Origin of the sequence: Kineococcus aridisoli (assembly GCF_050871885.1) — a bacterium.
GTDB lineage: Bacteria > Actinomycetota > Actinomycetes > Actinomycetales > Kineococcaceae > Kineococcus.
In genome coordinates, this window is sequence record NZ_JBJLSF010000036.1 from 1 (window position 1) to 43,489 (window position 43,489).

The 43,489-nt window shown below is 76.8% G+C and carries 33 protein-coding genes and 1 pseudogene; 18 read left to right on the forward strand and 16 right to left on the reverse strand.

The features are described from left to right. Both ACRYM2_RS11650 and ACRYM2_RS11655 read right to left on the reverse strand, forming a co-directional pair. Nucleotides 1–463, reverse strand: a 463-nt coding sequence (locus ACRYM2_RS11650; RefSeq protein WP_432522534.1) for a DUF2304 domain-containing protein, incomplete at its 3' end; no start/stop codon positions are given. Nucleotides 464–473: 10 nt separating this feature from the next. Continuing rightward, nucleotides 474–1,121: a glycosyltransferase family 2 protein gene (locus ACRYM2_RS11655; protein ID WP_432522580.1), complete on the reverse strand. Its 648-nt coding sequence runs from the start codon at nucleotides 1,119–1,121 to the stop codon at nucleotides 474–476. A gap of 182 nt (nucleotides 1,122–1,303) precedes the next feature. Here ACRYM2_RS11655 and ACRYM2_RS11660 point away from each other — a divergent pair, with 182 nt between their 5' ends. Then, nucleotides 1,304–3,106 carry an ABC transporter ATP-binding protein gene (locus ACRYM2_RS11660; RefSeq protein WP_432522536.1) on the forward strand — a complete coding sequence of 601 codons (1,803 nt, stop codon included), beginning with the start codon at nucleotides 1,304–1,306 and terminating at the stop codon, nucleotides 3,104–3,106. A gap of 18 nt (nucleotides 3,107–3,124) precedes the next feature. Here ACRYM2_RS11660 and ACRYM2_RS11665 read toward each other — a convergent pair whose 3' ends face one another. Continuing rightward, nucleotides 3,125–4,216: a glycosyltransferase family 4 protein gene (locus ACRYM2_RS11665; protein WP_432522538.1), complete on the reverse strand. Its 1,092-nt coding sequence runs from the start codon at nucleotides 4,214–4,216 to the stop codon at nucleotides 3,125–3,127. Nucleotides 4,217–4,282: 66 nt separating this feature from the next. Between ACRYM2_RS11665 and ACRYM2_RS11670 the strand changes: the two genes are divergently transcribed. The 14 genes and pseudogenes from ACRYM2_RS11670 to ACRYM2_RS11735 all read left to right on the forward strand — a co-directional run bounded on the left by ACRYM2_RS11670 (nucleotide 4,283) and on the right by ACRYM2_RS11735 (nucleotide 22,123). Further along, nucleotides 4,283–5,464 carry a glycosyltransferase family 4 protein gene (locus ACRYM2_RS11670; RefSeq protein WP_432522540.1) on the forward strand — a complete coding sequence of 394 codons (1,182 nt, stop codon included), beginning with the start codon at nucleotides 4,283–4,285 and terminating at the stop codon, nucleotides 5,462–5,464. Continuing rightward, entirely contained in the window at nucleotides 5,461–7,569 is a 2,109-nt protein-coding gene (locus ACRYM2_RS11675; RefSeq protein ID WP_432522542.1) for a DUF6541 family protein, read from the forward strand. Before ACRYM2_RS11670 ends, ACRYM2_RS11675 begins: the two co-directional genes overlap by 4 nt. Before the next feature lie 17 nt (nucleotides 7,570–7,586). Further along, the gene (locus ACRYM2_RS11680) at nucleotides 7,587–9,473 is read left to right on the forward strand and encodes a glycosyltransferase (protein WP_432522544.1); all 1,887 of its coding nucleotides are present in this window, start codon (nucleotides 7,587–7,589) and stop codon (nucleotides 9,471–9,473) included. After that, a complete protein-coding gene (locus tag ACRYM2_RS11685; protein ID WP_432522546.1) occupies nucleotides 9,470–10,723 on the forward strand; it encodes an acyltransferase family protein in 1,254 nt (417 codons plus the stop codon). The genes ACRYM2_RS11680 and ACRYM2_RS11685 overlap by 4 nt, the downstream gene beginning before the upstream one ends. Before the next feature lie 127 nt (nucleotides 10,724–10,850). Continuing rightward, entirely contained in the window at nucleotides 10,851–12,038 is a 1,188-nt protein-coding gene (glf, locus tag ACRYM2_RS11690) for a UDP-galactopyranose mutase (protein WP_432522581.1), read from the forward strand. Beyond that, nucleotides 12,035–14,071 (forward strand): glycosyltransferase, encoded by a 2,037-nt coding sequence (locus tag ACRYM2_RS11695; RefSeq protein WP_432522548.1) that lies wholly within the window; start codon nucleotides 12,035–12,037, stop codon nucleotides 14,069–14,071. Before glf ends, ACRYM2_RS11695 begins: the two co-directional genes overlap by 4 nt. Next, on the forward strand, nucleotides 14,068–14,973 hold the full coding sequence (locus ACRYM2_RS11700) for an ABC transporter permease (RefSeq protein ID WP_432522582.1): 906 nt from the start codon (nucleotides 14,068–14,070) through the stop codon (nucleotides 14,971–14,973). The genes ACRYM2_RS11695 and ACRYM2_RS11700 overlap by 4 nt, the downstream gene beginning before the upstream one ends. Then, a pseudogene (locus tag ACRYM2_RS11705) lies at nucleotides 14,973–15,746 on the forward strand (ABC transporter ATP-binding protein); the annotation flags it as partial. The gene ACRYM2_RS11700 and the pseudogene ACRYM2_RS11705, both read left to right, overlap by 1 nt. Before the next feature lie 128 nt (nucleotides 15,747–15,874). Continuing rightward, nucleotides 15,875–17,470 carry a hypothetical protein gene (locus ACRYM2_RS11710; RefSeq protein ID WP_432522550.1) on the forward strand — a complete coding sequence of 532 codons (1,596 nt, stop codon included), beginning with the start codon at nucleotides 15,875–15,877 and terminating at the stop codon, nucleotides 17,468–17,470. Continuing rightward, nucleotides 17,467–19,062, forward strand: a complete 1,596-nt coding sequence (locus ACRYM2_RS11715; protein WP_432522552.1) for a hypothetical protein — start codon at nucleotides 17,467–17,469, stop codon at nucleotides 19,060–19,062. The genes ACRYM2_RS11710 and ACRYM2_RS11715 overlap by 4 nt, the downstream gene beginning before the upstream one ends. After that, on the forward strand, nucleotides 19,059–19,601 hold the full coding sequence (locus tag ACRYM2_RS11720) for a phosphatase PAP2 family protein (protein ID WP_432522554.1): 543 nt from the start codon (nucleotides 19,059–19,061) through the stop codon (nucleotides 19,599–19,601). The genes ACRYM2_RS11715 and ACRYM2_RS11720 overlap by 4 nt, the downstream gene beginning before the upstream one ends. Further along, nucleotides 19,598–20,524: a decaprenyl-phosphate phosphoribosyltransferase gene (locus ACRYM2_RS11725; protein WP_432522556.1), complete on the forward strand. Its 927-nt coding sequence runs from the start codon at nucleotides 19,598–19,600 to the stop codon at nucleotides 20,522–20,524. Before ACRYM2_RS11720 ends, ACRYM2_RS11725 begins: the two co-directional genes overlap by 4 nt. Next, nucleotides 20,521–20,964, forward strand: coding sequence for a GtrA family protein (locus ACRYM2_RS11730; RefSeq protein ID WP_432522558.1), 444 nt, complete (start codon nucleotides 20,521–20,523; stop codon nucleotides 20,962–20,964). Before ACRYM2_RS11725 ends, ACRYM2_RS11730 begins: the two co-directional genes overlap by 4 nt. Before the next feature lie 43 nt (nucleotides 20,965–21,007). Next, nucleotides 21,008–22,123 (forward strand): glycosyltransferase family 87 protein, encoded by a 1,116-nt coding sequence (locus ACRYM2_RS11735; RefSeq protein ID WP_432522560.1) that lies wholly within the window; start codon nucleotides 21,008–21,010, stop codon nucleotides 22,121–22,123. Between the two features lie 105 nt (nucleotides 22,124–22,228). On the opposite strand, the gene ACRYM2_RS11740 is transcribed toward ACRYM2_RS11735, so the two are convergent. From ACRYM2_RS11740 to dprE2, 10 genes are all read right to left on the reverse strand, one after another. Continuing rightward, complete coding sequence (locus tag ACRYM2_RS11740) at nucleotides 22,229–24,232, reverse strand: SpoIID/LytB domain-containing protein (protein ID WP_432522562.1); 2,004 nt, start codon at nucleotides 24,230–24,232, stop codon at nucleotides 22,229–22,231. A 39-nt stretch (nucleotides 24,233–24,271) separates the two neighbouring features. Beyond that, nucleotides 24,272–25,498 carry an LGFP repeat-containing protein gene (locus ACRYM2_RS11745; protein WP_432522564.1) on the reverse strand — a complete coding sequence of 409 codons (1,227 nt, stop codon included), beginning with the start codon at nucleotides 25,496–25,498 and terminating at the stop codon, nucleotides 24,272–24,274. A 1-nt stretch (nucleotide 25,499) separates the two neighbouring features. Beyond that, the gene (locus ACRYM2_RS11750) at nucleotides 25,500–27,578 is read right to left on the reverse strand and encodes an N-acetylmuramoyl-L-alanine amidase (protein ID WP_432522566.1); all 2,079 of its coding nucleotides are present in this window, start codon (nucleotides 27,576–27,578) and stop codon (nucleotides 25,500–25,502) included. Between the two features lie 391 nt (nucleotides 27,579–27,969). Next, the gene (locus tag ACRYM2_RS11755) at nucleotides 27,970–29,256 is read right to left on the reverse strand and encodes a DUF1501 domain-containing protein (RefSeq protein WP_432522567.1); all 1,287 of its coding nucleotides are present in this window, start codon (nucleotides 29,254–29,256) and stop codon (nucleotides 27,970–27,972) included. Between the two features lie 11 nt (nucleotides 29,257–29,267). Continuing rightward, nucleotides 29,268–30,746, reverse strand: a complete 1,479-nt coding sequence (locus tag ACRYM2_RS11760) for a DUF1800 domain-containing protein (protein ID WP_432522568.1) — start codon at nucleotides 30,744–30,746, stop codon at nucleotides 29,268–29,270. Nucleotides 30,747–30,858: 112 nt separating this feature from the next. After that, nucleotides 30,859–31,716 carry an LLM class flavin-dependent oxidoreductase gene (locus tag ACRYM2_RS11765; RefSeq protein ID WP_432522569.1) on the reverse strand — a complete coding sequence of 286 codons (858 nt, stop codon included), beginning with the start codon at nucleotides 31,714–31,716 and terminating at the stop codon, nucleotides 30,859–30,861. A 31-nt stretch (nucleotides 31,717–31,747) separates the two neighbouring features. After that, nucleotides 31,748–31,873, reverse strand: coding sequence for a hypothetical protein (locus tag ACRYM2_RS11770; protein ID WP_432522570.1), 126 nt, complete (start codon nucleotides 31,871–31,873; stop codon nucleotides 31,748–31,750). Nucleotides 31,874–31,893: 20 nt separating this feature from the next. Beyond that, nucleotides 31,894–33,663, reverse strand: coding sequence for an N-acetylmuramoyl-L-alanine amidase (locus ACRYM2_RS11775; protein ID WP_432522571.1), 1,770 nt, complete (start codon nucleotides 33,661–33,663; stop codon nucleotides 31,894–31,896). A 95-nt stretch (nucleotides 33,664–33,758) separates the two neighbouring features. Then, nucleotides 33,759–35,333: a glycosyltransferase family 39 protein gene (locus ACRYM2_RS11780; protein ID WP_432522572.1), complete on the reverse strand. Its 1,575-nt coding sequence runs from the start codon at nucleotides 35,331–35,333 to the stop codon at nucleotides 33,759–33,761. Between the two features lie 3 nt (nucleotides 35,334–35,336). Continuing rightward, on the reverse strand, nucleotides 35,337–36,092 hold the full coding sequence (gene dprE2, locus ACRYM2_RS11785) for a decaprenylphospho-beta-D-erythro-pentofuranosid-2-ulose 2-reductase (protein WP_432522573.1): 756 nt from the start codon (nucleotides 36,090–36,092) through the stop codon (nucleotides 35,337–35,339). A 135-nt stretch (nucleotides 36,093–36,227) separates the two neighbouring features. On the opposite strand from dprE2, the gene ACRYM2_RS11790 reads away from it, so the two are divergent. Next, nucleotides 36,228–37,151: an AEC family transporter gene (locus tag ACRYM2_RS11790; protein WP_432522574.1), complete on the forward strand. Its 924-nt coding sequence runs from the start codon at nucleotides 36,228–36,230 to the stop codon at nucleotides 37,149–37,151. Nucleotides 37,152–37,164: 13 nt separating this feature from the next. Here ACRYM2_RS11790 and galE read toward each other — a convergent pair whose 3' ends face one another. Continuing rightward, nucleotides 37,165–38,127 carry a UDP-glucose 4-epimerase GalE gene (gene galE / locus ACRYM2_RS11795; RefSeq protein WP_432522575.1) on the reverse strand — a complete coding sequence of 321 codons (963 nt, stop codon included), beginning with the start codon at nucleotides 38,125–38,127 and terminating at the stop codon, nucleotides 37,165–37,167. An 80-nt stretch (nucleotides 38,128–38,207) separates the two neighbouring features. On the opposite strand from galE, the gene manA reads away from it, so the two are divergent. Then, nucleotides 38,208–39,389 (forward strand): mannose-6-phosphate isomerase, class I, encoded by a 1,182-nt coding sequence (manA, locus tag ACRYM2_RS11800; protein WP_432522576.1) that lies wholly within the window; start codon nucleotides 38,208–38,210, stop codon nucleotides 39,387–39,389. A gap of 40 nt (nucleotides 39,390–39,429) precedes the next feature. Here manA and ACRYM2_RS11805 read toward each other — a convergent pair whose 3' ends face one another. Both ACRYM2_RS11805 and ACRYM2_RS11810 read right to left on the reverse strand, forming a co-directional pair. Next, nucleotides 39,430–40,500: an AbrB family transcriptional regulator gene (locus ACRYM2_RS11805; RefSeq protein ID WP_432522577.1), complete on the reverse strand. Its 1,071-nt coding sequence runs from the start codon at nucleotides 40,498–40,500 to the stop codon at nucleotides 39,430–39,432. Then, a complete protein-coding gene (locus ACRYM2_RS11810; protein ID WP_432522578.1) occupies nucleotides 40,497–41,294 on the reverse strand; it encodes a TIGR03089 family protein in 798 nt (265 codons plus the stop codon). Before ACRYM2_RS11810 ends, ACRYM2_RS11805 begins: the two co-directional genes overlap by 4 nt. A 59-nt stretch (nucleotides 41,295–41,353) precedes the next feature. On the opposite strand from ACRYM2_RS11810, the gene ACRYM2_RS11815 reads away from it, so the two are divergent. Continuing rightward, nucleotides 41,354–43,450: a hypothetical protein gene (locus tag ACRYM2_RS11815; RefSeq protein WP_432522579.1), complete on the forward strand. Its 2,097-nt coding sequence runs from the start codon at nucleotides 41,354–41,356 to the stop codon at nucleotides 43,448–43,450. Nucleotides 43,451–43,489 lie beyond the last annotated feature (39 nt).

Below are 43,489 nucleotides of genomic sequence, written 5' to 3' on the forward strand. Positions count from 1 at the left end.
GGGCGGCCCCCCCGCCCGTCGTGTCCGCGGTCGACGGGCCGGCCGCCCCCCCCCTGAGGGCCCCCGCCCGCCCGGGGGCCGGCCCCCCGCCCCCGGGCCAGGACGCGTTCTCGTGCCTGGCCCGGGCCAGCGCCGGCGGCTCGGCCTCGTCCAGCGCCAGGCGCCGGGTCAGCTGCGTCAGGCGCGACTCCAGCGCCCGCTGCCGGCGGTAGGCGGAGACGAGGGCGCCGAGGAAGGCCACGACCAGGCCGTACAGCAGCAGGTCCGTGCCGCGGCCGACGCCGACCGCGCGCGCGACGACCGTCACCGCGCCCGGCGCGAGGATGCTGGCGACCGCCAGCACGACCAGGGCGCCCAGCAGGATGCGCCGCACCGCCTGGTGGCGCTCGCCGGCCGTGCTGCGCACGAGCAGGGCGCCCACGCACAGCACGGCCACGATGAGCACGACTTGGATGAACAGCACCGCGGCCCCCTCAGCCCAGGATCGTCTCGACGAGGATGTTGACGCTGTTGAGCAGCGACTGCCCCTTCGAGCGCGAGTAGTCGGTGTAGCGCACCAGCACCGGGTGCTCGGCCCAGCGCAGGTCCGCGCGCCCCACCTGCAGGACGAGCTCGGTGGCGTGCGCCATCCGGTCGTGGCGCAGCTGCAGACCGGCCGCCGCGCGCCGCGAGAGCACCCGCAGGCCGTTGTGGGCGTCGGTGAGCTTCACGCCCGTCGTCGCGTTGTTGTAGACCGTGGCTGCCCGCAGCACCACGCGGCGCAGCCGGTCCAGCTCCGTGCGCCGGTCCAGGAAGCGCGAGCCGAAGACCGCGTCCAGCTGCTCGGCCTCCAGCCGCTGCACCATGGCCTCGGCGTCCTCGACGCGGTGCTGCCCGTCGGCGTCGAAGGTCACCACCGAGCGCATCCGCTCGTCGCGCAGCGCGTACTCGATGCCCGTCTGCAGCGCCGCGCCCTGCCCCAGGTTGACCCCGTGCCGCACGACGGCCGCCCCGGCGGCCTCCGCCAGCGCGGCCGAGGAGTCCGGGCTGCCGTCGTCGACGCAGACGACGTGCAGGAAGCGCGTGCGCAGCTCGGCCACGACGTCGGCGATGACCGCGGCCTCGCGGTACAGCGGGACCACGACCCAGGTGTCCGGGTGGCCGCCGCCCGCGCGCGCGGCGGCCCGCCCGCGGGAGTCCTCCCCGGGTGCCCCCTGCTCGGCCCGGTGCGGCGTGCTCGTCACAGCGCCCATCATGACGGCCCCGCGGCCGCCGGTCCGGCAGGGCGGGCGGTGCGGGCGCGGGGATGGGCGAGGATGACCGCGTGCGCGAGCTGCTGAGGACCGTCCGGGCGCTGCTGCGGCTGCTGCCGCGCGGCAGCGGGCGCTTCGTCGTCCTCTACAGCCTCGGCCAGGCCCTGCTCGCCGTCCTCGACGTGCTCGCCCTGGGCCTGCTGGCGCTGCTGCTGCCGGTGGCCCTGGACCCCGGCCGGCCGCTGACCTTCGCGCTGCCGCTCGTCGGCGACCGCCTCGACCCCACCGCGCTGCTCGTGCTCGTCGTGGTGGTCAGCCTGCTGCTGGCCGGCAAGAGCCTGGCCAGCCTGGCGCTCGTGCGCTGGGGCGTCGTGCGCTTCGCCGACCACGAGGTCGACGTCGCCGACCGGCTGGTGCGCGCCTACCTGTCGGCGTCGTGGTCGTACCGGCTGCGGGCCAGCTCGGCGCGGGCGGTGCGCACGGTCGACGAGTCGCTGAACCAGACCTTCAACGGCTTCCTCATGCCCTTCACCAGCCTGGTCGCCGAGGTCTTCGGGCTCGTGGCCGTCGGCGTGGTCGTCGTCGTCGCGGCCTGGCAGACCGCCGTGGTGGCCGCGCTCTACTTCGCCGTCGTCGCCTTCGTCCTCTACGCGGTCATCGCGCGCCGCGCCGCGGCGGCCGGGCGCACGGCCACCAGCGCCAGCGTGCACACCGTCCGGCTGGTGCAGGAGTCCTTCGCCGCCACCAAGGAGATCGCGCTGCGCGCGCGGGGCGAGCAGCTGGCCGGCGTGGCCCGGCAGGTGCGCGCCCGCAGCGCCCGCGCCCGGGGGCTGGCGTTCTTCTACTCCGTGGGCCCGCGCTTCGTGCTGGAGGCGGCGCTGCTGGGCGGCTTCCTCGTCGTCGGCGGCGCGGCGGTGCTCACCCAGGGCGTCACCCAGGCCGCCTCCTCCATCGGCCTGTTCGCCGTCGCCGGCTTCCGCGTCGTGCCGGCCCTGACCCGCCTGCAGTCGGTGTTCGCGACCATGCACGCCCACCAGCCCGAGGCCCAGGCGGTCCTGGACGCCCTCGCCGAGACCGGTGCCGCCGCCGGACCGGTGCCCCCGCTGGGCGGCGGCGAGGACGTGGAGCAGCTGCCGGCGGGCCCGGTGGAGGTGCGGCTGGAGGGCGTGCGCTTCAGCTACCCGGGGGCGGCCGCCCCGGCGCTGGCCGACGTCGACCTCGTCGTGCCCGCCGGTGCCCGCGTGGCCCTCGTCGGCCGCTCCGGCTCGGGCAAGTCCACCCTCGTGGACCTCGTGCTCGGGCTGCACGAGCCCACCGGCGGGCGCCTGCTCGTCGGCGGCCGGCCGCTGGGGGAGGTGCTGCACGCCTGGCGGCGGCGGGTCGGCTACGTGCCGCAGGACGTCGCGCTGCTGGACGCCGACGTGGCGCGCAACGTGGCGCTGAGCTGGCGCGACGAGGACGTCGACCTCGAGCGGGTGCGGCAGGTGCTCGAGGCCGCCCAGCTCACCGACGTGGTGGCGGGCCTGCCGGAGGGGGTGCGCAGCCAGGTCGGCGAGCGCGGGCTGCGGCTGTCCGGCGGCCAGCGCCAGCGGCTGGGCATCGCCCGCGCCCTCTACAGCGACCCCAGCGTCCTCGTGCTCGACGAGGCCACCAGCGCCCTGGACACCGCAACCGAGGCGGCGGTCTCGCAGACCGTCGCCGCGCTGCGCGGGGTGACCGTCCTCGTCGTCGCGCACCGGCTGGCGACGGTGCGCGACTGCGACGCGGTCGTCGTGCTCGACGCCGGCCGGGTGCGGGCCGTGGGCACCTTCGAGGAGGTCGTCGCGGCCGTCCCCGACTTCGCCCGGCAGGTCGAGCTGTCCCGCCTCTCCTGACGGTCCGCCCGGCCGCCCTCAGCGGCCCCCGGCCCGCCCGGCCCGCGCGGTCTGCGCGTCGAGGACGACGGCGAAGCGGTCGGCCACCGCGTCCGCGGAGAAGCGGCGGCGCACGGGGGCGGCGATCTCGGCGGGGGAGGGCGCCCCGGCCCGCGCCCGCTCGACGGCGTCGGCCCAGGCGCCCGGCCGCCGGTCGCCGACCAGGTGCACGCCGGGACCGGTGAAGTCGCGCATCCCGCCGCGGTCGCCGAGCACCGCCGGCCGGCCGTGCACGAGCGCCTCCGCACCCGCCACGCAGAAGGTCTCGTAGCGGCTGGGCAGCAGGAAGACGTGGCAGCGCGCCCACTCGTCGGCGAACTCGTGCGGCGCCCGGCGCCCCAGCAGCGTCAGGTGCCCGTCCACGCCCAGCCGCCGCGCGTGCGCGGCCACGGCCGCGCGCAGCGGCCCGTCGCCCACCCAGCGCAGGGTGGCCGCGTGCCCGCGCCGGCGCAGCTCGGCCAGCGCCTCCACCGCCAGCAGCGGGTCCTTCACCGGGCGCAGGTTGCCCACCGCCAGCAGCCGCAGCCCGTCCTCGGCCGGCGCGGCGGGCGGCTGCGCGGGTGCCGGCACGACGTTCGGCACGACGGCGCAGCGCCGGTCGCGCCGGGCCTCGCGCACCGCCCGCGCCAGGTAGTCGCTGACCGCCGTCACCGCGTCGGGGCGGCCCAGCAGCCGGCGCGCCCCGGCCAGCCGCTCCCACAGCGGCCCGCCGGAGACGGGGTCGGACACGCCCGACCAGTGCTCGGAGTGCACCCACGGCACGCCCGGGCGCAGCGGGCCCAGCAGCGGGGCCAGCAGCACCAGGGTGGAGAAGACGTGGGTGTGCAGCAGGTCGGCGCCGGCGGCGGCCGCGCGCACCGCGCGCAGCGCCCGGGCCGGCGAGCGCGGGTCGCGGCGGTCCACGTGCAGGCGGCGGGTGCCCGGCTCGAGCGGCGTGCCGGGCCGCGGGGCCAGGTGCAGCACCCGCACGTCGTGGTCGCGGCGCAGGGCCTGCACGTGCCGCTGCACGAACACCCCCTCCACGCCGTCCTCGGCGCTGGGGAACCACGTCGTCACCACGGCGATGCGCACGAGCGCATCCTGCCCCGTGCGCGCGGCGGTCCGGGCGGTGGTCCCCGCCTGGGTAGGGTCCCGCTCGTGCCGCCCCTGATCCGCATCGCCACGCGGACCTACCCGCCGGACGTGGGGGCCGCCCCGTTCCGGCTGCGGGCGCTGGCCCGGGCGCTGGTCGCCGCCGGCGGCGAGGTGGAGGTCGTGACGACCACCCCCGCGCCCGGCAGCGCACCCGCCCCGCGCGACGCGGGCACGAGCGTGCGCCGCGCCGCGGTGCTGCGCGACGCCGACGGCGCGGTGCGCGGCTACCTGCCCTACCTCTCCTTCGACGTCCCCCTCACCGCCCGGCTGCTGCTGGGCCGGCGCCCCGACGTCGTCGTCCACGAGCCGCCGCCGACGACGGGGCTGGCGACGCGGGCGGCCTCGGCGCTGCGGCGCACGCCCTACGTCTCCTACCTGCCCGACGTGTGGTCGCAGGGCGCCGTCGCGGCCGGTGCGCCGCGCCCGGTCCTGGGCGCCGTCCGCCTCGCCGAGCAGGCCGCGCTGCGCGGTGCGGCCGCCGTGCTGGCCGTCACCGCGGGCATGGCCGCCGAGGTCGTGCGCGCGGGCGTGGACGCCCGGCGCGTGCACGTGGTCGGCAACGGCGTCGACGTCGAGGTCTTCGTCCCCGCCCCCCCGGACGGGCCCGCCGGCGGGCCCGCGCACCGGGGCCTGCGGGCCGTCTACAGCGGGACGATGTCCGAGTGGCAGGGCGCGGAGGTCTTCGTGCGCGCCTTCGCCGAGCTGGCCCGCGAGGACCCCGGCGCCCGGCTGACGATGGTCGGCGGCGGCGTCGACCTGCCGCGGCTGCGGGCGCTGGCCGCGCGGCTGGCCCCGGGGCGGGTCGAGCTGCCCGGCACCGTCCAGCCCGGCGAGGCCGCCCGGCTGCTGGGGGAGGCGGACGTGGCGCTCGCCTCGCTGGTGCCCGGCACCGGCTACGACCTCATGGCCCCCACCAAGATCGCGGCGGCGGCGGCCTGCGGCACGCCCGTGCTCTTCGCCGGGGTCGGCAGCGGCCGGGACACCGTGCGCGCGCACGGCCTGGGCGCCGCGGTCGAGCACGACCCGGCGGCCGTGGCCGCCGCGCTGCGCACCTGGCGGCGGCCGGACGCGGGCGAGCGCGCCCGGCTGCGCGCGTGGGCGCTGGAGCACGGCTCCCTGGCCGCGGCCGCGCAGCGGGCCGCCGCGGTCGTGCTGGCCGTCGCCGCCGGGCGCGTGCCCGGGTGAGCGCCGGCCCCCTCCTCACCGGCGTCGCGCCCGGCTGGATCAGCGGCGGCAGCCCCGCCGGCGACGTCGCCACGCTGGCCGTGGCCGCGCTGTGGGTGCTGCTGCCGGGCGCCCTGCTGCTGGCCGCGGCCGGCGTGCGCTCGCTGCCGGTGCTGCTCGGCGCGGCACCCGCCGTCTCGGTCGGCGCCACCACCTGCGCGGCGACGGCCACGGGCCTGACCGGGCTGCGCTTCGGCGGCTGGGCGGTGGGCGCGGTGCTCCTGGTGCTGCTGGCCGCGGTCGCCGGGGTGCGCCGCCTCGCCGGCCGCCCGGCCGCCCGCCGCGCGGGCGCCGGGGTCCCGCCGCTGGAGGCGGACCCGCCCGGCCGGGCGGAGGCGGCCGCCACCGCGGTGCTGACCGCCGCGGCCGCCGCCGCGGTCCTCGTGCTGTTCCGCCGCGGCACGGGCACCCTGGCCACCCCCTCGCAGGAGCACGACGCCATCACCCACACCCTCGTCGTCGCGCACGTGCTGCGCAGCGGCGACGCGGCGCCCTGGCGCGCGCAGGCCCTCGACGTCGTCACCGGCACGCCGGCGCTCTACTACCCCGACGGGCTGCACCAGTGGGCCGCGCTCGCCGCCCAGGTGGCCGGGCACTGGGGCGCGAGCCCGGTGGCGGGGCTGAACGCGACCAGCGTGCTCGCGCTCGCCCTCGTCCAGCCGCTGGGCCTGCTCGCCCTGGCCGCCCGCACGCTGCCGCGCCGGTGGCTGCCCGCGGGCGGGGTCGCGGCCGTGGCCTCCGCGCTGGCGTACCAGCCGCTGCAGGCCATGCACCACGACTCCGGGGCGCTGGCCAACGCGGCCGCCATCGCCTTCGCGCCCGGGGCGATCGCCCTGGTGCTGCCACCGCGCGGCCCGGGCGCCCGCCGCGCCGCCGCCGTGGCGCCGCTCGTGCCGGTGCTCGCCCTCGGCTGCGCGGGCGCGGTGACGGTCCACCCCAGCGCCGCGCTCACCGTGGCGGGCGGGGCGCTGGGCGCGGTGGTCCTCGGTGCGCTCGCCACCCGCGGCACCGCGCTGACGCGGTGGTGGGTCGCGGCGCTGGCGGTGGCCGCGGTCCTCGTCGCCGCCCTCGTCGGCACCGCGCTGCTGCAGGCCGCGCAGTCCGGTGGCGGCTCCAGCGCCCGCTTCGCCCGCGACGTGCCGCCGCAGCCGCTGCCCGAGGCCCTGCACCGGGTGCTGACCCTGCCGCTGCAGGGCGGTCTCGACCCCGGTGCCACCACCGAGCAGTGGTGGCTGGCCGTGCCCGTCGTCCTCGGCGCGCTGCTGGCCGGCCGGGCCGGTGCGGCGGTCGCGCTCACGTGGGCGGTGTGGTCGGCGATCGCGGTCGCCTACCTCCTCGACGCGCACCCGCCGGTGCTCGGCGGCCTGCTGGACCTGGTCTGGGACAGCGCGTGGAACTCCTACTACCGCGTCGTCGCGCACGGCACCCCGTGGGCGTGGCTGCTGGCCGGGGTGGCCGTGGTGCGGCTGGCCGGCTGGCTGGCCCGGCCGCTGCGCTCCCGCGCCGCCGCTCCCGCGCTCGCCGCGGTGCTCGGGCTCGTCCTGCTCGCGGGGGCGGCCGCGGAGTCCGGGCCGACGGAGGTGCGGGCGCTGCGCGAGCGCTACGCCGACCCCGCCTACCAGCGCGTCGACGCCGACGACGAGGCCGCCGCCCGCTACCTGGCAGGGGTCGTGCGCCCGGGGGAGCGGGTGCTCAACTCCGGCAACGACGGCTCCACCTACGCCTACGTCCTGCACGGGGTGCCCGTGCTGGCCACGACGGCCGTGCCGACGCCGCCGGTGCCGCGGCTGCGCACCCTGCTGGCCCGCTTCCGCGACCTGGGCACCGACCCGGCCGTCGCCGAGCTGGTGCGCCGCGAGCGGGTCGCGTGGGTCGTCGTCGACGCCGACGCGCCGCTGCTGCCGCTCAAGCCGGCCGACGCGGCCTTCTTCGGCGTCCCGCAGTACGCCGTGCCGCCGGGGCTGACCGGTCTGGACGGCGTGCCGGGGCTGGAGCGGGTGTTCACCAGCGGCACCGTGGCGGTCTGGCGCGTCGACGCCGCGGCGGTGCCGGGCGGACCCGCGTGACCTGGCACCCTGTCCCGGTGCCCGCCTCGACCGCCCCGGACGACGACGCCCGCGCGGTGGTGGCCGTCGTCGTCGCCCACAACCGCCGCGAGCTGCTGCTGGAGGGCCTGGCCGCGCTGGCCGCGCAGACCCGCCGCCCCGACGCCGTCGTCGTCGTCGACAACGCCAGCGCCGACGGCTCCGCGGAGGCGGTGCGGCGCTGGGCCGCCGGGCCCGGCGCGGGCGGCCTCCCCGTCGACCTGGTCGTGCTGGAGCGCAACACCGGCGGCGCCGGCGGGTTCGCCGCCGGGCTGGCCCGCGCGGTGCGCCACCACGGCGCCGACGCGGTCTGGCTGATGGACGACGACACCGTGCCCCGCCCGCAGGCGCTGGCCGCCTCGGTGGCGGCGTGGCGGGCCACCGGCGCGGCGCTGGTGGCCAGCCGGGTGGTGTGGACCGACGGGCGCGAGCACCCCATGAACACCCCCCGGGTGCGCCCGGGCGCCTCGGCGGCCGAGCGGGCCGCCGCGGCCGCCGCCGGCTGCGTGCCGGTGCGCTCGGCGAGCTTCGTGGCGGTCCTGCTGGACGCCGCGGCGGTGCGCGCGGACGGGCTGCCGGAGGCCGGCTACTTCCTGTGGAACGACGACTTCGAGTACACGACGCGGCTGCTGCGCCACCGCCGGGGCGTGGCCTGCCCGGCGAGCGTCGTCGAGCACCGCACGCGCGTCTTCGGCTCCACCGACGCCGACCCCGGCGAGCGGTTCGTGCTGGAGGTCCGCAACAAGCTGTGGACCTTCACCCGCAGCCGCTCGCTGGGCCCGCGCGACACGGCGCTGTACGGCGGGGCGACGCTGCGGCGCTGGGCGCGCACCCTGGCGCGCTCCTCGCGCCGGCCGGTGCTGCTGCGCGGGCTGGTGTCCGGGGTGCGCCAGGGCCTCGCCGCGCCGCCGCCCACCGCCGACGTGCTCGCCGGCCTCGGCGCGGTGTCCGCCGACGTGCTGGCGGTGGAGTCGGCCGCCGGCCGCCCGCTGGGCGCTGCCGCGCGGGTGCGCCCGGCCGCGGCGCTGCCCGCCGGGCAGCTGCCGCCGTTCTCGGTGCTGCTGCCGGTGTGGGCCGGTGACGACCCCGCCCAGCTGGAGCGGGCCGTGGCCAGCGTCACCGCCGAGCAGGTGCTGCCGCCCGAGGAGGTCGTGATCGTGCGCGACGGCCCGGTGCCCGCGCCGGTGCAGGCCGCGCTGGAGCGCTGGCGGCGCGAGGGGGCCGGCGGGGTGCCCGTGCTCGTGCACGAGCTGGCGGCCAACGCGGGTCTGGCCCGCGCGCTGGAGGAGGGGCTGCGCCGCTGCAGCCACGACGTCGTCGCGCGCATGGACGCCGACGACGTCAGCCTGCCCGAGCGCTTCGCCCGCCAGCTGCCGCTGGTGGCCGCCGGCGCCGACCTCGTGGGGGCGGGGCTGCTGGAGATCGGCGCCGACGAGGACGACGTCGTCGGCCGGCGCACCCCGCCCACCGGCGCGGAGCGCATCGCGGCCTACGCCCGCTTCCACGACCCCTTCAACCACCCGACGGTCGTGTACCGCCGCTCGGCGGTCGCGGCCGCGGGCGGCTACCGCGACCTGCCGCTGATGGAGGACTACTGGTTGTTCGCCCGGATGATCGCGGCCGGGGCCCGCGTGGAGAACCTGCCGGAGCCGCTCGTGAAGTACCGGGTGGGGGCCGTGCCCGGCGCCGGGGCCTACGCGCGCCGCGGGGGCGCGCGCCTGTGGCGCTCGGAGGTGGCGCTGCAGGCGCACCTGCGCCGCGAGGGGTTCACCTCGCCCGCGCAGGCGGTGCGCAACGTGCTCGTGCGCGGCGGCTACCGGTTCGTGCCGACCAGGGTGCGCACCGTCGCCTACCGGGCGCTGATCGCGAAGGGGGCGGGCCGGTGACCGCCGTCGCCGAGTCCAGCCCGCCGGCGCCGGCGGCCCGCCCGCGCATCCCGGAGGTCCGCTCGATCACCGGGCTGCGCATCGTGGCCGCGGTGTGGGTGCTGCTCTTCCACTGGAAGTTCACCCCGCTGCCGGAGTACGCGGGGGTGCGGGCCTTCCTGACCCCCGTGCTGGACTCCGGGCACCTGGGCGTGGACCTCTTCTACGTCGTCTCCGGGTTCGTGATCACCCTGACCTACCTGGACACCCTGGGCGCCCGGCCGCGGCCGGGCGCCTGGTGGTCGTTCTGGTGGGCGCGGGTGTGCCGGGTGTGGCCCGCCTACGCCGTCGTCGTGGTGCTCTTCGGCCTGTGGCTGCTGTGGCGGCGCAGCATCGACCCGGCCTTCTACGCCTACCAGGGCGTGCAGCCGGACCTCGGCTGGCGCAGCTGGGTGGAGCAGCTGCTGCTGGTGCAGCTGTGGCACCGCCCCGACTTCGACGGCGCCAGCTTCGTGGGCGCCACCTGGTCGGTCTCGGCGGAGATGGCCGCCTACGTCGCCTTCCCCGTCCTCGCGCTCGTGCTGCACCGGCTGCGCCGGCTGCCGTGGTGGCTGCTGGTGGCCGGGGCGGTGGGGCTGCTGCTGCCCGCGGCGCTGCGCTCGTACCGCACGGGCGTCATCTACTGGGACTACAGCTGGGCGGAGCGGATCTTCACCGAGTTCGGCGCCGGCGCCCTGGTGTGCCTGGCCGTGCGGCGGCTGCAGTCCTCCGAGGTCGCCCGCGAGCGCGCGGCGCGCTGGGCGCCGCGGCTGGCGTGGCTGCTGGTGGCCGAGGTGGTGCTCGTCGTCGGCTGGGCGGCCTCGCGCCCCTACGACCGCTACGCCGTCGTCGCCGTGCTCTTCCCGCTGCTGGTGGGCTGCCTGGCGCTGTCCGAGCGCGGGCCCTCGGCGTGGCTGTCGCGCCCGGCCGTCGTGCTCGGCGGGCGGATCTCCTACAGCGTCTACCTCGTGCACGTGCCGGTGTACGAGGTCTTCTGGACGTTCCAGGAGGAGGTGCCGCAGATCGCCCCGGGCGGTCCCTGGACGGCCTTCCTCGTGCCCCACCTGCCGCTGGTCGCGATCGCCCTCGGGTGGGTCCTGTGGAGGTTCGTGGAGGAACCGGGGCGGCGGCGGCTGCGCGCCCTCGGCCGGCGCCGGCCGGCGCAGCGGCGGGCGGTCGGGGAGGGGCTGCCGGAGGCCGCGGCGAGCGCGCCGGGGGCCGCGCGCCGCTGACCGGGCCAGCGCTCACGGGCGGCTACGCTGTCGCCACCATGCCTGCGAACATGCCCGTGAACGCGACCGTGCCCCCGCGCGGGACCCCGACGACCCCGTGGACGGAGCGAGCGAGGGTGATCCAGTGGTGAACGTCGACCTCGTCGTCGTCGGGTCCGGCTTCTTCGGGCTGACCGTCGCCCGCCAGTGCGCCGAGGACCTGGGCCTGCGGGTCCTGGTGATCGACCGCCGCGACCACATCGGCGGCAACGCCTACTCGGAGGCGGAGCCGGAGACCGGCATCGAGGTGCACCGCTACGGCGCGCACCTCTTCCACACCTCCAACGAGCGCGTGTGGCAGCACGTCAACCGCTTCACGAGCTTCACGCCCTACGTGCACCGCGTCTTCTCGACGTACCGGGGCGAGGTCTTCTCGATGCCGGTCAACATGCACACGATCAACCAGTACTTCCGCGAGAGCCTCAGCCCGGCGCAGGCGCGCGCGCTCGTGGCAGAGCAGGCCGGCGAGATCGACACCGCCACCGCGGAGAACTTCGAGGACAAGGCGATCTCCCTCATCGGGCGCCCGCTGTACGAGGCGTTCTTCAAGGGCTACACCGCCAAGCAGTGGCAGACCGACCCGCGCGAGCTGCCCGGGGCCACGGTCACCCGCCTGCCGGTGCGCTACACCTACGACAACCGCTACTTCAACGACCGGTACGAGGGGCTGCCCGTCGACGGGTACACCCGCTGGCTGGAGCGGCTGGCCGACCACCCGAACATCGAGGTGCGGCTGCGCACGGACTTCTTCGACGCCTCCCAGGAGGTCTCGAAGGCCAACGTGGTCGGCAACGTGCCGACGATCTACACCGGTCCCGTGGACACCTACTTCGGCGACGCCGAGGGCCGGCTGTCCTGGCGCACCCTGGACTTCGAGCAGGAGGTCCTGCCGGTCGGGGACTTCCAGGGGACGCCGGTCATGAACTACGCCGACGAGGACGTGCCCTACACGCGCATCCACGAGTTCCGGCACTTCCACCCCGAGCGGGACTACCCGAAGGACAAGACCGTGATCATGCGGGAGTTCTCCCGCTTCGCGGCCGAGGGCGACGAGCCCTACTACCCGGTGAACACCCCCGAGGACCGCCAGCGGCTGCTGGCCTACCGCGACCTCGCCTCCCGCGAGCGCGACGTCCTCTTCGGCGGCCGGCTGGGCACCTACAAGTACCTCGACATGCACATGGCCATCGGGGCGGCCCTGTCGATGGTGGACAACAAGCTGACCCCGCACTTCAAGGACGGAGCTCCTCTCGTGGCCGGTGGGGTGGACGCATGAGCACGGACGTCAGCACGGACCTCGGCGCGCGCGTGAGCGCCCTCGGGGCGCTCGCCGGCGGCGGGCTGGCGCCCGACGACGGGCGGTGGCGCGAGGTCCACCGCATCGTCTTCCCGGCCCGCACCGACATCGACGTGCTGCCGCTGTACGTGGACTTCTCGCAGTCCGAGGGCTACGCCTCGGCGGAGTCCGACAGCGTGGAGTTCGTCAACACCGGTGCCGGCGAGTCCGACACCGAGGCGGCCGGCGACCGGCGCAGCGTCAGCGTGCCCGCCGGCAAGCGGTACTCGCTGGGCACCTACTTCAACGCCTTCCCCGCCAGCTACTGGCGGCGCTGGACGCGCGCGGAGCAGGTCCGCTTCACCGGCACGTTCTCCGGCTACGGCACCGTGACGCTGTACAAGTCCAACGCCCGCGGCTCGCGCCAGCGCGTCACCAGCTGGCGCGTGGACGGCGAGGCGCGCCTGAGCGAGGACCTCACCCTGGCCCCGTTCGCCGACGGCGGCTGGTACTGGATCGACCTGGCGGGCGGCTCCGAGGCGCTGACGCTGGTCGAGGCCGCCTGGAGCGCCCCCGTCGCCGACCGCGAGGCGGGCCGGGCGACCATCGGGATCACGACCTTCAACCGCCCCGACTACTGCGTGAAGACGCTGGAGGCGCTGGCCTCCGACGCCTCCGTGCTGGAGGTCCTCGACGAGATCGTCATCGTCGACCAGGGCACCCAGAAGGTGAGCGAGGAGGAGGGCTTCGAGGAGGTCGCGGCCCGCCTCGGCGCGACGCTGCGCATCGTCGAGCAGCCCAACCTCGGCGGCTCCGGCGGCTTCGCCCGCGGCATGTTCGAGACGGTGCTGGCCCGGCGCAGCCGCTACGCGCTGCTGCTGGACGACGACGTCAACATCGAGCCCGAGGGCATCGTGCGCGCCGTGCAGTTCGGCGACGCCTGCCGCAAGCCGACCCTCGTCGGCGGCCACATGTTCGACATGTACGACCGCTCGGTGCTGCACACCATGGGCGAGGCGGTCAACCTCTACCGCTTCTTCTGGGGCCCGGCCCGCGGCCTGTACCACGGCCACAACCTCGCCGCCTCCAATCTGCGGCAGACGCCGTGGATGCACCGGCGCATCGACACCGACTACAACGGCTGGTGGATGTGCCTGATCCCCGTCGAGGTGATCGAGCAGATCGGCCTGGCGCTGCCCGTGTTCATCAAGTGGGACGACGCCGAGTACGGCCTGCGCGCCCTCGAGCACGGCTTCCCCACGGTGTCGCTGCCCGGGGCGTGCGTGTGGCACGTGTCGTGGAACGACAAGGACGACACGATCGACTGGCAGGCGTACTACCACGAGCGCAACCGCTTCCTCGTGGCGCTGCTGTACTCGCCCTACGAGCGCGGCGGCCGGCTGTTCCGCGAGAGCAGCTACACCGACGTCAAGCACCTGATCTCCATGCAGTACTACGCGCAGGCGCTGCGCAACCGCGCCCTGGGCGACCTGCTGGAGGGCCCGGAGCACCTGCACCGCACGCTGGGCAGCACGCTGCCGGCGGTGCGCGCGCTGCGCGCGGAGTACCCGGACGCGCAGGTGGCCACCGAGCCCGACGCCTACCCGACCCCCAAGCGCGGCAAGCCCGCGCACAAGGGCAAGGAGCCGCGCCCGCCGCGCAAGGGGATGCTGCTGCCGTGGGCGGCGCAGGCCGCGCTGCACCAGCTGCGCAAGCCCAAGGCGGAGGCCGCCGAGCGCCCGCAGGCGGTCCTGGCCGCCAGCGAGGGCAAGTGGTGGGAGCTGTCGATGTACGACAGCGCGGTGGTCTCCATGGCCGACGGCAAGGGGGCGGTCTGGTACCGCCGCGACGCCCGCCGCTTCCGCGACCTGATCGCCGAGTCCGCCGACCTGCACCGCCGGATGCTCACCGCCTGGCCGCAGCTGCGCCGCGCCTACAAGGACGCGCTGCCGCGGGTGACCTCGATGCAGGCCTGGGCGCAGACCTTCGGGGTGGACCTGGCCGAACCGGCGGACCGCCGGCCGGAGGGCTGACGCCGGTGTCCGCTGTCGCCACCTCCACCGGAGCAGCGGCACCGCTCGTCGCGCCCGGGCACGGGGCCGGCCTGCTGGACGTCCTGCGCTACCGGTACCTGCTCAAGCTCCTGGTCCGCAAGGAGATGCGGGTCCGCTACCGCGGCTCGGTCATGGGCCTGCTGTGGAGCTACGTCAAGCCGGGCGTGCAGTTCGCGGTCTTCTACTTCGCGATGGGCGAGTTCCTCAAGCTCAACGAGAGCGTGCCCAACTTCGCGGTGTACCTGTTCTCCGGCATCGTCGTGATCAACTTCTACACCGAGGCGTTCGGCAACGCGACGCGCTCGATCGTGGGCAACGCGCCGCTCATCAAGAAGATCTTCCTGCCGCGGGAGCTGTTCTCGGTGAGCTCGGCGTGGGTGGCGGCCATCCACTTCCTGCCCCAGCTGGTGGTGCTGCTGCTCGCCTGCCTGGTCACGGGCTGGCGGCCGCTGCCGCAGCAGCTGGCCGGGGCGCTGCTGGGCTTCGTCATCGTCGCCGTCCTCGCCGTGGGGCTCGGGCTGCTCTTCGGCGCCGTCAACGTGCTCTACCGCGACTTCGAGAACATCGTCGACCTGCTGCTCATGGTCGTCACGTGGACCTCGCCGGTGCTCTACGACTGGCAGAAGGTCGCCGACGCCGTGGGCCGCGACTCGTGGTTCCTCACCCTGTACCAGCTCAACCCCGTGACGGCGGCCGTGGAGCTGTTCCACTGGGCGTTCTGGTACCCGACCGGCGACGTGCGCGCCGCCGAGGTGCCGCCGCAGCTGCCGCCGCACCTGCTGTGGACGGGGCTGTGGGGGCTGCTCATCGCGCTGGCCCTGCTGGCCGCCGGGCAGCTGGTGTTCCGCCGCATCGAAGGCCGCTTCGCGCAGGAGCTGTGATGACCGTGACCTCCACCCCTCTCGACCCCCCGCCCGGCAGCGCCCGCCCGGGGGCCCCCACCGCCATCGAGGTGCACGGGCTGGTCAAGGACTTCACCCTGCGCCACAACCGCTCCCTCAAGGAGCTGGCGATGGCCAAGCTGCGGCGCCGGCCGATCTCCGACACCTTCCGCGCGCTGCACGGGGTCGAGCTGGAGGTCCGCCAGGGCGAGTCGGTGGCGCTGCTGGGCTTCAACGGCTCGGGCAAGTCGACCCTGCTCAAGCTCATCTCCGGGGTCATGCAGCCCGACGCCGGGACCATCGGCGTGCGCGGGAAGATCGCCGGGCTCATCGAGGTGGGCGCCGGCTTCCACCCCGACCTCACCGGCCGCGAGAACGTCTACCTCAACGGCGCGATCCTCGGCATGGACGAGGCCACGATCAACGCCCGCTTCGACGACATCGTCGCCTTCAGCGAGATCGAGCGCTTCATCGACACCGAGGTGAAGTTCTACTCCTCGGGGATGTTCCTACGGCTGGCCTTCGCCGTCGCGGTGCACACCGACCCCGAGGTCTTCCTCATCGACGAGATCCTCTCCGTCGGCGACGAGCCGTTCCAGAAGAAGTGCCTGGCGCGCATCGAGGAGCTGCGCTCCGAGGGGCGCACCCTCGTCATCGTCAGCCACGACCTCGACATGGTCGCCGAGCTGTGCACCCGCGGCGTGCTGCTGGAGCAGGGCCACGTCGTCGCCGACGACACCGCCGTGCGCGTGGTCGGCCGGATGCGCGGCCAGGACCCCGACGAGGCCGAGCGCGAGCACGCCCGCCGGCAGCGCGAGAAGGCCGAGCGCGAGCACGCCCGCGAGCACGGCGCCGGCGAGCACCACGCCGGCCAGCACCACGCCGACGAGCGGCCGCCGGCGTGACCGCCGTGGACGAGCGCCCGCGCACCGCGCCGCCGGCCGCGAGCCGGCTGCGCGCGCTGGCGCCCGCGCTGGCCGTGGGGGTGCTGGCCGCGGCGACCTTCGTGCTGCTGCGCACCGCGCTCGTCGACGACGCCTACATCACGCTGGCCTACGCGCGGAACCTCGCCCTGCACGGCACCTGGGGGCTGCTCTCCGACGTCGAGTCGAACACGGCCACCTCCCCGCTGTGGGTGCTGCTGCTCGCGGCCGTCACCGCGGTCGTGCGCCGCCCCGTCGTGGCGCTGGGGATCCTGCACGTGCTCATCGCCGTCGCCCTGACCCTGGCGCTGACCTCCGCGGCCCGCCGCACGGGCCTGCCCCGCTGGGCCGGGCCGGTCGCCGCCGTCGCGGTGGGCGTCAACCCCCTGCTGCTGAGCTCGGTGGGGCTGGAGTCCGGCTTCCTCGTCCTGCTGCTGGCGCTGCTGCTGCTGGCGGCCGTGCGCGGGCGGGCGCTGGCCTACGGCCTGCTCGCCGGCGCGGTCGTGCTGACCCGCATGGACGCCGGGGTCGTCATCGCCGTCCTCACGCTGCTGACCCCGGCGCTGCTGCGCAGGCTGCACGTCGCGGTCCCCGCGGCCCTGCTGGTCGTGCTGCCGTGGATGGCCTGGAGCTGGTACTCCCTCGGCTCGGCCGTGCCGGACACCGTCGTCATCAAGACGCTGCAGCAGGCGTGGGAGCAGTACGACGTCCGCAACGGCATGCAGCTGTACGTCGAGGTCTACGGCCTGACCGCGGTGCTGGCGTTCCTGCCCGTGGTGCTCGGCGGGCTCGGCTGGCTGGTGCTCGCCGGGTTCGGCTGGAGCGCGCGCACCGCACCGGCCCCCGGCGACCCGGCCCCCGGCGACCCGGCCCCGGCCCCGGCCGGGTCGGTGCAGCCGCTGCGGGTGTGGCCGTGGCTGGCCCTGGGCGTCGCGGGGGTGGCGCACTACGCGGCGCTCAGCGCGCTCGGGGTGCCGCCGTACCACTGGTACTACGCGGTGCTGGTCGCGCTGACGACCTTCGTGGCGGTCGCCGCGCTGGGCGCCTGCTGGCGCGGGGTGCACCTGCGCCCCGTCGGCCTCGGCGCCGCCGCGGCCGCGGCCGTCCTCGTCGTGGCCAGCCTGGGGGTGGACCTGCGCGCGGGCACGCCCTGGCCGCTGGCGCCGATCCAGACGAACTGGGCCGAGTCCGCGCAGTACACGCGGATCGCGCGCGACGTGCAGGGCATCCTGCGCGAGCGCGGCGGTCCGCAGCACGTCACCTCGCCCGGGGAGATCGGCCACCTGGCCTTCGTCTGCGACTGCGTCGTCGACCACTTCGCCGACCCGGCCCGCGTGCAGCCGATGATCGACCAGGTCGAGGCGGAGGCCTCCCCGCTGGGGCGGCGGCTGCTGGAGTGGAACTTCACCCACCGCGACCGCGACGCCGCGCCGGTGCCGGTGGCGGGGGAGCTGTTCCGCTACGACCGCGGCACCCAGCCGCCCGCCGCGCAGGGCCTGCCGACCTGGCCCGTCACCACCACCTGGGACGTGCCGCTCAGCGACATCGTCCTGCAGCCCGTGGGGGGCGCGTGAGCGAGGCGCTGCACGGCGGGCCGGCGGCGGCGGGTGCCGCCGCGGACGGCCCGTCGCGCCCGGCCGCCGCGCCCTCCCCGCGGGCGGCGGGGCCCCGCGCCCTGGCCGGCGCCGTGCTGGCGCCCGCCCTCGTGGGCGCGGTCGCCGTCGGCACCTTCTGGCTCGTGCACGAGGCCCTCGTCGACGACGCCTACATCACCCTCACCTACGCGCGGAACCTCGCCGAGCAGGGGCACTGGGGGCTGCTGTCGGCCGTGCCGTCCAACACGGCGACCTCCCCGGGCTGGGTGCTCCTGCTCGGCGGGGCGGTCGCCCTGGTCGGCTCTCCCGTCGCGGCGCTCGGCGCCTGCCACGTGCTCATCGCCGTCCTGCTCGAGCGCAGCCTGTCCGGTGCGGCCCGCCGCGCCGGGCTGCCGCGGTGGACGGGCCCGCTGGGCGCGCTCGTCGTCGGCACGAACCCGCTGCTGCTGAGCACGGTGGGCCTGGAGACCAACGTCCTGCTGCTGCTGCTCGCGCTGCTGCTGCTCACCGCCCAGGCCGGCCGGCCGGTGCTGCACGGGCTCGTCGCCGGCGCCGTCGTGCTGACGCGCCCGGACGCCGGGGTCGTCGTGGCCGTCGTCGCGCTCGGGGTGCCCGCGGTGCTGCGCCGGCTGCACGTGGTGGTGCCGGTCGCGCTGGCCGTCGTGGTGCCGTGGGCGGTGTGGAGCTGGTACTCCCTCGGCTCCGCGGTCCCCGACACCGTCGTCATCAAGACCGCGGTGAGCAGCTGGGGCCCCTGGGACGTGACCAACGGCTGGCGCTGGTACGTCGACCTCTACGGCGCGAGCGCCGTCGTGGCCTTCCTGCCGGCCGCCGCCGGGATCGCCGGGTGCCTGGTGCTGGCCGTGCTGCGCCTGCGCGCGGCGGAGCCGCGCACGGGGCCGTGGACCGCGCTCGGCGTGGGCGGGGTGCTGCACTGGGTCGCGCTGTCGGTCCTCGGCGTGCCGCCCTTCCACTGGTACTTCGGCGTCGTCGTCGGCCTCGGCGGCGTCACCGCGGCCGCGGCCGCGGGTGCGCTCGCCGCCTCCCGCGCCCGCGCGCACCGCCGCGCGCCGCGGACCGCGCTCGGGGCGCTGGCCGCCGCCGCGGCCCTCGCCGTCGTCGCGCAGGTCGCCGCCTCCGCCGTCCAGGACGTGCGCCAGGGCCGGCCCTGGGTGCTGTCGGCGATCCAGACCAACTACGCCACCCCCGCCCAGTACGCCGCCATCGGCGCCGACCTGGCCGCGATGGACGTCGGCCTCGTCGAGTCGCCCGGCGAGATCGGCCACCTGGCCTTCGCCTGCGACTGCGTCGTCGACGTCTTCGCCGACCCCGCGCGGCTGCGGCCGCTCGTGGAGGCCCAGCGCGAGCGCGCCGACGGGTTCGCCCGCGACGTCCTCGACCTCAACCACCGCCACTACCCGGGAGACCGCGACCCGTTGCCCACCACCGGACGCCTCGCCTACTTCGCCGACGCGGACGTGCCCACCGAGGGCGTCGTCGCCAGCTGGCCCGCCCGCACCGGCCACATCCTCGCCCCCGGGCGCATCGTGCTGCTGGAGGCGGGCCGGTGAGCGGGCAGCCGCGCGCCCTGGAGCGCCTCGCCGCCGCCGACCTGACGCTGCTGCGCGCCGTGCAGGCGCACCTGCACCAGGAGCCGGTGGTCGCCGCGGCCACCGCCCTCTCCCACGCCGGCGAGCACGCCGCCGCCTGGATCGCCGTCGGCTCGGCCGGCGTCGCGCTGGACCGCCGCCGGCGGCGGGAGTGGGCGCTCGCCACGGCGGCCGTCGTCGCCGCGCACGGTGCCAGCGTCGTGCTCAAGCGCGTCGCCCGCCGCCACCGCCCGCTGGACCACCACGTCAGCGTGCGGGTGGGCACCCCCAGCCGGTGGAGCATGCCCAGCTCGCACGCCACCTCCACGACGGCCGCGGCGATCGCCTTCGCCCCGCTGCTGCCCGTGCCCACCTGGCCGCTGGTGCCGGCGATGGCGCTCTCCCGCCTCGTGCTGGGCGTGCACTACCCCGGCGACGTCACCGCCGGGGCGCTGCTGGGGGCGGCGACGACCGCCGCGGTGCGCGGGGCCGCGCGCGCGGGCACCCGGACGCCCTCGTGAGCCGGACCCGGGAGCAGCCGGTGACCCCGCCCTCGTCCACCCCCGCCGCCCGCCGCGCCGCGCTGCCCGCGTGGCTGCGGGCGATGCGCCCGCGCCAGTGGGTCAAGAACGTCCTCGTCCTCGCCCCGGTCTTCCCGGCGGGCGAGCAGGTCGGCCTGGACACCCTGCTGGGCGTCGCGGTGGCCTTCGCGCTGTTCTGCCTGGTCTCCAGCTCGATCTACCTCGTCAACGACGCCCGGGACGTCGAGGCCGACCGGGCCCACCCGCGCAAGCGGTTCCGGCCCATCGCCGCCGGTGAGCTCGGCGTGCGCGCGGCCGTCGCGCTGGCCGTCGTCCTGGCCGTCGTCGGCATCGGGACGGGGCTGTGGTGGCAGCCCGCGCTCGGCGTCGTCCTGGCCGTCTACTTCGCCGTCCAGCTCGGCTACTGCTTCGGCCTCAAGCACGAGCCCGTCCTGGAGCTGGGCTGCGTGGCCTCCGGCTTCCTGCTGCGCATGCTCGCCGGCGGCACCGCCGGCGGCATCCCGCTGTCGGGGTGGTTCCTGCTGACGGCGGCGTTCGGGTCGCTGTTCATGGCGGCCGGCAAGCGCTACGGCGAGGCGCGGCGCGGCGAGCTGACCGGGGAGCCGGTCCGCCGCGTCGTGCAGAAGTACTCCACGAGCTACCTGCGCTTCGTGTGGACGCTGGCGGCCACGGTCGTCGTGACCACGTACGCGCTGTGGGCGGTGGAGGTCCTCGTCGTGCAGACCGGCACGATGCTCGCCACGACGACCATCGTCCCCTTCGTCCTGGCGGTGCTGCGCTACGCCGTCGACGTCGACCGCGGCAACGCCGAGGAGCCTGAGGAGATCGCGCTGCACGACCGGGTGCTGCTGGCGCTCGCGCTGCTGTGGTGCGCCTCGCTGCTGCTGGCGGTGTGGCTGTGAGCGGGCGGCTGACCACCGCGCTGGCGCACGAGCGGGTGCGCGAGGTGGGGCGCTTCCTCGTCAGCGGCGGCATCGCCTACCTGGCCGACCTGGCGGTCTTCAACCTCCTGCTCTTCTCCGGCGTCGGGTCGCTGACCTCCAAGGTCGTCTCCAGCGTCATCGCCATCGCCATCGCCTTCCTCGGCAGCCGCTACTACACCTGGCGCGACCGCCGCAGCGAGCACCCTGGCCGCGAGTACGCGATGTTCTTCCTGCTGAGCGTGATCGCCGCGGGGCTGCAGCTGCTGTGCCTGGCGATCACCCACCACGGCCTCGGCTGGACCTCGCCGCTGGCGGACAACCTCTCCGGCAACGTGGTGGGGATGGCGATCGCCATGGTCTTCCGGTTCGTCACCTTCCGGACCCTCGTCTTCCCGGACCGCTCCGCGACCGGTGCCTGAGCACCACCGCCCGCACGGCCCGCGCCCGGCACCCGCTCCGGCCGTGGCGGTGCCCCTGCTGCTGGGGGCGCTGGCGGCGGTCGTGCTGGTGGCCAGCGGGCTGGGGCAGCAGCCCTGGCAGCCGGGCTACGACCTCGCCGTCTACCGCGACGGGGCCCGCGACCTGCTGGCCGGGCGGGACGTCTACCTGCGCGAGACCTGGCGCGGGCACTGGTTCGTCTACCCGCCGCTGGCGGCCGTGCTGTTCCTGCCGCTGCTGCTGCTGCCCGCGGCGGTGGACCTGCTGCTGTGGGACGCGCTGCTGCTGGCGCTCACGGCGTGGGCGGCGGTGCGGGTGCTGCGCGCGGCGGGCGCCCCGGCGCTGCTCGTGGGCTGCGGGGCGGGTGCGGTGCTGCTCAGCGACCCCTTCCGCGAGGCGCTGGTGCTGGGGCAGGTCAGCCCGCTGGTCGTCACCGCCCTCGTCGTCGGCTGCCTGCACGGCGGGCGCGGCGGGGCGGTGCTGGCCGCGCTGGCGGGTGCGGTGAAGGTGACGCCCGCGCTCGTGGTCGCCGCGGTGCTCAACGGCCCGGCGCGGCGGCGGTTCGCGCTGCCCGTCGTCGCGGTGGGGGCGGGGGCCACGCTGCTCGGCGCGCTGGCCGCCCCCGCCTCGGCGCGCAGCTACTTCACCGACCTGCTGTGGAACTCCGCCCGCGTCGCCGCGCCCGGGACGACGAGCAACAACTCCCTGGCGGGGGCGTTCGCGCACGCGGGTCTCGCGGACGCGGCGGCGGGTGCGCTGGGCCTGGTGTGCGCGCTGCCGCTGCTGGCCCTCGTCGCGCTCGCCGCGCGCCGCTGCGACTGGGCGCAGCGGGCGCACCGGCTGCGCTTCGGGCTGCTCGTCAGCCTGGTGACGTGCCTGGTCTCGCCGGTGACGTGGTCGCACCACGCCCTCGCCGCACCGCTGGCCGCGGGAGTCCTGCTGGCCGGCCGGCGGCGGTGGCGCGTCGTGCCCGCGGCGCTGGCGGGGGTGCCGTGGCTGCTGCCGGTGCTGCAGGCCGCCGACGCGCTCGGCGGGGCGGGCGGGGCGCTGCTCGCGCAGGCCCGGCCGCTGTCGCTGCTCGTGCTCACCGCGCTGCTGGCCGCGCCCCTGCTGCGCGGTGCCCCCCGCTCCTCCCGGTGAGGTTCCCCACCGTCCCCGCCGTCCCCGTGGTGATCTCGCTCCGGCGCAGAGCGCCAGCTCCAGGTGTCACGTGCGAGATCACCGCGGGGAGGGGGGAGGGGTGCGTCAGCTGCGGGTGATCGCCCCGGTGGCGGGGTTCCAGGTGAGGGTGCCGCCCTGGAAGCGCTGCACGAGGACGCCGCCGACCCAGGTCTCGTCGGTCGTCGGGAAGCCCAGCGCGCCGTTCTCCCAGCCCTGCGCGCCCCAGGTGTCCAGCAGCCCGCCGCGCACGGCGTGCGCGCCGGTGGCGGGCGAGGAGTAGATCGAGCCGCCCTGGAAGCGGGTGTAGGAGCCCTTGCCGTTCGGGGTGCGCACGTCCCCGGTGGCGGGGAAGCCCAGCGGGCCGTTCTCCCAGCCCAGCTGCGCCCAGCGCTCGCGGATCGCCCCGCGCACCTCGCGGGCGCCGGTGGCCGGCGACCAGTAGACCGAGCCGCCCTGGAAGTGGGTGTAGTAGCCGACGCCGTTGGGGGTGCGCACGTCCCCGGTGGTCGGGAAGCCGAGCCCCCGCTCCCAGCCCAGCTGTGCCCAGCGCTCGCGGATCGCCCCGCGCACCTCGCGGGCGCCGGTGGCCGGCGACCAGTAGACCGAGCCGTTCTCGAAGTGGGTGTAGAACCCCGAGCCGTCCGGGGTGCGGCTGTCACCGCCGGTGGGGAAGCCCAGGCCGTTCTCCCAGCCCAGCTGCGCCCAGCGCTCGCGGATCGCCCCGCGCACGTCGTGGGCGCCGGCGGCCGAGGCGTAGATCGAGCCGCCCTGGAAGTGCTGGTAGCTGCCGCGGCCGTTCGGGGTGCCCAGCTCGCCGCTGGTGGCCGCGCCCAGCGGGCCCCCGGTGCCGCCCAGGCGCTGGTGGGCGAGCTGGACGGCGCTGACGATGCCGACGAAGTCCGAGCGCAGCCCGCCGAGCTGGCGCAGCTTCGTGCCGGTGACCTCGACCGTGCCGTTGGTGCACAGCAGCTTCGCGGTCCTGACGCGGCCGCCGAAGTCGCCGCGGCCGTCGCGGCCGGTGACGACGATCCCGGTGGCCGCGCCGCCGGGGGCGCACCCGCCGTCGAACGTCGACGCCGCGACGGTCGCGGTCCACGAGGCCACCGGGTCGCCGGCGACCGCCCGGCCGGGTGCGGAGAACGGGTCCTCCTTGGCCACGAGGTACGGCTTGGAGCCGGCCACGCTCCAGCCGCCGTTGGAGGAGGAGAACTGGGTGAAGGCGACCTCGCCGCCGTGGGCGCGGATCTCCCCGGCCGTCGCGGCGATGGCGGCGTTGGTCGAGGCGGGCGTCGTCCAGGTCGTGCGCCCGGCGGCGTCGCGGCTCTCGGCGCCGCGGTAGACCTGGCAGGCGGTGGTGTCGCAGATGTCGGTCTGCGCCTGGGCGCGCAGCACCGACAGCGCGTAGCTGCGAGCCGCGACGGACTGCGCCTTGAGCGCCTCGGCGTTCCACGACGACGGCGACTCGGCGGGGACGACCCCGCGCAGGTAGGTCTCCAGCGGGACGTCGTTGACGACGGTGAGGTTCGGGCTGCCGGGCACGATCCGCACGGTGCCCTCGTAGCGCACCGAGGTGCCGTCGGCCTTGACGAGCAGGACGCCGTCGGGGCCGCTGACGGTCACGGCGCCGCCCCAGTTCTCCTGCCAGGCGCCGCCGACCCCGGCGGCCAGCCCCGCACCGGCGCCGGTGACGACCAGGCGCTGCCCGGGGTTCAGCTTCTGCCCGCTCGTCGACAGCGACAGCGCGGCGCCCGTGGGGGCGGCGACGGTGACGGCGGGGGCGGTGAAGGCGGTCAGCCCGACGCGCAGCGTCCGGTTCTCCCGGGTGGCCACGGCGGTGCCCGGGTAGTAGAAGTCCAGGATCGCCCGGTAGCCCTGCCCGGCGACGGCGCGCGACTGCGCGCCCCACTGCGACATGCCGATGCCGTGCCCGTAGCCGTGGCCGACGAAGGTGAAGGAGCCGCCGACGGCGGGGCGGACCTCGTCGGCGGACGCCGGGGCGGCGGTCAGCGTGCCGGCGGCCAGCGCGGCGGCGGTGCCGGCGACCAGGCCGGTGGTGAGGCGGAGGAGGCGGGAGCGGGAGCGGGCCATGGTTCTCTCCTGGTCGGCGGTGATCAGCGGTTCAGCGGTTCAGCGGTTCAGCGAGACGGTGGTCGTGCGGGCGGTGGAGCTCCAGGTGATCGAGCCGCCCTGGAAGTCCAGCCGCAGCCCGCCGGGGACGGGGCGCTCGTCGGCGACCGGGAAGCCCAGCGGGCCGTTCTCCCAGCCGCCGGCGGCCCAGCGGTCGCGCAGCGCGCCGCGCACGGCGTGCGCGCCGGTCGCCGGCGACCAGTACACCGATCCTCCCTCGAAGTGCGTGTAGGCACCGGGTTTCGCCGGAGTCCGCTCGTCCCCGGTGGTGGGGAAGCCGAGGCCGTCCTCCCAGCCCAGCTGCGCCCAGCGGTCGCGGATCGCCCCGCGCACCTCGCGGGCGCCGGTGGCCGGCGACCAGTAGACCGAGCCGCCCTGGAAGTGGTTGAAGGCGCCGGGGCGGCGGGGGGTGGGGACCTCGTCGGTGAGCGGCAGGCCGAGGGCGGCCGTCCCGCCGAGGGCGTGGAAGCGCGCGCCGATGAGCCCGTGCACCTCGCGCACCGGGGTGGTGGGCGAGGAGTAGACGCTGCCGGAGCGGTAGTCGCGGCGGCTGACGCCGCTGGAGGTCGTCGTGCGCGCTCCGCCGGCCTCCGGGCCGAGCACGGAGCGCGTCCCGCCGAGCGCGAGCCAGTGCCCGACCAGCGGGTCGGTCGTCCCCGTCCACCAGGAGGTCTCGCGCGCCGCGCCGGAGAAGGACAGCGACACGTGGACGTGGTCGGTGTGCGGGTCGGGGCCGGTGTACGGCTGCCAGCCGTCGCCGGGGCGGTAGGCCTTCCAGACCTGACCGTTCCAGATCACGTACATGACGCCGAGCCGGCGGGCGGCGGCCGCCGGGTTCCCGCGGGCGTCGGGGGCCAGCAGCCAGTCGGTGAACTCGCGGGCGAGCGCGGCCTGGGCGGGGTCCGCCGCGTCGAGCACCCAGTCCAGCGCCCGGCCCTCGTGGTGCTCGGAGGTGGGCACGCCGCCGACCGGGCAGGTGCGGGCGGTGCCGACGCTCTGCCGGCCCCAGGTGTCCAGGACCAGCTGCCGCAGCGCCAGGGTCCCCGGCTGCGGTGCGGCGCAGCCGACGGGTGCCTGGTAGCGCGCGAAGGCGTCGACGTCCGCCGGCAGCCCGGCGGGCGGGCGCGGCGCCGCGGCGGTGGCCGCGGGCAGGGTTCCGGTGACCGTCAGCGCCGCGGCCGCGACGGCGACCGCGAGGGCGCGCAGGGCGCTGCGCCGACGGCCCACGTCAGTTCCTCTTCGCCGTGATCTTGCCGGTGGACCGGCTCCAGGTGAGCGTCCCGCCCTGGAAGTCCACGCGCATCCCGCCCTCGACGGCGTACTCGTCCTTGGTGGGGAAGCCGAGCCAGGAGTTCTCCCAGCCCATCGACGCCCAGGTGTCGCGGAACCCGCCGCGGACCGCGTGGGCGCCGGTGGCGGCCGACCAGTAGATCGATCCGCCCTGGAAGTGGGTGTACCAGCCCTTGCCGTTCGGGGTGGGGGTGTCGTCGGTGGTGGGGAAGCCCATGCCGCCGCGCTCCCAGCCCATCGCGGCCCAGCGGTCGCGGATGGCGCCGCCGGTGAAGTGCGCACCGCTGGCGGGGGAGTAGTAGATCGATCCGCCCTGGAAGTGGGTGAACCAGCCGCCGAGGGCCCGGGAGTCCCCGGTCACCGGGAAACCGGCGCGCCCGCCCTCCCAGCCCATCGACGCCCACTTCTCGCGGATCGCGCCGCGCACCTCGTGGGCGCCGGTGGCCGGCGACCAGTAGATCGACCCGCCCTGGAAGTGGTTGTAGAACCCGCCCTTGGCCGGGGAGTCGTCGGTCGTGGGGAAGCCCATGCCGGTCTCCCAGCCGAGGCGGCCGTACTGCTCCAGGATCGCGCCGCGCACGGTGTGCGCGCCGGTGGCCGCCGAGGCGTAGATCGCGCCGCCGGTGAAGAACCGGTAGGTGCCGTTGCCGGCGGGGGTCGTGCTCTCCGCGGTCGTCGGTCCTCCCAGGGTGCCGGCGCCGCCACCGAGGGCGGCGTACTTGGCGTCGATCGCCGTCGAGGGCGCGGAACCCATGATCTGCACGACGCGGTCGCGGATCCAGCCCATCTTGGTGAACCCGACGTTGCCGGGGCACGCCGTGAACCCGACGTCGCGGTGGGCGTTGACCGTCCGCAGCTTCACGGTGGTGCCCGCGGCGTAGCGGGCCGTGCCGCCACCGGCGCTGGTCAGCCACGCCGCGCCGTCGGCGGGCAGGGCGTACATCGACAGCTTCCAGGCGATGACGCGGGCGACGGACTCCAGGCAGGCGGCGCTGGGGGCGACCGAGGTGAAGTCGCCCATCATCGACACCCCGAAGGTGTCGGTGTTGAACCCGCCCGCGTGGGCGCCGACGACCGGCTTGGTGATGCCGCCGGCGCGGCCCTCCCAGATGCCGCCGAAGCGGTCGACGACGAAGTTGTAGCCGAGGTCGGACCAGCCCAGCGAGACCGTGTGGTAGCGGTACATGCCGCGGATGACGGAGGGGACCTCGGCGGCCGAGTAGCTGCCGCCGTCGGCGGTGTGGTGCACGACGGCGGCCTTGATGGTGCCGCTGTAGCCCACGCCGCCGCGGCGCAGCGACTCGTCGGCACCCCACTCGGCGCGCGAGCGGATCGTCGGCTGCGGGACGGAGCGGGCGGCGGCGGCCAGCGTCGAGCGGGCGCCCCGGGCGGAGCCGGCGGGGTCGGCCGCGGCGGGGGAGCCGGTGAGCGCGGCGGCGGCCAGGGCGCTCAGCGCGCTGCTGGTGCCGGCGTCGACGAGCTGCAGCCGGGCGGCGGCGACGTCGGCGCGCGGCAGGCGGACCTGCACGGTGGCGCTCGCACCCAGCGCGCCGACCCACAGCGGGTCGGAGCCGGTCACGGCGCCGCGGGCCTCGCTGGTGCCGGGGTCGGGCTCGGAGTCGTGCAGCGCCAGCTCGGTCCACGCGCCCCAGTCCCCGCCGTCGCGGCGCACCCGCACCGCGACGGTGTCGGCGGAGGTGCCGGTGGGGAAGGTGACGCCGACCATGTGCCCGCCGCCGACCTCGACGGTGACGACCGCGAGGTCGGCCGCGGAGCGCAGCGAGCGCAGGCCGGTGGCGGGTGCGGCGGCGTCGGTGGCGGCGGCCTGCAGCGGGTGCTCGGCCAGCGCGTACGCCTGGGTGGACCCCGCGACCTGCAGGGCACCGGACAGCGCCGAGGCCGCGGCCCCCTCCCGGGTGCAGACGAGGGCGGCGCCGACGACACCGGCGCCGACGGCACCGGACAGCAGGGTGCGGCGGGAGACGCTCGTGGGCGCAGGGGCAGTGCGGGACCGCATCAGGCCTCGTTCCTCCTTCTGGCGGTGGCGGCAGCCACCCGGGGTCACACCCACACGGGTGCACGCTCGGTACCGGCATCGGCGCAGCAGTGCCGGAGCTTGAGCGTGTCGCTACCGTCCTGCAGCGACTTCGTCACGCAAAGTAGGTGACGATGCCCGTGGTGTACAAGGTGCAGGAGTGCACGATGCGGTAACGCCACTGTGGTCACTCGTGCACTCTAAGTCACAACTGTCCGTCTGACGGGGCTGCAGCGCGCCCGATCCCGTGATCGTCGAGCTGTTGCGGAGCCCCGGGACGACGACGCCCCCCGAACCCGCAGCGGGCTCGGAGGGCGTCGTCAGCAGGCGTCCAGGCGGTTCTCAGCCCCGCGCTGGTGACTGTGCGTAGTCGTCAGCGCGGACGGACCACGCCCAGGTGGCCACCGCCGAAGCCGGGGAAGATCGAGGACAGCGACCCGGCCCCGCACCGCTTCTGCAGCACCTCGCCGATGATCGAGCGGTAGTCCGTCGTGCCGGCCAGGTCGCCGTCCACGAGGCGCTCCGGCGCCAGGCCCGGCCAGGCGCCGTGCACCCGGCCGCCGACGACCCCGCCGCCCAGCAGCAGCACGGCGTTGCCGTGCCCGTGGTCCAGGCCGCCCGAGGCGTTCTCCGCCACCCGGCGGCCGAACTCCGAGAGCGTCACCAGCGTCGTGGAGGCGAAGGAGGCGCCCAGGTCGGTCGCGAAGGCCGCCAGCGCGTTCGACAGCTCGGTGAGCTTGTCGCGCATCCAGCCGCCGTCGGCGCGGCCCAGGCCCGCGTGCATGTCCCAGTCGCCGTAGTCCAGGGCGATCACCTGCACCGGTGCGCCCGACTTCTTCAGCACCGCCGCCTGCCGCAGCGCCCTGCCGAGGTCGGTGGCGGGGTAGACCGCGCCACCCGCCGGGCCGGTCGCCGTGCCGCTGAGCCGGGCCACGTCCTCCATCGCCGTCAGCAGCGTGCCCGCCGGCTGCGCGACCTCCGGGCGGGCGCCGGTGTGCATGCGGCGCAGCACGGCGTGCCACTTCGCCCGGTCGTCACCGGGGCCGATGAGCGAGAAGCCCTCCAGCGAGGACATCGTCGTCTCCGTGGCGGGACCGGAGAACGCCATCGGCTGCGAGGTGCCGATGCCCACCCCGTTGAGCACCGACCCGGTGCCCAGCGAGCCGATGGTCCGGTCGATCCAGCCGGTGCGCACCGAGGTGCCCGGAGCGGCCAGCTCCATGCGCTCCATCGCCGCGAAGTGCGAGCGCGTCGGGTCGGCCTGGCCGACCGCGTGCACGACGCCGAAGGTGCCGTTGCGCCACAGCGGCATCAACGGGGCCATCGCCGGGTGCAGGCCGAAGGTCTGGTCCAGCCCCAGCAGCGTCGAGCGCGGCACCGCGATGTTCGGGCGGGCCGCGTAGTAGGCGCCGTCGGCGGCCGGCACGACCGCCGACAGGCCGTCGAAGCCGCCGTGCAGGCTCAGCACGACGAGGGTCTCGCCGTTCCAGCCGGTCCCCGCGAAGGAGACCTGCGTCGAGACGTCGCCGACGGCGTAGGAGGTCGCGCCGGCGGCCGCGGCGGCCAGCGCCGCGCGCAGGACCGAGCGCCGCGACAGCAGCTTCGAGCCCTCGTCGCAGCCGCAGCGGGGGTCCGAGGGGTTCGTTCCGGGGTTCGTCACGCGGACCTCTCTCAGCGGATCGTGAAGGACGGGGTGTCGAGCAGGAGCGCCACCAGGTAGCGCAGGTTGTTGCGGATCCACGGGTCCGAGGCCGAGCACGGCGCACCCGCGGAGCGGTTCGCGTACATCAGCAGCGCCTCGCGCTCGGCGGCGCTGAGCGGGGAGCCGACGAGCCGCAGCGCGAGGGCGTCCACCAGCGCGCCCCACGTGGAGGGGATGGACGGCAGCAGGTCGGTGGCGGCGGTGAACCGCAGCTCCGGCGGGTACCAGCCGGCGGCGAAGTCCATGTGCCGGTTCCAGCGGGCGAGCGTCCCGCTCGGGGAGGCCCACGCCGCGGCGACGTCGGGCGCGCCGTTGGGCGCCCCCCACGACATCGACGCGTGCCCGGAGTCCAGGGTGTGCCAGTAGAGCTTGACGATCCCGGACGTGCCGCTGGGCTCCATGCCGGTGCCCAGCGCGCGCAGCGTGGCCACGAAGTCCTCCTGCGGGGTGCGGACCTTCTGGCCGGCCGACGCCCAGAACTCCGCCGAGTCGAACAGCACCCGCAGCACGGGCGTGATCTGCCCGCCCGTCGCGGTCCAGGTCCCGGCCATCCGGTCCACCAGGGCGGCGGGCGGTGCGTCGGAGACGAACCGCGTCGCCAGCCGGGCGCACACGCGCCGCGCGGTCACCGGGTGCACCGCCAGCCAGCGCAGGAACGCCTCGATCCAGCGCAGCCCCTCGTGCGGGGCGTGCGCGGGCACGGAGAAGCCGTAGACCGTGCGCGCGCCGCCGTCGTGGCGGCCCGGGTCGAAGACCGCCGACCCGTCGGGGGTCACCGTCAGCCCGGTGAGCAGGCGCGCGCAGTCCTTCACGTCCGCCTCGCTGTAGCCGGCCTCGACGCCCACGGTGTGCAGCTCCAGCAGCTCGCGGCCGTAGTTCTCGTTCGGCTGCGCAGCGGTCGAGCTGGCGTTGTCGAGGTAGGCCAGCATCGCCTGGTGCTTGGCGGAGGCGACGAGCATCTCCGGGAAGCTGCCCAGGGCGTGCCGGCGGACCACGGTGCGGTCGTAGTCGGCCCGGCTGTCCCAGACGTCGGAGCTGGGGCAGGTGACGTGCAGCAGGTTGTTCCACACGTCGACGACGACCTCGAGCAGCTGGCGGCGCGACCAGACCTGCCGGGCCAGCGCCAGCCGGCCGGTCTCGAACATCGGCTCCCACTGCACCTGCTCGTACGGCACCGACCGCAGCGACTGCGGGCTGCGCCCGTAGAACGGCATCCGGGCGACGAAGGCGTCCATCGCGGCGTCGTCGATGCCGCCCGGGTTCAGCTGGCGGTCCAGCCACGCGGTGGTGCCGATCGAGGCGATCTCCGCGACCGCCGCCGGCGTGGGACCCCAGGTGGCGCGGCGCAGCAGGTGCAGCTGGGTCGCCGCGTCGTCGCGCTTGAGGGTCGTGGCCGGAGCCGTGCCGCGGGGGCGGCGGGTGACGGGAGGAGGTGTGGAGACGGACACGCCGAAGCGTTCGACCGAGGATCAAGGAAGCTTGAGCCGACCGGGTGACGAAGGCTCAGGCGGGAGCCCGGCCCGTGCGCGGGCCCTGCCCCGGCCGGTGCTCGGGCCGTGCTCAGGCCAGGGCGGAGCGCACCGCCGCCGCCAGCTCCAGGACCTCCTGCGCGTCCTCGCCGTCGCCGGCCGGCTGCAGCACCACGCTCGTCGCCCCGGCCGCCGCGAGCCCGCCGACGAGGTCGGCGACCTGCTCCACCGAGCCGACGGCCAGCGCCCCCGGGCCGTCCTCGCCGTAGAGGAAGACCTCGGCCTCCAGCCGCTCCCGCGCGTGCGGGCCGGTGGCCGCGGGCACGAAGGCGACCACGCCGAAGCCCTCGGGGGCCTGCGCCGCCTCCAGCGCCGCGCGCACCCCGGCCGCGTCCGGCGCGCAGTCCAGGATCACCCCGTCGCCCAGCCGGCCGGCCAGCGCGAGCGTCTTCGGCCCGCGGGCGCCCACCAGCAGCGGCGGCACCTGCTGCGGCGGCCACGCCAGCCGCACGCCGTCCAGGTGCACGTAGCGGCCGTCGGTGCTGACCTCCTCCCCGCGCAGCAGCGGGCGCAGCACCTGCAGGTGCTCGCGCAGCAGCGTCAGCGGCGAGGCCGCCCGCGCGCCCACCTGCCCCATCCAGTCGAGCACGCCGTGCCCGACGCCGGGCAGGAAGCGGCCGGGGGAGGTGCGCGCCAGCACGGCGACCTCCATGGCCGTCAGCGCCGGGTTGCGCAGCGGCACGGGCAGCAGGCCGATCCCGACGTGGATCCGCTGCGTGGCGGTGAGGGCGATCGCGGCCGTCGTCAGCCCGCCCTCGGCGAAGCAGTCCTCCCACAGCCACAGCTCGTCCAGCCCCGCCTCCTCGGCGGCCACCGCCGTCGCGCGCAGCCGCTCGGGCGGCTGCTGGGGGCGGAAGACGAGTCCGAGGCGCGGCGCGGCGGTGGGCACGCCCCGACGCTAGGCCCCCGCCCCGCCGCGATCAAGGAGCTGCCCCTCCCGCGGAGATCTTCCACGGTGCACCGTGGAAGATCACCGTACCGTGGAAGATCACCGCACCGTGGAAGATCACCGCACCGTGGAAGATCACCGCACCGTGGAAGATCACCGCGGGGAGGGGAGGGGGACTCAGCGCACGAGGCGGACGGCGCCGGTGCTGCGGTTCCAGCGCAGCTGACCGCCCTCGAAGTCCGAGGCCCGCCCGCCGGGCACGTCGTGCTCGTCGCTCGTGGGGTAGCCCAGCGCGGAGGTCTCCCAGCCCATCGAGGCCCAGGTGGCGCGGATGGCGCCGAGCACCGCGTGCGGCCGCCCCCCGGCGCGGCGGTAGATCGAGCCGCCCTGGAAGTGGGTGGCGCTGCCCGTGCCGCCGGGGAAGTCGGTGGTGTCCGCCGTCGGGAAGCCCAGCGCGGAGCGCTCCCAGCCCAGCGAGGCGTACTTCGGGGCGTGCGTGCCGCGCACGAGCACCGCGCCGGTGGCGGGGTGCCAGTAGATCGAGCCGCGCTCGTAGTGGCGGAAGCGGCCGCCGTGCAGCGCGTCGCCCTCCGCGCTCGTGGGGGCGCCCAGCAGCGCCGCACCGCCGACCGCGGCGTGCTTGGCCTCGACGGCCGAGGCGGCCGGGCCGGCCGCGGCGGTGCCCCCGCCGGCGCCCAGCAGCGCGGCCACCCGGGAGCGCACGTCGTCCAGGTGCGTGTAGCCGACGTCGCCGGGGCAGGCGGTGAAGCCGACGTCGCGGTGGCCGCTGATGGTGCGCACCACGGCCGTCTCGCCGGCGCCGTAGCGCGCCGTGCCGCCGCCGGCGCAGGTCAGCTCGACCGACCCGTCCGCCTCGACGCCGTGCAGGGCGAACTTCCACGCGATGACCTCGGCGACGGCCTGCAGGCACGCCTCGCTGGGCGAGTCGTCGGTGAAGTCGCCCATCATCGACACCCCCAGGGTGTCGGTGTTGAAGCCCCCGGCGTGGGCGCCGACCACGGGCTGGGCCACGCCGCCGGCGCGGCCCTCCCAGATGCCGCCGAAGCGGTCGACGACGACGTTGTAGCCGAGGTCGTTCCAGCCCAGCGAGACCGTGTGGTAGCGGTGCATGCCGCGGATGACGGAGGGGACCTCGGCCTGCGAGTAGCTGCCGCCGTCGGCGGTGTGGTGCACGATCGCCGCCCTGATCGTGGCGCCCACGTCGGGGTCGGTGCGCCGCAGCGACTCGTCGGCGCCCCACTCGGCGCGCGAGCGGATCCGGGGCCGGGCCACCCGCGCGGCGCCGGCCAGGACCTCGCCGCCGGCGGCGGAGGCCCCGCCGGCCGCGGCGCCCGCGAGCGCCGTCCGCTTCTGCAGCGCCGCCGCACCGCGCGGGGCCGGTGGCGCCGCCGGTCCCGCGCCGGGGTCGACGACCTCCAGGCGGGCGTGGCCGACGTCGGCGGCCGGCAGCCGCAGCTCCACCGTCGCGCCCGGCCCGAGCTCACCGGTCCACACCGGGTCCGAGGCCGTGGGCTCCGGCTCGTCGCGGTCGGGGTCGGGGGCGCCGTCGCCCAGGGGCAGCTCCAGCCAGGGACCGGGCTGCCCGCCCGCGCGGCGCACCCGCACGCCCACCGAGCTCGCCGAGGTGCCGCGGGGGAAGACGACGCCCAGCATGCTGCCGCCGTCGACGGGGACCGCCACCACGCGGGTCGCGCCGGCGTGCGCAGCGTCCGCGGCGTGCGCGGCGAGCGCCCGCCCGCCCAGCGCCAGCGAGCGGGTCGAGCCCGCCGCACCGGCCGCGGCGGTGGCGGGCGCGGGCACGGCCAGCACCGCGAGCGCGCCGCCCGCGCCGGCCAGGGCCGCGCGCCTGCTCAGGCGCGGTGCGTGCGGGTCCTGGGCGTGCGGGTCCGGTGGGGACGGGCGCGGCGAGGGGAGGGTCGAGGCCATGCGGGAGCACTCCGTCCGTCGGGGTCGTGACGGAACGTAGGTGATCACGCCTCAGCTGTAAATGGTGGGGCGCGCGAGGCCGGTGGGGAGGACGGTCACCTCGCGACGTACAGCCGCACGCTGAAGGCCCGCCGCTCCTCGGTGGAGACCAGCTGGTAGCCCGCGTCCAGCAGCCGCACGGTCTCCCGGTCGGCGGCGGTGGCCGTGACCACCCGGCCCGTGCCGCCGACGACCCAGATGCGCCGCACCCCCTGCACCGCCTGCGCCAGCCGGTCCGCCGGCAGCGTCTGGCCGACCAGGGTCGCCGAGGCGGCGGCCGGCTCGGCCAGCGCGATGTCGTCCAGCGCCGCGAACGCCTGCGGGTACAGCTGGGTCAGCACCCGGTAGCGGTACTCCCCGTCGGGCACGAAGAGCAGCCCGTCACCGGGGCGGGCGTGCTCGGCCACGTAGCGGGCGGTGCCGCGCAGGTCCTCCGCGTGCCCGATCTGCGGGTCGCGGAAGACGAACTGCATGTGCAGGCCCGTCACCGCCAGCCCGGCCACCAGCAGGGCGGCGGTCGCGCCCGCCACCGCCGCGCGGTGGCGCCGGGTCAGCGCGAGCGTCACCACGGCCGCCAGCAGCAGGCAGGTGCCCGGGGCGACGAAGACGAGGTAGCGGGTGGTCCAGAACGGCTTCAGCTGCGACAGCGCCCACAGCAGCGGCCACGGCAGCACGCCCCACAGCAGCCCCACGAGCAGCAGCCGGCGGGCGCGGGCCCGCCACAGCGCCAGCGCCACCGCGAGCGCGGCCACCACGAGCGCGACCACCGAGGAGCCGAGGGCGAAGAGGACGTGCGAGCCCAGCTCGGCGAGCGCGGGCCGCTGCAGGAAGGCGACCTGCTCGCTCTGCCGGCTCTGGGCCAGCACCAGCGGCAGCGCCGCCGCGAGCCCCGCGGCGGCCGCCGCCGCACCCCGCCGGAGCACCCGCGCCGGCGCCGTCAGCAGCCAGCCCGCGTGCGCGACGAGCACGAGCGCGGCGACGGTGTTGAAGGCGACCAGCAGCGGCAGCGTCAGCGCGTAGGCCGCCCACGGGACCCGTCGGTGCCCGGTGCCGGCGCGCACGAGCAGGTACGTGGAGGCCGTGGCCAGCAGCGTCGCGATCGCGTAGGGGCGCGCCTCCTGCGCGTAGCGGCTGACGAAGGGCATCGCCACGAACAGCGCCGCGGCCGTGGCCCCCGTCAGCCGTGCCGTGCCCGGGCCCACCGCCGGCGCCGCCAGCCGCCGCCCCAGCCCGAACAGCAGCGGAGCGGTCAGCGCGGCCGCCACCACCGAGATCCAGCGGGCGTCACCGACGTCCGCGGACCCGCCGAAGAGGGCGTGCACGAGGAAGTAGAACGGCGCGTGCACGAGGTCGACGTGCTGCACCAGGCGCCAGACGTCCTCGGCGCTGCGGTTGGCGACGGCGATCGTGACGGCCTCGTCGCGCCAGGGGCTCGGGGTGCTCAGCCGCCAGGAGAAGACCACCAGGGCGGCGGCCACCGCCGCCAGGCCGACGAGGACGTCGGGCAGCCGGCGCGGGCGCACCACGCGCGGCGCCTCACCCGCCGAGGGCGCTCGTCGCGCCCCCGGGACGGTGCCGCCGGCCGCCGGGGGCCGGGTGTGGGTGCTCGACAGGGAGACCTCGCTCGTCACGTCTCAGAGGGGCAGCTTGCGGAACACCGGTGCCGGGACGTGGCGCAGCGCGGACATCACCCACCGCATGGGCTGGGGGGCCCAGACGGTCTCCTTGCCGGTGCGGACGGCGTCCACGGTCACCTCTGCGACCTGCTCGGCGGTCACGGACAGCGGGGCCGCCTGCAGCCCCTCGGTCATCTTGGTCGTGACGAAGCCGGGGCGCACGACGACGACGCGGGGCCCGAACGGGCGCAGCGCCTCGCGCAGCCCCGTGAAGAAGGCGTCGAAGCCCGCCTTGGAGGAGCCGTAGACGAAGTTGGAGCGGCGGGCGCGCTCGCCCGCGACGCTGGACAGCGCCACCAGCACGCCGTGGCCCTGCTCCTTCAGGCGCTGCGCCAGGTGCACGCCCACGCTGACGGCCGCGGTGTAGTTGACCGTGGCCACCCGCACCGCCTCGCCGGCGTCCTGCCAGGAGACCTCGTTGTCGCCGAGGACGCCGAAGGCCAGCACGGTGATGTCGACGTCGCCCGCGGCGAAGGCCTCCTCGACCACGCGCCCGTGCGCGTCCAGGTCGGTGGCCTCGAAGTCGACGGTGCGCACCCGGTGCCCGCGCCGGTGCAGCCGGTCCGCGGCGGCGTCGCGGCGCGCACCGGGCCGCGCGGCGAGCGTGACCTCCAGCGAGCGCTCCGGGCTCAGCCGCTCCACCACCGCCAGGCCGATGTCGGAGGTCCCGCCGAGCAGCAGGACCGAACGGGGGTTGCCGAGCGCGTCGATCACGGTGCTCGACCCTAGCAACGGCCCGCGGGGCCGCCGGACCGCGCGAGCACGGCCGCCCGCCGATCGTGACCCGACGGTGACCTGCCGGGGCGTCGCTACCCTCCCAGGGGTGCGCCGACCCCACCGCCCCGCCGCGTGAGCGGGGTCCTCACCGGCTTCGTCGTCGTCGCCAGCCTCGTCGCGGTCGGCTGGGTGCTGGGGCGCACGGGGGTCCTCGGGCCCACGGGGCAGGTCGTCGTCTCCCGGCTGGTCTTCTTCGTCGGCTCCCCGGCGCTGCTCGTGCAGACCCTGGCCGAGGCGGACGTGCACGTGCTGCTGTCCGCGCAGCTGCTGGTGAGCGCGAGCGGTGTCGCGGTCTGCGTGCTGCTGTGGCTGGTGCTGGCCCGCTGGCGCCTGCGCCTGGGCCGCGACGACCTCGTCATCGGCTCGCTGGCCTCCTCCTTCGTCAACGCCGCGAACATCGGGCTGCCGGTGGCGGCGTACGTGCTCGACGACGTCACCGCGGTGCTGCCGGCGATGCTGCTGCAGATGGTCGTGCTCGGCCCGGTGGCCCTGGGCGTCCTCGACGTCAGCCGGCACGGCGCGGAGGGCGGGCGCTCGCTGCGGCGGCTGCTGGCACCGCTGGCCAACCCGGTCCTCGTCGGCAGCGCGGTCGGCGTGCTGCTGTCGGCGACGGGGTGGACGCTGCCGACGGCGCTGGCCCAGCCGCTGGACCTGCTCGCCGGGCTGGCGATCCCCGGCGCCCTCGTGGCGTTCGGGATGTCCCTGCACGGGCGCAGCCTGGCCGGCTGGCGGCGGCCGGAGGTGCTGCTGGCCAGCGCCCTGAAGGCGTTCGTGCAGCCCGCGGCCACGTACTGCGCGGCCCGCTTCGTCGTCGGCCTCGACGACGCGGCCGTCTTCGCGGCGACCGTGGTCGCCGCGCTGCCGACCGCGCAGAACGTCTTCACCTTCGCCGTGCGCTACGGCGTCGCGCGCGACCTCGCGCGCGACACCGTGCTCGTCACGACGGTCCTGCTCGTGCCGGTGCTGCTGGGGCTCAGCCTGCTGCTGCCGCGCTGAGCGCCCGCGGTGCTCAGGCCTTCCGCGCCCGCCAGGCGCTGTCGACGATGTCGCGCAGGTCCTTGGTCGTGGACCAGCCGAGCGTCTCGGAGATGCGCGAGACGTCGGCCACCAGCCGCGGCGGGTCGCCCGCGCGGCGCTCGCGCACCTCCGGCTCGACGTCGACGCCGGTCACCTCGCGGACCACGGCGAGCACCTCCAGCACCGAGGAGCCGCTGCCGGAGCCGACGTTGAAGACGTCGTGCGGGCGCTCGTCGGCGGCCAGGTGGTCCAGCGCCGCCAGGTGCGCCTGCGCCAGGTCGAGGACGTGGACGTAGTCGCGGATCGCCGAGCCGTCCGGCGTCGGGTAGTCGCCGCCGAAGACGACGGGCGCCCGCCCGGCGTCCAGGGCCTCGAAGACGATGGGGATGAGGTTCATCACGGCGGTGTCGCCGAGGTCGTCCCAGCCGGCGCCGGCCACGTTGAAGTAGCGCAGGCTCGCCGAGCGCAGCCCCCAGGCGACACCGGCCGCGCGGGCCATCCACTCGCCGACGAGCTTGGTCTGCCCGTAGGGGTTGATGGGCTCGGCGGGGCCGTCCTCGCGCACCACGTCGGTCGCGGGCGCGCCGTAGGTGGCCGCCGAGGAGGAGAAGACGAGCTTGCCGACGCCGCCGTCGGCCATCGCCTGCAGCAGGTTCGCCGTGCCGCCGACGTTCTGCGACCAGTACCGCGCCGGCTGCTGCACCGACTCCCCGACCTGCTTGCGGGCGGCGAAGTGGACGACGGCCTCGACGCCGTGCTCGGCGAAGGCGGACACCAGCGCCGGGTGCGCCGCGTCGGTGGCCAGGTCCAGCTGCAGCACCCGCGCGTCCCCGACGCGCTGGGTGCGGCCGTTGGACAGGTCGTCGACGACGACGACCTCCTCGCCGCGCTCCTGCAGCAGCCGCACCACGTGGGACCCGATGTATCCGGCACCGCCGGTGACGAGAACGCTCATGGCAGCGACTGTAGCCAGCGCGGGTGATCACCCGGGCGGAATCCCCGCCCGCCGGGCGGCCAGCCCGTAGCCTCGGCCGGGTGCTGCGCCTGACGAACACCGTCCAGCCCTACGCGTGGGGTTCCACGAGCGCCATCCCGCAGCTGCTCGGCGTCGAGCCCGACGGCTCGCCGCAGGCCGAGCTGTGGATCGGCGCCCACCCCTCGGCCCCCTCCGACGCCGAGGGCGTCCCGCTCGACGAGCGCATCGCCGCCGACCCGGAGGACCTCCTCGGCGGCCGCGGCGAGCGGCTGGGCTTCCTGCTGAAGGTCCTGGCCGCCGCGGCGCCGCTGTCGCTGCAGGCGCACCCCGACCGGGAGACGGCGGCGCGCCGGTTCGCCGAGGAGGAGGCCGCGGGCGTCGCGCACGACGCCCCGCACCGGCTCTACAAGGACGCCGAGCACAAGCCGGAGCTGCTGTACGCGCTGGAGCCGTTCGCCGCGATGGCCGGCTTCCGCGCCCCCGCCGCCGCCGCCGAGCTGCTGGCCGGCCTGCAGCTGCAGGAGCTGCCGCCGGACTGCGCCGACCTGCTGGAGGCCCTGCTGGCCGAGCTGCGCGGCGCGGACGAGGAGCAGGCCCTGCGCGCGGCCACCCGGCGGCTGCTCACCGCCCCCGCCGAGGCCGTCTCCCCGCTCGTGGAGGCCGTCGCGACCGCCTGCGAGGACGTCGACGACCTCTCCGCCCGGTGCGTCGTGGACCTCGCCGGGCACCACCCGGGCGACCCGGGGGTGCTGGTCTCCACGCTGCTCAACCAGGTGCGGCTGCAGCCCGGCGAGGCGCTGTACCTGCCCGCCGGCAACGTGCACGCCTACCTGGAGGGCACCGGCGTGGAGCTCATGGCCAGCTCCGACAACGTGCTGCGCGGCGGCCTGACGCCCAAGCACGTCGACGTCGACGAGCTGCTGCGGGTGCTGGACTTCCGCGTCCTGCCGCCGCCGCTACTCGCACCGCGGCGCGTCTCCGCCGACGAGCAGGTCTTCGCGCCCGCCGACGTCGACGACTTCGCGCTCACCGTGCTGCGGGTGCGCCCGGGCGCGGCGACCACCTGGACCGCGGCGCTCCCGCGCACCCTGCTGTGCCTGGACGGCTCGGTGCGCGTCGCCTCCGCGCGCGGCGAGCTCGTCCTGGAGCGCGGGCAGAGCGCCTTCGCCGCCGCCGCCGAGCACCCGCTGACCGTCACCGGCGACGGCCGGCTCGCCGCGGCGGCACCGCGGGAGGGCTGAGGCGCGGCGGCCGCGGGCTCGGGGCTCGCGGAGGTCCTCCTCAACCGCCCGCCGCCCGGCCGCGTCCCGCGAGCAGCGTCGCCAGGGCGGGCGCGGCCAGCAGCATCACGAGCAGGCGCAGCACCTGCACGCTCAGCACGAACGTGGCGTCCGCGCCCGCGCCGACGGCGGCGGCCAGCACCGCGTACAGCCCGCCGGGGGTGGTGGCCAGGTAGGTGTCCAGCGCGGGCAGGCCGGTGACCGCGGACAGCAGCACGCCCAGCCCGGCGCTGCCGAGGACGCCGACGACGATGAGCGCGAGCGCGGCGGGCAGCACCCGGGCCACGGCCACCAGGCTGCGCGGGGTGAAGCGCAGGCCGACCTGCAGCCCGACGAGGGCGTAGGCCACCTCCTGCACCGGGGCCGGCACGCCGGCGCCCCCGGTCAGCCCGCCCAGCGAGGCGGCGGCCGCCAGCAGCAGCGGTCCCAGCAGCGAGGCGGCCGGCAGGTGCGCTCGCCGGCCCAGCCACGGCCCGGCCGCCGCGCACGCGGCGGTCAGCGCCAGCCCCGCCCACACCGGGCCCGCCGCGCCCGCGGCCGCGGGGCCGTCGGCGTGCACCCCGAAGACGAGCTGCAGCACCAGCGGCAGCGAGAGCACCACCAGCAGCACCCGCACGTACTGCACGACCGCCACGACGCGCTCGTCCGCGCCCAGCTGGCGGGCGATGACGACCAGGCCGCTGGCGCCGCCGGCGACGAGCGCGAACGCCCCGGTCACCGCGTCGACGTCGCGGTGGCGGCCCAGCAGGGCGCCCGTGCCGAGGCTGAGCAGCAGCGTGCCGACCGTCACCGCCAGCACCGGCAGCCAGTGCTCGCCGAGCGCGGCCAGCGTCGACAGCTGCACGAGGGTGCCGATGGTGACGCCGACGACGGCCTGCGCCGCGGTGCCCGCCCGCTCCGGCAGCGCCAGCGGGCGGGGCGCGGCGAGCGCGTCCACCAGGCCGACGGCCAGCCCGGCGAACAGGCTGGGGGAGGGCAGGCCGAGCCGGCCCAGCAGCAGCGAGGCGAGGACCGTCGCGGCGGCCAGCAGCGCCGCGTGCGCGGCGCGGGCTCCCGCGCCGGCGCGGCTCACCGCCCGGGGGGCTGCACGGCCAGCACGGCGCTCGTCCGCTCCTGCGCGGCGATCCGCCCGGTGGCCCCGCCGGGCAGGCCGGCCAGGTCGGGGGTGAGCACGAGCGAGCCGGTGCGCGCCCACGCCGCCAGCGGCCCGCGCACGACGTCGGCCGGGCCGGCGTCGGTGAGCAGGCGCACGCCCACCGGCCAGGCCGCGCCCGCCTCGGCGGCCGCGGCCAGCAGCCCGGCGTGGGTCAGCGTCCCCCCGCCCGTCCCCCCGCCCGTCCCCCCGGCCCCGCCCGGCAGGGCCAGCGCCGGGTCCTCCGGGCCGGGCTCGGCGAGCGGGACGTGGGTGTCGCCGTAGCCGGTGACCACCCGGGCGTAGTCGAGGACGCCGTCGGGCACCTCCGCGCCGAAGGAGGTCGCCAGCGGCGCCAGGGAGACCGCGATCCGCTCGGCGCGCGCGGGCGCCGCCAGCACCCGCGCGTCCGCCGAGACGAGGACGTCGGCGGGGCCGCCCGCGCCGGTGACGACGGCCGCGCCCGTGGACCAGGCGGCCAGCTGGAAGACGAGCGTGCGCCAGTGCGCGGGCAGGTCCAGCGCGACGACCGAGCCGGGCCCGACCTCGAACTCCTCCTCCAGCAGGTTGGCCGTCTTGGCCACCCAGGTGGACAGCACCCGCGCGGACAGCTCCACCCGCTCGCCGCTGCGCTCGTAGGAGGCGCCGTAGAACGTCAGCCGCGGAGCGGTGGGGTCGTCGGCGACGAGGCGCTGCAGCAGCGCGGGGACGGAGCGGGGGGAGCCGGCGGGCACGCCCGTCACGGTACGCGCCGCGCCGGGCGGGTCCGCCGCGGGCGGTAGCGTCCTCGGCCGTGCCCGCACCGCCGCCCCCCTCCTCCCCCCTGGCCGGGGTCGCGCTGACGCGGGTGCCCGTCGCCGTGGCCGCCGCCGTCGCGGCCGTCACCGCGATCGCCGTCCCGCTCGTGCTCGTCGGCCTGTGGACCCCCGCCGTCGCGGTGCCCGTCTGCGTCGTCGTCGCCGCGCTCGCCGGCCGGCTGGCCTGGGCGGTGCCCGCCGTCGCGGCCCCCGGCTGGTCGGCCGCCCTGAGCGTGGCGGTGGCCGTCGGCAGCGGCCTGTGGGCCGCCCTCACCCACGCCGAGCACGTCGTGCTGCGCCGCGACGCGGGCTCGATGGCCCTCTACGCCCACCAGCTCGCCACCGCCCACGGGCTGCCCGTGGACCCCTCGGTGGCGGCGCTGGGCGGGGCGGCGGCGCTGGCCGACCCGAACGTCACCCTCGCCTCGCCGGCCTTCTACCAGGTCGGCGACGGCGCGGACGCGGTCGTCGTCCCGCAGTTCCTGCCCGGGGCGCCGGCGCTGTACTCGCTGGGGGAGTGGGCCGCGGGCTGGAGCGGGCTGTTCGTCGTGCCCGCGCTCGTCGGCGCGTGCGCGGTGCTGGCCTTCGCGGGGCTGGCCGCCCGCACCGTCGGGGCCCGCTGGGCGCCGCTCGCCGCGGCCGTCCTGGCCCTGGCCCAGCCGGTGCTGCACGCGCACCGCTCCACCTACTCCGAACCGCCCGCGCTGCTCGTCGTGCTCGGCGCCGCGTCGGTGCTGGTCGCCGCGCTGGGCGCGAGCGGGCGCACCGCGGCCCGCCTCGGCGGCGGCGCGGGGCTGCTGCTGGGCGCGTGCGGGTTCGTGCGCATCGACTTCCTGCGCGAGGTGGCCGTCCTGGTGCCGGTCGCGGCGCTGCTGCTGGCGCTGCGCCACCCCGCCGCGCGGGCGCTGGCCGCCGCCACCGGCGCCGTCTCGCTGCTGGCCGTGGCCGCCGCGCTGGTCACCTCCCGGCCCTACCTGGGCACGATCGCCGCCTCGCTGGTGCCGCTGGTGGCGGGTCTGCTGGCGCTCACCGCGGTCTCGGCGCTCGTGCTGCGGCTGGTGCGCTCGGGCCGTCCCGCCCGCTGGGGACGGCTGCGCTCGCCGCGGCTGGGGACGGTGCTGGCGGCGGCGCTCGCGGTGGTCCTGCTGGTCCTGGCCAGCCGGCCGCTGTGGCTGGTGGTGCGCCAGGACCCCGAGGACCCCGGCAGCAAGCTGGTCGCCGCGCTGCAGCTCGCGCAGGGCCTGGCCGTGGACGGCGGGCGCACCTACGCCGAGCAGTCGCTCACCTGGACCGCCTGGTACCTGGGCTGGCCGGCCCTCGTGCTCGCCGGTGCGGCCGCCGTCGTGCTGCTGCGCCGCCTGGTGGCGGCCGTGCAGGCCGGTGGGCCGCTGCCGGCCTGGACCGCGCCCTACGTCGTGGCGATCGGCTCGACGCTGCTGACCCTGTACCGGCCGGGCATCACCCCCGACCACCCGTGGGCCGACCGGCGCCTGGTCGTCGTCGTGCTGCCCGCGGTGGTCCTGCTGTCGGTGGCTGCCCTGGCCGACCTCGTGCGCCGCGCCGGCCCCGCCCGCCCGCCGCTGCGCGCGGCGACCGCGGCCGTCGGGGCGCTGCTGCTGGTGCTGCCCGCCGCGGCGGCCACGCTGCCGGTGGCCGCGCAGCGCACCGAGCGCGGCGAGCCGGCGGCGCTGGCGCAGGCGTGCGCGAGCTTCGCCGCCGGCGACGTGGCCCTCGCGGTCGACCCGCGCTCGCGCAACGAGTGGCCGCAGCTGCTGCGCGGCAGCTGCGGGGTGCCGACGGCCTCGATCGTCGTCGCCACCCGCGACGGGGCGCCGGGCAGCGATGCGTACTGGACGACGCTGGCGGCGGCCGTGCAGCGCCAGGCCGAGCGCGTGCGCGCCGCGGGCGGGCGCCCGGTGCTCGTGGCGGCCGGCGGGGACACCGACGCGGTGCAGGTCCTGCGCCGCCTCGGCGTGGCCGAGCCGCGCGTCGTCGCGGACCTGCGCACGGGCGAGGACGAGCGGGTCCTCGAGGAGCGCCCCGACGGGATGCAGTACATCGACGTCCGCCTCGTCACCGGCGTCGCCCCCTGACCCTGTGGACAGCTCGTGATCTTCCACGGGGCACCGGGG

Bases quoted from the DNA above. Each gene is read 5' to 3' on its own strand.
- ACRYM2_RS11695 (WP_432522548.1), top strand. From the start codon at position 12,035: ATGAGCACGGACGTCAGCACGGACCTCGGCGCGCGCGTGAGCGCCCTC.
- ACRYM2_RS11740 (WP_432522562.1), bottom strand. From the start codon at position 24,232: ATGGCCCGCTCCCGCTCCCGCCTCCTCCGCCTCACCACCGGCCTGGTC.
- ACRYM2_RS11750 (WP_432522566.1), bottom strand. From the start codon at position 27,578: ATGCGGTCCCGCACTGCCCCTGCGCCCACGAGCGTCTCCCGCCGCACC.
- ACRYM2_RS11775 (WP_432522571.1), bottom strand. From the start codon at position 33,663: ATGGCCTCGACCCTCCCCTCGCCGCGCCCGTCCCCACCGGACCCGCAC.
- galE (WP_432522575.1), bottom strand. From the start codon at position 38,127: ATGAGCGTTCTCGTCACCGGCGGTGCCGGATACATCGGGTCCCACGTG.